This is a genomic window from Vibrio kagoshimensis, assembly GCF_050337535.1.
Classification (GTDB): domain Bacteria; phylum Pseudomonadota; class Gammaproteobacteria; order Enterobacterales; family Vibrionaceae; genus Vibrio; species Vibrio gallaecicus.
The window spans coordinates 115,343-173,013 of record NZ_JAKJSZ010000010.1 but is presented as its reverse complement, the minus strand read 5'-3'; the positions used below and the strand labels follow the sequence as shown (position 1 = coordinate 173,013).

The window sequence follows — 57,671 nt, the reverse complement described above, 5'->3', positions numbered from 1 at the left end:
GGCTGTCGTTCGACAGTGAGCCCTTTTAGCTCAATCTGTTCAATATTCTTTTGTTCACAAAGCACGTCAATCAGGTGCCTCAGTCTTTTCTCAGTAATGATTGCATCATCATAACCAAGCTTACTAAGCACTTCTTTAATTGCTTTGATTGTGCCTGAAGACCCTAGAGCTGTCTCCCAGCCTTTCTTTCTATACTGAGCAGCAAGGGGCTCAAGCCTTTGCTGAGCGGCGATGATGGCTTTTGAAAAATTCTTAGGTGTGAGTTTGCCATTAGAGAAAAAGGTTTGAGTAAAACTCACGCATCCCATTTGTTTGCTGTTAACGAGCTTCGCTTCAAAACCTTTACCGATAATCAGCTCAGTGCTGCCTCCACCAATATCGATAACAAGCTTTGATTCGGATTCAGGCTGTGTATGCGCGACACCTAGATAAATCAATCTCGCTTCTTCTTCTCCGGGGATGACTTCAATAGGGAAGGGGAGTACTTCTCTCGCACGTTGAATAAATATATGGGCATTATTGGCCTGGCGAAGGGTATGAGTTGCCGCAATTCGAACGTTTTCAAGTTCAAAGCCTTGAAGGCGTTCTGCGAACATTGATAGACACTCTAACCCTCTGGCTATGGCTGTATTACTTAGGTTCGACTGTTCGTCTAATCCAGCGCCAAGGCGAACTCGCTGCTTGTGCCGACTAACAAGTTGTAATTCTTGCCCTACCACTTTGGCCACGACCATATGAAAGCTATTAGAACCTAAATCAATGGCTGCAATATTTTTGGGAGAAGCAAGCGCATCCGTAGAGGCTGTATCTGGAGACTTCTCGGGTAGGGTTGCTTGTATCTTCTTAGCTTTGCTCATCTTCAGACTGTTGTTCCCTGGCTTTTCTAGATTTCTTTTCAACTGACTTGAGGTAATCATAGATAGCGATTTGTGAGCGTAGTTTTTTTCTATTTCCACGCGGAACATAGCTATTACTCATCTCTTTATCGATCCATCTAGCCTTAACTGTATCGGTAAAATGAATATTTACAATATCGATGATGCGTTGTTTCAAACGTCCATCACGTATTGGTGTTGTCACTTCAATACGGTGGTCGATATTCCGAGTCATCCAATCGGCAGAAGATATATAGACTTGTGGATCACCATCATTGTGGGTAATTAGAACTCGCGGGTGTTCTAGAAAACGGTCAATAATGCTGATTATTTTTATGTTTTCGCTTACCCCTTCAACTCCAGGAACGAGTGAGCACATACCGCGGATGATCATTCTAATATTTACGCCAGCGTTACTCGCACTATATAGCTTATTGATTAACCCTTTATCGACAAGATTGTTTACCTTTAATGTTATTTGAGCTTTCTTGCCAGCTTCTGCATTTGCTATTTCACCATCAATCAGTTGATAGAGTTTTTTTCGAGAGTTACGAGGGGAAACAATTAAGTGGTCGAATTTAACAGGGCGGTAAGGGTTTTCAATGTAGCCAAAAACATTTCGCACTTCATTTGTGAGATCTTGATCTGCAGTGAGTAATGAAAAATCAGTATAGATACGAGCGGTTTTTTCGTGAAAGTTGCCCGTACCAATGTGAGCATATCGTGTGATTTCTTGATTTTCACGGCGGCTAATCAAAAGTAACTTAGAGTGTATTTTTAGCCCTGGTGCTCCGAAAATAACTTGAACCCCCGCATCAGTTAAAATCCGTGACCATTCAATATTGGCTTCTTCATCAAAGCGCGCTTGCAGCTCTACAACAACGGTTACATTTTTGCCATTGTGGACAGCATCAATAAGCGAATTCATTAACTTTGAATTTTTAGCCACGCGGTAGATATTGATCTTAATGCTGATCACTTTTGGATCAAAGGAAGCTTGGCGAACTAATTCAGTGATGTGATCAAAAGTATGATAAGGATAATAAAGTAAAATATCCTGCTCTCTTATTGCATCGAAATTATTATCAAAATTATCGAAATCAGCACAAGTCATTGGGGGTAAAGGTTTGTTTTCTAGATACTCACGCCCAACATTGGGAAATCCAATAAAATCTTTGAAGTTATGGTATCGCCCCCCTGGTATTAAACTGTCGTAGTTTGATATGCCAAGTTTTTCGCACAGGAATTTAAGCATGTTTTTAGGCATGGTTTCTTCATAAACGAAGCGAACGGGCATGGCACTTAGGCGCTGGGCAACCCCTTCTGACATTTGTTCTAAAAGGCTGTGCTCGACTTCAAATCCTAGATCGTACTCTGCATCACGTGTCATTTTCATTGCGTAGCAATTTAGTTCGTCGTAATCGAAAAAGCCTTTGAAAAGATCCTCGATACAATAACGAATGATATTATCTAGCAGGATGATTGTTTTGCGTCGCTTTCCTTTTTGTTCAGGGACCATGACAAATCTGGGCAGATGATCGGTTGGGATTTCAATTAGAGCGTATTTAGACTGCTCTTCTTTTTGCAGTTCTACGGTGAGGTAAGCGTACTCATCGGTTAGAAATTGAAGTAAATCGATTTCATCAGTCATCAATAAAGGAGTGATATGAGGCTGAACTTCTTTTTTGAAATACTTTCGAATCCATTTCTTTTGGAAGTCGTTAAGTTGGGTTTCGTTGACTAGGAATATGTGGCGTCTAGCCATTTCAAGGATCAGCTCATTGTAGAGGGCATCAAATCGCTGGTTGAGTCGAAGCACTTTGGTTTGCATCTTGGTAAGCAGGTGTTTTGAATTGTCGTTAATACCGTGTTCTTGGTTGATTAATATTCTACGTTTGACATTGGCAAATCTAACTTTGTAAAACTCGTCTAGGTTGTTGGAAAAAATCCCCAAAAATCTTATACGCTCAATCAATGGAACGGTTTTATCTGCTGATTCTTGTAAGACTCTTTCATTAAAGGATAACCAGCTCAGTTCTTTTTCGATATAGAGTTTTTCAGCGTTCATAAATCATCCTGATTGTCCTGACGAGAGTGGGGTATCAAATTATAAAAATAAGCAGAATATGTGATTTTTATTACGGTATTATTTCATTCTACAATTTGCATAAAACTTATCACTATTTTCAGTTATTTAATGCAGGCTGTAATATAATTGTCATGTGATAGACATATTATGACAATAGCTCAAAAAAGGTAGATAGACACATGGCTCCAGCCGGATTTTCATTGAAAGAACGCGACAAAAAAAGATGGTTGAAAGATCGACTTGTTCGCTTTTCAGTGACTTGCGGCGGCGTTAGTGTGTTAGCGGCTTTAGTTTTAATTTTCGTGTACCTCGCTATCGTTATATTGCCTGTATTTGCTGATGCTGGGTTACAGACTGCGCAAGTTGAAAAATCTATTCACGTAGAGCAACCTATTGCTCTTTCCATTGACGAATACGGCAAGCACGCATTTACTGTTGAACAGTCTGGTTCTGTTCAGTTTTGGGATCTTGAAGCGCAAGGCAGTGATCCTTATTTCACACAATCCATTATTGATAGCCCTATTGTATTTTCTCGTTCGATTGCGTCTGACAATTGGTATGCATTTGCGAACAATCAGGGGCACATTCAGTTTTTCTCTCCTGAATATAGTGCACCTCTGACTCAAAAAGAAAAAACGACCACCCCAACCATTGAGCTTTTACAAGCAACTCAAAGCTTGGTTGCATTTTCTCCACCTGAAGCTTCAACTATTATTCAACAATTTACATTTTCTTTGGACAGCCGAAACTTAACCATCGCAGCTCAATTCTCTGACTTACGTTTATTGATTAAGTCTTATGTTGTTAACCCTGCTGGTGAGTTTTCCGAAATCTCAAGCCAATGGCTTTCTGATGAGTTTGGTTATCAGGATCAAATTCAACTGACTCCTGATGGTCGAACGTTGTATTTAAGGGACGGCTCTGATTTAGCAGTATTAACGAATAGTGATACTGGATTCAATATCCGTGAAGTTATCGATTTAAGTTTGAATGATGAAAAACACGCGGTGAAAACCTTTAATTTACTGTCGGGTGCGTATTCATTACTGGTGACTCATATTGATGGCCAAGTGTCTCAGTGGTTTGATGTGTTGAATGATGAGAAGCGCTCTCTTACTCATATTCGTGATTTTCAATTAGCTGAAGCTGTGCAGTTTATTTTGCCAGACACTTATCGCAAGGGTTTCTATAGCTTTTATAAAAACGGCACAGTGCAGAGTCACTACACGACCAGTGAAAAGTTACTGATGTTTGAAAGAGCATTTGATAAATCCCCTCAACTGGCTGCGATGTCTAATAACGAATTACATTTAGCGACTTTTAGTGACAATAAAATCAGTGTTGCTAAGGTCGATAATGAATACCCTGAAATATCTTTTTCTTCGTTGTGGCAAAAGGTTTGGTATGAAAGCTATCCAGAACCTCAATATGTTTGGCAATCTACTTCTGCTAGTGATGATTTTGAAGAGAAATTCAGTCTAGTTCCAATCACTTTCGGCACGCTAAAAGCCGCGATGTATGCGATGCTTTTTGCTGTTCCTATTGCGGTTCTTGGGGCAATTTACACCGCTTATTTTATGTCGCCTCGAATGAGGAGGGTAGTAAAGCCGTCGATTGAATTAATGGAAGCCTTACCAACCGTTATCATTGGTTTCTTGGCTGGTCTATGGTTTGCTCCCATTGTTGAAACCCATTTAACAGCTGTATTTTCTTTACTCATACTGCTGCCGTTGAGCACATTAGTGGTTGGTTTGGTGTGGTATTATCTGCCTGAAAATATTACTGGTAGATTCCCCAATGGTTGGCATGCATTGATATTGATTCCGATGCTAATTATTACGACATTGCTGGTGTTTGTTTTTGGAAGCCAAATAGAGACTCTCTTCTTTAATGGAGACTTACGATTAATGTTGGCTAATTATGGTATTGATTTTGACCAGAGAAATGCACTGGTTGTCGGCTTTGCAATGGGTTTTGCTGTTATCCCTACAATATTCACTATCGCTGAAGATGCCATATTCTCTGTACCGAAACACCTTTCTGATGGGTCACTTGCTCTCGGTGCTACTGCATGGCAAACATTAATATATGTCGTACTACTAACTGCTAGCCCTGGTATTTTTTCAGCAGTAATGATGGGGCTAGGGAGAGCTGTAGGTGAGACTATGATCGTACTTATGGCGACAGGTAATACACCTATTATGGATTGGAATATTCTAGAAGGGATGAGGACGTTATCTGCAACAATCGCGGTAGAACTTCCTGAGTCTGCAGTGGGCAGCTCTCACTTCCGTCTATTGTTCCTAGCTGCTTTGCTACTTTTCATATTCACCTTTGCTGTAAACTCTGTTGCAGAGTGGGTAAGGCAGCGATTAAGAGATAAGTACCGTGCCTTATAGATTATTTTATTTATCTAATACCTTAGAAAAGGTTACCTCTACACCTACCTTAATTTACAATTTTGTAGGCTGCGCTATATCTACGAGCGAGCTTTGTGATGATTAAATGGTTTCGCTCCGGCTCTCCGTGGATTTGGTTAACGGGTGGTGCAGTCAGCATTAGTATGCTTTCTGTACTGGGGCTGATGTTATTGATTGGCTGGAAAGGGCTTACTTACTTTTGGCCTGCACCGCTATACCAGTGGGAGACTCAAGTCGATACTGAGTCTTTCGTCTCAGGGGTTGATGCCGATGTTTCGACTAATGATGTACTGATTGGTCAACTTTATGAGCGTAAATATATACCTATCGAACAAATTTCAGGGGACCTAAGCCAATTCTCGGCGAAGAGCATCGAAAGCGGCTTTGTCCGTAGGTTAAGTATTAAAGTAGCGAATCGAGAGCTTTACCCTGCCGATTTTGTCGCCATTCTGGAAGTAGACCTACTTGAGCCTACAATGCCTAAAGAGTGGGCTGTTATTGAACGAAGCCGAGGTGGGTATTTCTTTGGCAAACCGGTCGGCTTTAAAACCGCATCAGGTATCCGCACACAAAATATTGATCAAGAGTTGGTACGTGGTTTAGCGTTTTCAGACACACTTCGAGATGAAACGTCGAGAATTGTAGATCAAGAAATCCGTGATATAAGCTGGCAATTAGAAAAGTTAAGGTTAGAAAAGCGTAAGCATCAACTGAATGAGCAGTTAACTGACGAATACCTCAGTTCCTATACATTGAAAAAGGAACAATTGAATAGTCAGTTAATGGATGCGGAGTTACGTTTAGAGCAATTAAGAAAACAGCTGAATATCGAAGCTTTACTTGTCGTAGATATGACAGGGGAAACGGTTGAAATTCCACTTAGCCATATTTTAGATTATTGGTATCCGAACCAAATGACTTATCCTGAAAAGGTGACGCATTGGGGCAAGCAGGTTTGGAAGTTTTTATCGGAAAACCCTCGAGATTCTAACTCTGAAGGTGGCGTGTTCCCCGCAATCTTTGGCACGGTTTTACTGGTTATATTAATGTCGATCGTTGTGATGCCTTTAGGCGTTGTTGCGGCTATTTATCTTCATGAGTACGCAAAAACGAATGCTCTGACACGAATAATCCGAATTGCTGTCATAAACTTAGCCGGAGTGCCTTCTATCGTTTATGGTGTTTTTGGGCTTGGCTTCTTTGTTTATACCATTGGTGGGTCAATTGATTCATTATTTTACACTGAGCGCTTACCGGCCCCGACCTTTGGTACTCCTGGGTTACTTTGGTCTTCACTTACTTTAGCAGTACTGACTTTGCCTGTAGTGATTGTGACGACAGAGGAAGGTTTAACTCGGATCCCAAGTGCTGTGCGTCATGGTTCACTGGCGTTGGGTGCGACACAATTTGAAACGCTATGGCGGATTATTTTGCCTATGGCGAGCCCTGCTATCATTACGGGGTTAATTTTGGCAATTGCCCGCGCTGCAGGTGAGGTTGCACCATTAATGCTGGTGGGTGTAGTTAAGCTCGCATCGAGCCTACCTGTAGACAGCCAGTTCCCGTACATTCACCTAGACAGGAAGTTCATGCATTTAGGCTTCCATATTTATGATGTTGGGTTCCAAACATCTAATATTGAAGCTGCAAGACCACTTGTTTATGCCACTTCATTTTTGTTGGTTACAGTGATTGTTGGGCTTAACTTAACGGCAATTAATATCCGAAATAACCTGCGTGAAAAGTATCGTACTTTAGGACAAGATTAAGATGTTTTCGATTAATGAAACTTTGGGTTATCAAGCGCCATTAGACGTGCATAACCTAACGAAAGATGAAACCGCTATCTCGATAGAGAACTTGAACTTGTACTATAAAGAGACGCAAGCGCTTGACGATATTTCAATGAATATTCCTAAAGGGCAAGTGACAGCATTTATTGGACCTTCTGGGTGCGGGAAGTCGACATTGTTACGCTGCATTAATCGTATGAATGATTTAGTGGAAGGCTGTAAAGTTTCAGGAAAAGTGAAGCTTTATGGGAATAATGTTTATCACCCTAAGGTTGATGTCGCGACGTTAAGACGTCGAGTGGGTATGGTTTTTCAACGCCCTAATCCATTTCCTAAATCGATTTACGAAAATGTTGTTTATGGTTTAAGGCTACAAGGTGTCAGTAACAGCCGAGATTTAGATGATGCAGTAGAACGTTCTTTAAGAGCTGCAGCTTTATGGGATGAAGTAAAAGATCGACTTCATGAAAATGCTTTTGGTCTATCTGGTGGTCAGCAGCAGCGTTTGGTTATTGCTAGGGCTGTTGCTATTGAGCCGGAGGTTCTTTTACTTGATGAGCCGACATCGGCTCTGGATCCTATTTCTACGTTAACTATTGAAGAGTTAATTAACGATCTTAAGACACAATATACTGTAGTAATTGTTACGCATAACATGCAGCAAGCTGCCCGTGTTAGTGATCATACTGCCTTTATTCATATGGGAAAATTGATCGAATACTCAGATACTGACTCTATCTTTACCTCGCCATTGAAAAACCAAACCGAAGACTATATTACAGGTAGGTATGGTTAATTTATTGGCAATATCTATATCGGGAAATATTTAAACTAAGGAAAATACATGCAATTTGGTCGTCATATATCAGGGCAGTTTAATGTTGAACTAGAAGCTATTAGAACTCATGTGCTTACGATGGGTGGTTTAGTGGAACAACAACTGTCATTTGCGATGCAGGCACTTCACAAGGATGATGCTGATCTGGCAAATAAAGTGATACGTGATGATCATAAAGTGAATGCGATGGAAGTGTCCATTGATGAAGCTTGTACTCGAATTATTGCTAAACGTCAGCCTACCGCTAAAGATTTACGTTTAATAATGGCGATCATCAAAACGATTACCGATCTAGAACGAATTGGTGATGTTGCCTCTAAAATAGCTCAAGGTGCGATAGAGATCCCTTCGACCAAAGAACAAAAATTTCATGTTTCGTTAGAGCCTCTTTGCCGTCAGGCAATCACCATGCTGCATCAAGTGTTGGACGCTTTTGCTCGTATGGATGTCGATGCTGCGGCAGAAGTTCATAAGCTTGATGATAAGTTGGATGCGGAATACGAGGCTGTCATTAGACAATTAATGACGTATATGATGGAAGACCCTAAGAACATCCCAAATATTTTGCAGGTGATGTGGTCAGCCCGAGCGATTGAACGGGTGGGAGATCGTTGCCAAAATATCTGCGAATACATTATTTACTTTGTGAAGGGTAAAGACGTACGCCATCTAGGTGATCAAAGCCTAGATGACGCACTGAAGTAGGTTTTAACTTTAGAAGCGAATAATTGCACCAAGGTTAACATTGATAGTTGTGTCATACGGCACAAAGGTCTTATTGTGATCAAATATATTCATATCAACACCTGCTCGTAGTCCAAGCATTGGTGTCGCTTGGTACACGTAGGCACCGCCTAGGCTTAATCCATGTGCTGTCTTCTCTTCAACTTCGCCATTGCGTGTTTTGGTTCCGTCATAACTTGCTATACCGATCTCAGCTTGAAAACCGTGGGTCTGGTTACTTCCAAACATATTTTGGATACCAACTCGGTACGCATCGACAGTTTCATCGTATCGATCGCTGTCATACCAAAGGTGAGAATAGCTTAGGTAAACCGCACCTAGATTTGCCACATCAGTAATACCTGCTTGCATTCCAAAACCATGATAAGAACCAATCTTTAGTTCTGGTGAAAGGTGTAAACCATTAGCATGAACAAGCATTGGGCAAGAAGTTAGAGCTGTAACAAGAAGTGCTGTTTTGAATTTCATATTGATACCACTGAGATCTGTGGCCAACCATGGCAAGGTGAATATCCATATAGTTGAACGGCTTTGATGCAACTTAGGTCCGTTCAACTTAGTTAATTAATTTGATTAGGGTTTCCCCCACCATCCTTAGTAGGGGAGAGAGTGTTACTTAAAGTTGTATTGAATACCTACGCCGCCAGAGACATCAGAAGATGAATACTTACCAGATGTTTCATAATTCAATGTACCAGATACACTAAGGTTCTCGTTGATGCCATATGCTCCACCCAGTGCTAATGCTTCTTTAGAACCTGCAAATCCTACACCTGCTCCAATCGCGAACTCGCCGTTAGTGACAAAAGGTCTTGCGTTAGTTACAGCATGTATACTTGCTCTAATCCCATCCATTTGTTCTTGGTGTTCATTGAATTTTTGATTGTACTCTTCCGCCATTGCTTGAAAGCCAAGCTCTAAATCAGAACTACGTTCAGCTTCAGTTGGTCCCGAAATATCAGGTACATCGATATCATCTCCTTCAATAGGGTTTGATGGCGTCGTTGGCTGCGGTCTCTCAGGGCTATTATCAACAGGTGGTTGAGTAGGCTCTGGTAACGTTGGTTGAACTGGCAACTGTGGCTGAGTTGGTGTTTGTTCAATTGGCTGCGTTGGTTTTGGCAGCTCAATAGGGTTACTAGGCTCTGGTAATGTTGGGTGCTCTGGCAATACAGGCTGAGTTGGTGTTTGCTCAATTGGCTGCGTTGGTTTTGGCAGTTCAATAGGGTGACTAGCGTCTGGTAATGTTGGTTGAGCTGGTAATACAGGCTGAGTCGGAGTCTGCTCAATTGGCTGCGTTGGTTTTGGCAGTTCAATAGGGTGACTAGCGTCTGGTAACGTTGGTTGACCTGGTAATACAGGCTGAGTCGGGGTTTGCTCAATTGGATTAACTGCGTCAACCCAAACTGGATTTTGTATGTCGTTTTGAGCTAGAGCTGGAAGAGAAAATAGGCTTGCTAGTGATGCTGCGATAATTGACTTTTTCATTGATTACACTCTCAATAAATTTAATATTGAGCATCCTTACTACGTTTAATATGGTTGACTCCGTGTCGATGGAGTAGATATTAAACAGAGTATTAATTTTAGGCTAAGTAGATATTCGTATCTCTATAATAAGCATTACTTATTAACCTGAGTTGATAGTGCTTTTTGTATTAACTCAAATAGCCAGTTGGCTAAGGAGGAGTTTCTGTTTTTAGTATGTAAGTGGCAATAAACGGGAGTTTTTGGAGAATCACCATCGAGCAACACATCGATTCCACGAAGGGCAGGGTAACTATCAACTGGAAAAAGGTTTGAATGTGGCATGTACATATCTGTATGCTGAATGACGTCAATGAGTGCCATAATTAACTCACTACGAAAACCAACATTATGCTCAATAGAAAGCTCAGTTAGGATGTCTGACGCTAAGCTATGGTTATCGTTCCAGCCTGGTGTGACTAATGAGGCTATCTCGTACCCAGCCATATCATATGGAGTAATACTATCTTGTTTTAAAGGGTGGTCTTTTCTTACAAAGATACGTCCCGTCAGCTCAATCAGCTTTTTCGTATAAACTTCTTTGCTCGTATTGGTACCAAGGTAACTGACACCCATCAATACCTCACCTTTTTGAATATCAGAAACAGAAGCACTGGTCCAAGATACTAATTCTAGATTCGCATTGGGTGCTTGATCTTTTATCATTCTAAATAAAGAACCAGACAAACAAGATAACACGATAGGTGATAGAGCAATTTTGAGTGTGTAGTCGATATCTTTTGGATCAAATATATTCGATGTATTAATCGCGACAGATAGACCGTCCATGAACGGCTTTATTTCATTGGTGAGCTGTTCTGAGAAAGCGGTAGGCTGCAAACCACCATGGACTTTGACGAAAAGGTCATCGTTAAAGTGGTGCCTTAGCTTTTGGAGAGCTTGACTGACAGCAGGCTGTGAAACAAAAAGTCGCTCAGCAGCCTTTCTGGTGTTTTTTTCTTGATAAACAATAAGAAATGTTCGTAATAGGTTTAAATCAAGAGAGCTGAATAAGTCTTTAGCCATATCTATCCATGAAAGGTTTGCCGCGTCATAAAGTCTAATATACGTCAGTAGGTTAAATTAGTCAGCGAGGTTATCTTTGAATTTGTGTTAGTGACTATTCCCTTAAGCGGTGAGAGCCACTTTTATATCAGATATCTTGTTAGCGTCGGTTACTGGGATCTGATAATCATCAATGTCACTACTTCCCATTTGAGCACTCGAGTTATTTTCCATTAGGCTTGGTCTTGTCGATTTACCTGAAAGGTGAAGCGCAGGTACTTGAGTGGTGTTTTGAATCATTTTAGCATTTGTTGCATTGACTCCCGCTCCTGCCATTATGTCGATTCTCCCATCAGCTTGCTTGACCATATCTGACAATATATCGATACCTTGCTCAGCATTAGTAGCAAGCCCTGATGTTAGGACTCTTTTACATCCAAGTGTAATGACCTGCTCTAACGCAGTTTGGTAATCAGAGCTTTGATCAATGGCTCTGTGAAATGTAATTCCTAGCTCTAATGAGTGTGCTTTGTTAGCTAGTTTATACATTTTCGGCATATCAATACTTCCATTAGGCGCCAGCACTCCTAAAACTACACCATCCAGTCCTGAGCTTGCACAAGCTTCAATATCTTCAAGCATACAGAACATATCATCATCATCGAAAATAAAGTCACCTTGTCTTGGGCGTATCATTGCGTACACCGGAACAGAAGAAATTCTTGCAGCTTGCTTCATCATTCCCAAGCTCGGCGTTAACCCACCAAGTGCTAATGAAGAGCACAGTTCAATTCGATTAGCGCCACCAGATAGTGCGTTATGGAGAGATTCTAAATTGTCGATACAGACTTCAATTTCGGTGTTCATTTTATTTATCCGTTTAAAAGTTACTCATGAAATAATAGCAATCTAGATACGAATCTGAATAGGTGTTGTGGGAGGAAAATAGAGGTAAAGTTTGGGTTTGTTACTACCCCAATTAAACTATTCCAATTAGCTATTATTTCAATTAAATATTGCGAATACAGTTTTGAATAGTTTGAAGGCAGTAGAGGGAATATAAAAAAGCCCGAAGCGTTAACTTCGGGCTTTTAATAAGGACTTTACTTCTTAACTGATTGGCGGTGCGCTTTGCGCTATTAGCTTATGCTTTATTTCTCTTTATAGAGAGTCTTCCAACCATTAACCCGCGTTGAGTTCGGGCTTAAGAGGTAATTACTTGCTTAGGTCGTCAGCGTGCTCAGATAGGAATGCTGCAACACCTTTTGGAGATGCGTCCATACCTGATTTACCTTCTTCCCATTGTGCAGGACAAACTTCACCATTCTTCTCGTGGAAGTTAAGTGCGTCTACCATGCGTAGCATTTCGTCGATGTTACGACCTAGTGGAAGATCGTTAACTACTTGGTGACGTACAAGACCGTCAGCATCGATTAGGAAAGAACCACGGAAAGCAACGCCTGCTTCTGGGTGCTCAACATCGTATGCTTTACAGATTTCGTGCTTAACGTCAGCAACTAGTGGGTATTTAACTTGACCGATACCGCCATCAGCGATAGCAGTGTTACGCCATGCGTTGTGAGAGAATTGTGAATCGATAGAAACACCAATTACTTCAACACCTTTAGCTTGGAAATCTTCTAGACGGTTGTCAAAAGCGATTAGCTCTGAAGGACAAACGAATGTGAAGTCTAGTGGGTAGAAGAAAACTACAGCTTTCTTACCTTTTGTGAATTCTGCGAAGTTGAAGCTATCAACGATTTCGCCGTTACCTAGAACAGCTGCAGCAGTAAAATCAGGGGCTTGACGACCTACTAGTACCATTTTGGAATCTCCTAAAAATTTAATGTCCAAACATCTTTGTTTGGGCTTTCGTTTCTACGCGACAAACTATAGTACAAACGTTACTATAGAAAAAAGCGAATTAAATAGATTAAGTTAATCGAAAAAAGCGATTAGGTTGTTATCTATCCTTACCGCCCATCTATTGACCTTCATTTAATTTATCCTACTCATATTACAAAGTAATTTCATGAATAAATGGCCCAGTCTTAAACAGCTTCATTATCTCGTTACGCTGCATGAAACTCGTCACTTTAGTGATGCTGCCGATCGCTGCTTTGTGAGCCAATCAACACTCAGTAAAGGCATCCAAAACTTAGAAGAGTTGATTGGATGCCCTCTGTATGAAAAGAAAGATAAGAAAAGCCCACTTGTATTTACTCAGGCTGGTGAGCTGGTGGTGAAGCATGGTCGTGAACTATTAGCAAAGGGACAAGATTTAGTTGAGCTTGGAACTCTATGCCAAGGTGACGGTATGCAAGGTCAGCTAAAAGTCGGGTGTATACCTACTATTGCACCATTTCTTTTATGTGACCTCGTTCAAGAGGTAAACAGACGCTTCCCACAGTTAACGCTATTACTCAGAGAGGATACGACGACTAACTTATTGGCTGCACTGAGACATGGTGAGTTGGATGTACTTATTCTTGCTTTACCTGTCGACATAGCCAACATGGAAAGTAAAGTTGTTGGGCAGGACCCCTTTAGAATGGTGATTAGCCGTAGCCAAGCTGATGGAATACGTGTCCCTATTAAATACGATGATCTACCTGATGAATCTGTTTTCTTACTAGAAAATGAACACTGCTTAACTGAGCATGCGGTATCTGCCTGTAAGTTAACTGATAAAGAAAAGATAAACCCATTTACTGCGACGAGCTTACATACTCTGGTTCAAATGGTTGCGAATGGTCTAGGGACTACTTTTATTCCACAAATGGCAATAGACCATGGCTTGCTTGAAAATCAAAATTTGGTTGTGATAGACCCACCAGGGCAGCAAGCTTATCGTGATATTGGTTTAGTTTGGCGTCCGAGTTCCTCTAGACAAGAAACATTCAGTCAATTAGCAGAAGTGGTATCTGAACTACTTTAGCGGTTGGTCTTATACAAAAAGCTCACTGTAAAAGGTGAGTTTTTTAGTATAAAACTCTGTTGGTGTTTTTTGTCTTGTAAAATTTTACAGCTTTTAGCTTTTAAACCTTTCATACAATAGTAAAATTTCACATAAAGTGTTTTACAGTTTTTTCTCCTTATCTTGTTTAAATAGCCATACTTTCCCGCCTCTAACTTATTGTTAAATAAGCAACGCCTTACATACCCAGCGTTTCGAACGCTTGTTTTAAACGATTTTTACCTATCAAAATCTTGGTAATTTAATTACGTAATAAATTACAAATAATGGTATTGAAACAGGTGTTTAATCACAACCGAACAAAACTTCGTTTTTAACTTTTTATTAACTTTAGACCTTTAGCTCTACACGATCTTGGTATAGGTTAAATGCATGCCAGATAAGACTTATGTCTAGCTTTAAAAGGCTTGTAATCAAGTTTCAAGTCGGTGAATGTAATAGACATAGCGACACAGATACAAAGAAAAATATAAACAGATAACGGATAGAAATGACCTAAGTGAGAACGATGATGTAAATGTTCTTTGTGGTTTAAAACTTACAAATGTAGTGTCAAGGACGGGATTATGCTTGCTCAACCAACGAAAACAACATCACAGAAGAATAAAAACACTCAAACCGAAGGCATGCTTGAGGTTACTGGTCGCCTTTCTCCAGAACACCAAGCAATTTTCCCTTTGGAAGCCCAAACTTTTTTATCTTTACTGTGTGAAAAGTTTGCTCCTCAAATTGATGAGCTGCTTATTACGCGAGAAGTTAAGCAAGCACAAATCGACTCGGGTCAACTACCGGACTTCTTAAAGGATACACAGGATATCCGAGAGGGAAGCTGGAAGATTCAAGGGATCCCTTCTGATCTGCAGGATCGCAGAGTAGAAATCACAGGACCTACTGACCGCAAGATGGTGATTAATGCACTGAATGCCAATGTGAAAGTATTCATGGCTGATTTTGAAGATTCAATGTCACCAGCTTGGAATAAAGTACTCGATGGTCAAGTGAACCTTCGTGATGCTGTTAATGGCACTATCGATTACACAAATCCAAGCAATGGTAAGCAATACCAGCTAGCCGAAGATCCAGCTGTTCTCATTTGTCGTGTGCGCGGGCTACACCTAAAAGAAAAGCATGTCACTTTTAATGGTCAAATTATCCCTGGTGCTTTGTTTGATTTTGCTCTGTATTTCTATAACAACTATGTAGCCTTACTGAAAAAAGGTAGTGGACCTTACTTCTACATTCCGAAATTACAGAGCCATCAAGAAGCTAAGTGGTGGAGTGATGTATTCCATTTCACAGAAGACTATTTCGGGCTTGATACAGGCACCATCAAAGCAACGGTACTCATCGAAACGTTACCAGCTGTATTTGAAATGGATGAGATTCTATTCTCTCTAAAAGAGCATATTGTCGGTTTGAACTGTGGGCGCTGGGATTATATTTTCAGCTATATCAAAACCCTACGTAAATACCCAGATAGAGTACTACCCGATCGTCAAGTGGTAACCATGGACAAGCCTTTCCTTAATGCTTATTCAAGGTTGTTAGTGAGTACCTGTCATAAACGTGGAGCTTTCGCGATGGGAGGAATGGCCGCCTTTATTCCAGCGAAAGATCCTCAAACCAACCAGCAAGTTCTCGATAAAGTACACAACGATAAGTCACTTGAAGCAAATAATGGACATGATGGAACTTGGGTTGCACACCCTGGTTTAGCGGACACCGCACTGAGCGTTTTTAATGAAAAGCTAGGAGAGCGTACAAACCAGTTGGATGTATCACGTAATCAAGATGCTCCGATTTCTGCGGAAGAACTTTTAGCGCCTTGTGATGGTGAAATAACAGAACAGGGAATGCGACATAATATTCGAGTGGCATTGCAATATATCGAAGCTTGGATTTCTGGCAATGGATGTGTACCGATTTACGGACTAATGGAAGATGCCGCCACCGCAGAAATATCTAGAGCGTCCATATGGCAATGGATTCAGCATCAGAAAACATTAGATAACGGGTCTGTTGTGACTAAATTACTATTTGAACAGTACCTTTCTGAAGAATTTATTGAAGTTAAAGAAGAAGTAGGGGAAGAACGCTTCCTATCGGGCAGGTTTGAAGAGGCCGCTAAATTAATGGCAGAACTGACTACTAGCGATGAGCTAACTAATTTCTTAACAGTGCCTGGGTACGACTTTTTAGAGTAAGAATTGAGCAAGTAAAAATAAACCATAACAAGTATGAAAATAAGAAGATTCAGTAACGAATTACTAGAAATAAATAATCAAACAATAACGTGAATATAAGCTTCCAAATTCAGAGTCAGCCGTACTGAACGAGAAGTAATGCCAAGGTGCAAGAAGCGCCAATAATGAGAGGGATAGACCATGACATTAACTCGCCGCCAACAAATTGAAGCTCTAGAAAAAGATTGGGCAACGAACCCACGCTGGAATAACGTAAAACGTACTTACACCGCAGAGGAAGTTGTTGAACTTCGTGGCTCTGTAGTACCTGCTAATACCCTCGCTCAACGTGGTGCAGATAAACTTTGGGAGCTTGTGAATGGTTCTTCGAAGAAAGGTTATGTGAACTGTTTAGGTGCATTAACTGGCGGACAAGCGGTTCAACAAGCTAAAGCTGGTATTGAAGCTATTTACCTTTCAGGTTGGCAGGTTGCAGCGGATAACAATACCGCTTCCACTATGTACCCAGATCAGTCTTTATACCCAGTAGATTCTGTACCTTCGGTAGTAAAACGTATTAATAACTCATTCCGTCGTGCAGACCAAATTCAGTGGGCAGCAGGTAAAACAGCCGAAGATGATGGTGGAATTGATTACTTCCTACCTATCGTAGCAGATGCAGAAGCTGGCTTTGGCGGTGTATTGAATGCTTATGAGCTGATGAAAAACATGATTGAATCTGGTGCGGCTGGAGTTCACTTTGAAGACCAACTTGCTTCCGTTAAAAAGTGTGGTCATATGGGTGGTAAAGTACTCGTTCCTACACAAGAAGCGGTTCAGAAGTTAGTGGCGGCTCGACTAGCAGCCGATGTAGCAGGCACCACAACACTAGTAATTGCTCGTACTGATGCGAATGCCGCTGACCTACTGACATCTGATTGTGACCCATACGATAGTGAGTTCATCCAAGGCGAACGTACTGCTGAAGGTTTCTACAAAGTTGATGCGGGTATCGACCAAGCGATTTCTCGAGGTCTAGCTTACGCGCCTTATGCTGATTTGATTTGGTGTGAAACAGCAACGCCATGTCTTGAAGAAGCGCGTAAATTTGCTGAAGCAATTCATGCTAAATACCCAGACCAACTACTTGCGTATAACTGTTCACCTTCGTTTAACTGGGAGAAAAACCTAGATTCAGAAACGATTGCTAAGTTCCAACAAGAGCTTGCAAATATGGGTTACAAATACCAATTCATCACTTTAGCTGGTATTCATAACATGTGGTACAACATGTTTGAACTGGCACACGCTTACGCACAAGGTGAAGGTATGCGTCATTATGTTGAGAAAGTTCAACGCCCTGAGTTTGAAGCTGCTGACCGCGGTTATACGTTCGTAGCTCACCAACAAGAAGTAGGTACAGGTTACTTTGACCGAATGACAAATACGATTCAAGGTGGCAGTTCTTCAGTGACGGCATTAACCGGCTCAACAGAAGAAGAGCAGTTCTCCTAACTAAGCAATAAAAAGTTAATAACCCAAAAAACGCTATCACTATGCCACTGTTCATATAGTGATAGCTTACAAAATTCCTGATTGATGGGAATGCATGAAACCCTGACCTTTGAGCGGCTAATCTAGCCGCTCTTTTTTTGTTTATAGATTATTAATTATAGATTAGAGGTTTAATGGGGGATGTGATTGAATTGCTCATTAACTAATGACTGACAAAAAGAAAGCGCTCCTCATTTAACTGAGAAGCGCTTGGTGAGTAGAGATCTATCTAATTTGAGCTTCTAGACCGAATAAGTAAGAGGTTACACATTAGCTATTTGGTCAACATTAGCGATTCATTCAGCATGAACTGCTAGATCAAAGCTAAAAGAGAAACTACAGCTTAAAGAAGCCCAATAAATCTTTTTGTTTTGCAGCTAAAGAAGAAAGTTCTTCACTTGCCTCTTTGCTTTGCCTAATACCAGAAACATTCTGGTGAACAATATCGAAAGTCTGAGATACATTTTGTGAAATATCTTGAGTTACGCCAGATTGTTCTTCAGATGCAGTTGCAACCTGTGTGTTCATATCTGAAATCAAGCTAACTGAGTGAGTGATAGACGAGAAGGCTTCACGTAATTGATCACTGTAGTTTCGGGATTCTTCGGCAAGTGACAGGTTAGATTGCATGAATTGATTCGCATCTTTAGCTTGAGCTTGTAATCGAGAAATGATCTCTTGGATATCAACAGTAGACTGCTGAGTTTTCGCTGCAAGTGATCGAACTTCATCGGCTACAACCGCAAAGCCACGACCTTGTTCACCGGCTCGTGCTGCCTCAATTGCGGCATTCAGTGCAAGTAAGTTGGTCTGTTCTGAAATGGAATTGATAACCTCAATCACAGTTCCAATCTCAACTGAATATTCTTGCAACTGATTGACAATATTCGACGTTTCTTCGATTGATGTTTCTACTTTACGTGATATGTCATCCGAAGAATCTAAAGAGCCTCCGCCTTTTTCAACATTTGAAGTCGCATCGGTTGCTGCACTTTCTGCACTTGCGGCATTTTGGCTGACTTCACTGGCGGTACTTGAAAGTTCATTAATTGCTGTCGCAATTTGTTCCATTTGGCTCAGTTCTTGTTGAGCGTTACTTTCTGTCTCACTCATGACTGCTGTTAATTCGACAGAAGCTGCGGAAACGTTGTCTGAAATTTGGTGGAACCCATCAATAATTCGGCGAAGTTCTTGGCGCATCTCTAAAATATTGGCATAGATACCACTTTCTTTACCTGTGATTGCAATCTCTTTTGATAGGTTTCCTGAAGCCACTTCTTCAACAATAGCTTGAATATCACTAGGTTCACCACCCACGACTTTAAGTACGCTACGGTATATTGATACCGCAATACCTAAGGCAATAATTACTACGAAGATAGAAAGAATTACGAGAACGAATTGAGCATTAGAGAAACGTTCAACCATTTCTGGTCCAACAGAATCTTGCTTGCTTTTGGTCGATAGTTTTATTTCTTCGATGGTTCTTGCCGCAGATACACCCATGACATCGAGAGTGCTAGAAACGATACCATTTCTTTGGCTTATGGTTTTAACGACTTCTGCAAACGTGGTCTGGTAGGTTTTAAATGAATTATTGAATTCATTTAAATGTCTTATTTGTTTTGTCGACATCAGTTGTGATTCGATTTCCTCAGATAGTTCAGCGGCATACTTGAACTCTTGCTGTGCACGCTTTGCATCTTCAATTTGGTTGCTCGTTAAAAATTTGGAAGCGTATAAACGTGATAGCAAAACGTGTTGTTGAAGGTTGCCAGAGCTAACTGCAACTTCAAGGTCTTCTTCAACTGATGCCTGTTCCATGAGGTTCGATACTGCTTTTCTCATGTCAATCCCAGATGGATCAAGTTGGTCTTTAACAAGGTGATTGCGGTCATTTACAAGCTGAACAACTTGGTTAAACCCTTGGCTGTATTGTTTCAGTTGATCTTCAATCGCTAAAAATTCGTTCTTATGACCATCATCAATATGAGAGTTCAAAACATCTTCTATGAGTTGAACTGAAGTGTTTATACGCTTATCTAATTCTGATATGTGTGAAGAGCTAGGGCTTTTAATGTATTTCAATGCTGCTAGTCGAGCTTCTAAAATATTAGCTTGAATTCGACCTGTAGATACACTTGTTAGTGCTAGAGAGCGGTAGGTATTAAAACCATCACTCGATTGATAAAAACGCAATGAGGCAACAACTGATATGACCAATATTAGGGCCAAAATAACCCCAAAACCTAAGGATAGTAATTTCTTTAAACTCATAATGATGATTCCCGTGAGACAGCTTACTTAATTATTATTGTTAATGAATTCTTACATTATAGTTATTAATAAATACATCAGTATGTTGATTTAAATATATTTATTCTCATTAGTAAGAATTGTGGGGAGGTATGGGCGCGAAAGTAAAGGCTCATATTGGTTCGAGCCTTTATATTTGGAGCTTCACCGTGTACGTTTTTTTAAGGTGTCGAGTAACCGTGTTCACCTTAATGAGGTCATTATCCTCATAGTTTTACTTATGAAGACATAAAACTATGACAATTGTGAGGGTGTTTAAGAAGAAGTTGCTAGACTGCTTAGCCTTATTCTTCTATAGCTTCAACTTCTACTTCTTCCGGCTCAGCTTCTTCTTGTAACTCTAACAAGTTGATAGCTATGGTTACGAAATCACTGTCAGTGATGATTCCTACTAGTTCACCGTTATCAACCACAGGTAAGCAACCAACTTTATGTTTTTGCATATAAATGGCACTTTCCTTTAAGCCAGCTCTTGGCTCAACAGACATAATATTGGTGTGCATGACATCTTTTAGCGGGGTTGCAAGAGTATAAGATTGTGCTTGAGGGATATTTTGTAGGCTGGATTCTTGAGCGGAAAGAATATCTCGTTGAGTTACGACTCCGAGTAAAGCCCGGTCTGCATCTACGACCGGAATATGCCTGATATCTAGCGCCTCCATTGTATTTTTTGCATCTGCCAACGTGTGTGAGCGTAATAGGGTATGAGGGTTGCGAGTCATCATATCTTCAACTTTGATCATACTGACCTCCTTCTTATTTAGTCTCTATATAGACTATAGTTTCTTAGCCTCTAAATATCTGAGAGCTAACTCATTATTGAGTGAGCTTTATACAATTAATTGATTTGCGACTCGTTTAGTATTTTAGCTTTGTCTTGATTGCGGCTTACATATCTCAATATGAACTCTGTCGTACATTGTTTGTACTAGGATTCTTAATGGCTGAGTTGTCATGGAAAATGTATTTTTTATGGCTACGGAAAGCAAATGATGTTCAAGAAAGTGCTAGGGGTAATTGTGGCGATAGGCATTCATAGTAGTGCGAATGCAATTGTTTTAGGAACGTTAGATACCGATGTCACCAGCCGAGTGACATTAAGAGCAAGTAATATGGCTGAATTTCCAATATGTGGAGGAACGCTAGTTACAGAGCAATGGGTAATGACGGCTGCCCACTGTGTTGTAATGGGGGAAGGGATTGATGAATCTTCTTATTACGTAACACCACCTCGCGAATTAGCGATTACCGCAAATGCGTATGATCTGAATGCAACCGATGTGAGTCATTATTACTCCGTTAGTCATGTGGTTGTTCATCCTGATTACACGCGTTTAAGTAAGTTCAAAGTTAACTCAGATAATAGCCGTGAACTAGTCCACACAGGTTTAGATAGCGATATTGCGCTTTTATATTTGGATCGCCCAGTGACTGGTGCTGCTTTGGCTCAATTAGCTTCCCCTCAATTGATGCAAAGTATTGAACAAAGATTAACTGCCGAGTGGGATGCGAATACATTAACGAATTATAGAAATAAAAATGTGACGGTTTCAGGCTGGGGAACGACAACGCCTTTAGCGGCTGAACCGTCTGTTCTCTTACGTAAAACAACCAGTACTTTCTTGCCTATTTCAGATTGCTACCAGAGACTGGAAGCGGGTAATGATATACCTGGGATCATTGATTCACCGGTAAATATCACCAAGTTATGTACGATACCTAATGAGGTAACGCCACTTGAACCAGATCAACGCACCCAATATGGGAACAGCGCTTGTAAAGGCGATAGCGGTGGTCCATTAGTTGATGACGTAACAGGATTACAAATTGGTATTGTTAGTGGTGGACCTATCATAATGCCGGTTTGTGGATCCGTTACCATCCCTAGTTTTTTTACCAAGATCAGTACGTATTATAACTGGATTCAAAGTTATATCACGCAAGCAACCCCACCTTCTGAAATCATTATTGCCCCCAATTTTATCACCAATCTGGGGGATGGAACGGGTGGTGGTCCTGGTGGTGGCATAATTCCACCTTCAGATTGTAATGATAGTATCTCAACCAAAAATTGTAATTTTGTTCAGCCCGATGGTGGTGGAACTAATGCATACTGGCTTTCTATTTTATTGAGTTTGGTATTACTTCGAATATACAAGCGCCGTTAAATATTCTAGAGCCACATTCAGTGGCTCTTATTTCCCTTCTTCTTACAATAACTCCTTCTTACAATAATCCCTTGTTGATAAACTTGCTATTGCCTGCTGTGTGCCTATACTACCCAACTGCGAAATTTTTAGTCGCATTCTCATTCATAACCAGACAAGATCACAAAAATGCAAGTTTCAGATTTTCACTTTGACCTACCTGATGAGCTTATTGCTCGCTACCCACAAGAAGAACGTACAGCAAGCCGCTTGCTTAAACTTGATGGCAATAGTGGCACTATTGCAGATGGTTCGTTTAAAGACGTTTTAGACTTGGTTCAACCAGGTGATCTTGTAGTTTTTAATAACACACGTGTAATTCCTGCTCGTCTGTTTGGTCGCAAGGAATCTGGCGGTAAGCTAGAAGTTCTTGTTGAACGAATGATTGATGAAAAAAGCATTCTTGCACATGTTCGTTGTTCTAAATCACCAAAGCCTGGCAATAAGTTATTCCTTGGTGAGAACGACGAATATGAAGCGGAGATGGTGGCTCGTCATGATGCACTGTTTGAGATTCGTTTCACTTCAGAACAGAGTGTCCTTGATATACTGAATGATGTTGGTCACATGCCTCTTCCGCCTTATATTGATCGTCCTGATGAAGATGCGGATAAAGAGCGCTATCAAACGGTTTATAACGAAAAACCAGGCGCAGTTGCGGCACCAACCGCTGGTCTTCATTTTGATGATCAGCTTATGTCGAACATGAAAGACAAAGGTGTTGAATTTGCTTATGTCACACTTCACGTTGGTGCGGGTACTTTCCAGCCGGTCAAAGTCGACAATATTAATGATCACCACATGCACGCTGAGTATGTAGAAGTGCCACAAGAGGTTGTGGATGCTATCGCTGCAACAAAAGATCGTGGTGGACGCATTATTGCCGTTGGAACTACTTCAGTTCGTTCGTTAGAAAGCGCCGCTCAAGATGCTTTAAAAAATGGAACTGAGTTAGTGCCATTCTTTGGCGACACTGAAATCTTCATTTTCCCTGGATACGAATATCAGCTGGTGGATTGTTTAATTACAAATTTCCATTTACCTGAATCAACATTAATTATGTTGGTTAGCGCTTTTGCTGGTTATGATCACGTAATGAGTGCTTATGATCACGCAGTAAGCAGTGAGTATCGCTTTTTCAGCTATGGGGATGCGATGTTCATCAATAAGAAAACCAATGAGTTGGCCCTTTAAGGCAGATCTGTTTTCTTCATTAAATTAACGAGTGCTAGCAGTATGCTAGAGGGTTGAGTTCTCTTAACTTTATCTCTTCGCAAGGAATTCGCGACCGCTCTCGTAGGTGAAGGCTACTGCTTCGTCTTTATCGCTAGGTATAACCGAGCATGACGTTAGCAATAACCTTTACTATAAATAAAGGTCAGATTGTTTCTCTGGCATATTGGAGGTCTCTCGTGAGATTAAAATACGAACTTAAAAAAACAAATGGTAATGCACGTCGTGGTCAACTTCAGTTTGAACGTGGCACTGTTGAAACTCCTGCATTCATGCCTGTAGGTACTTACGGTACTGTTAAAGGTATGACTCCGGAAGAAGTCAAAGACACAGGCGCTGAAATCTTACTAGGTAACACATTCCATTTATGGTTGCGCCCTGGTCAAGAGATTATGAAGCTACACGGTGATTTACACGACTTCATGAACTGGAAAGGTCCAATCTTAACGGATTCAGGCGGCTTCCAAGTATTCAGTTTAGGTAAGACTCGTAAAATTACAGAAGAAGGCGTTCATTTTCGCAGCCCTGTAAACGGCGATAAGATCTTTATGGACGCTGAGAAATCAATGCAAATCCAATACGATCTTGGTTCTGATGTTGTAATGATTTTCGACGAGTGTACTCCATACCCAGCGACTCACGATGAAGCTCGTATTTCAATGGAACGCTCTATTCGATGGGCTGATCGTAGCCGTAACGAGTTTGACCGCCAAGAAAACCAAAATTCACTTTTCGGTATTGTTCAAGGTGGCGTTTACGAAGACCTTCGTGATGTCTCTGTAAAAGCATTAACGGATATTGGCTTCGATGGCTACGCTGTTGGTGGTCTTGCCGTTGGTGAACCAAAAGAAGATATGCACCGCGTACTTGAGCACACATGCCCGCAACTGCCTGAAGATAAGCCTCGCTACCTTATGGGTGTAGGCAAGCCTGAAGACTTAGTTGAAGGTGTTCGTCGTGGTATCGATATGTTCGATTGCGTTATGCCGACTCGAAATGCACGTAATGGTCACCTATTTGTGACTGGCGGTGTGATCAAGATCCGTAATGCGAAACATAAACTGGATACAACACCACTGGATCCACAATGTGACTGTTACACTTGTCAAAATTATTCAAAGTCGTACTTACATCACTTAGACCGTTGTAACGAAATTTTGGGTGCTCGTCTCAATACCATCCATAACCTTCGTTACTACCAACGTCTGATGGAAAGTATCCGCACAGCAATCGATGAAGATCGCTTTGATGCGTTTGTTGATGAGTTCTATGCTCGTCGTGATCGCGAAGTGCCGCCACTAGGCAAATAATTTTTAGTATTTCTTTTTGCGAGCCCTATCTCTAATCACTGAGTTAGGGCTTGAAATTAAAGGGATACAACCCAATTAGTTGGATTATCAATAAAATATAAATAGAGGATGTTTTTAATGTTTATTTCACAAGCTCACGCAGCAGCAGAAGGTGCACCAGCAGGTGGCGGTTTCGAAATGCTAATCATGCTAGGTATGTTCGCTGTGATCTTCTACTTCATGATCTACCGTCCACAAGCTAAGCGTGTTAAAGAGCATAAGAACCTAATGGCTTCAATGGCTAAAGGTGATGAAGTGCTAACAAGCGGTGGTCTAATTGGTAAGATTACTAAAATCGCTGAAGACAACGATTACGTTTCAATTGAATTGAACGCAAATAATGAAGTTGTTATCAAGAAAGACTTCATTACAGCAGTGCTACCTAAAGGTACTCTGAAATCTCTATAAACAGCTAGAAGGTACTCGCTGTGCTAAACCGTTATCCGTTATGGAAGTATCTGATGGTGGTGTTTGCCATCGCTATCGCTGCGTTGTACGCACTTCCAAATTTATACGGTGAAGATCCGGCAGTTCAAGTTACAGGGGCGCGCGGCGCCTCTGTAGATATGTCAACGCTGGATGCTGTCACCAAAGCTCTTGATGCAGAGAGCCTTTCTACCAAATCCGTAGCTTTAGAAAACGGATCCATTCTTGTTCGCTTTAACGATACCGATACACAAATTAGTGCTCGTGATGTAATTAACGAAGCATTAAATGATGACGTGATTGTTGCGCTAAACTTAGCGGCTTCTACTCCAAGCTGGCTTGAATCTATTGGTGCTGCACCAATGAAACTTGGTCTTGACCTGCGTGGTGGTGTTCACTTCTTAATGGAAGTGGATATGGATGCTGCAATGTCAAAACTTGTCGGTCAGCAAGAAGAAGCGTTTCGTAGTGAACTTCGTGAAGATAAGATTCGATACCGTGCTATTCGCCCTTCAGGCAAAGATGCAGTTGAAGTCTTACTACGTAATGAAGAGCAGTTAGCTGAAGCGAAAACCTTGCTTCAAACTAATCACCAAGATATGACATTTGTTGACTCTGAGTCTAACGGTCGTTTCTCTTTAGTTGCGACTTTCACCGACGCACGTCTACAAGAAATTCGCAATTACGCTGTTGAGCAAAATATCACTATTTTACGTAACCGTGTAAATGAACTTGGTGTTGCTGAGCCTCTTGTTCAAAGACAAGGCGCTAGCCGTATTGTTGTTGAATTACCAGGTGTACAAGACACTGCACGTGCTAAAGAAATTTTAGGAGCGACAGCAACGCTTGAATTCCGTGAAGTGGATGACAAAGCTGATCTTGCTGCTGCTGCAAGTGGTCGAGCTCCTGCTGGTAGTGAAATCAAGCAAGATCGTGATGGTCGCCCTGTTGTACTTAAGAAGCGTGTGATTCTTGGTGGTTCTAGCATCACAGATGCAAGTTCAAGTGTTGATGAATACGGTCGTCCACAAGTTAACATCTCGCTAGATAGCGAAGGTGGCAGCAAAATGTCTGCATTCTCTCGTCAAAATATCGGCAAGCTTATGGCTACCGTATTTACAGAGTACAAAGACAGTGGTCGTAAAAATGCAGAAGGCAGCGTTATCCTTACTCAACATGAAGAAGTGATTAACCAAGCGACGATTCAGTCGACTCTTGGTCGTAGCTTCCGTATTACGGGTATAGATTCAGCTTCTGAAGCTCATAACCTTGCTCTTCTTCTACGTGCTGGTGCGTTGATCGCGCCAATATCTATTGTTGAAGAACGTACAATTGGTCCATCTATGGGTCAACAGAACATCGATATGGGTATCATGGCGATGATCTGGGGTATGGCTGCAGTAATGCTATTTACTCTGCTTTACTACCGTAAGTTTGGTTTCATTGCCAATATCGCGTTAATGGCAAACCTTGTTTTGATTATTGGCGTAATGTCGATGATCCCAGGAGCGACAATGACGCTACCAGGTATCGCAGGTATTGTTTTAACTGTCGGTATGGCGGTTGATGCGAACGTACTAATCTTTGAGCGTATTCGTGAAGAATTACGTGAGGGTAAAAACCCTCAGCAAGCGATTCACCAGGGTTACGCTAACGCATTTAGTACCATTGCAGATGCGAACATCACAACACTACTCACAGCAATTATCCTGTTTGCTGTCGGTACTGGTGCGATCAAAGGCTTCGCGGTTACGCTGTCTATTGGTATTTTAACCTCTATGTTTACTGCTATCGTAGGTACACGTTGTATCGTGAACTTAGCGTATGGCGGCAAACGCATTAAGAAATTGTCGATCTAAGGCTGGAATTAGTTATGTTTCAAATAATGAAAGCAGACAAACTGATCGACTTTATGCGTTGGTCTAAGTTTGCTGTTGTTCTATCTGTACTTATGATTGGTACTGCTATCTTCACTCTATCAACGAAATCGTTGAACTGGGGGCTAGATTTTACCGGCGGTACTTTGATTGAAGTAGGTTTTGAAGACCCTGCGAACCTTCAAGATATTCGTGGTGCATTAGAAGCAAATGGCTTCGGTGATGCTACGGTACAAAACTTCGGTTCAGCTCGTGATGTAATGGTTCGTTTGCGTCCTCGTGATGGGGTTGCAGGTGAAACGCTTGGAAACCAGATTCTTACTGCTATTGAGCAAGGAACTGGCGAACAAGTTGAAATGCGTCGTATCGAATTTGTTGGTCCAAATGTTGGTGATGAATTAACAGAAGCGGGCGGTCTTGCGATTCTAGTGTCGCTTATTTGTATCTTGATTTATGTTTCAGTTCGTTTTGAATGGCGTTTAGCTGCGGGTGCGGTATTAGCACTTGCGCACGATGTTATTATCACGCTCGGCGTATTCTCTTTAATGCAAATTGAAGTAGACCTTACTATCGTTGCAGCATTGCTAACGGTCGTCGGTTACTCTCTTAACGATACGATAGTGGTATTTGACCGGATCCGTGAAAACTTCCGTAAGATGCGTAAAGGTGAGTCTGTTGAAGTGATGAATAACTCGATTACTCAAACTCTAAGTCGTACTTTGATTACTTCAGGTACTACATTGTTCGTAGTAATTGCGCTGTTTGTTCAAGGCGGAGCAATGATCCATGGTTTTGCTACGGCATTACTTTTAGGTATTACTGTTGGTACTTATTCTTCAATCTACGTTGCATCAGCACTAGCTCTGAAACTGGGTATTACACGTGAACACCTAATGCCACCTCAAATTGAAAAAGAAGGTGAAGAGTTAGATGAAATGCCATAGAAACTCTAAGGTGTTTTAGATGATTTTAAAAACCGCTAGGAAACTAGCGGTTTTTTTGTTTTATACGGTTAACAATGTTACAACAGATCCATGAGCATTGCAGGAGCTGGTTATGGACTTGAATTCACTGAAGTATTTTATTGCTGTATATGAAGAGAAAGGAGTTTCTAATGCCGCAATCCAGTTAGGGGTCACTCCTTCCGCAGTAAGCCAAAATATTTCTAAGCTCAATGAGTATTATAATGAAGTCCTGTTTATTCGCTCTGGTAGTCACTTAGTTCCTACAAGCAAAGGGGTTAGCTTGTATGAGTCTATTAAGCCTCATATTGAAGCTATTACCACTGAATCTATAGCTCTACGCAATCCAAGGAAATCTAAACGAGTTATCTCATACTTTAGTCATAAAGATGGAGATATTCTTTTTTACCCACAGTTATTAGAGAAGATATCAAATTCGAATTTTGATGTGTCTTTAAATAATCGAGCCAACTATGTTCATAAAGATGACTGGGTTGATGAACTGGTGCTAAGAAAAGCTGATTTTTTAATTTCGACTCATACTGTTGAACATCGTGGATTTGAAAATATTTTATTGTTTGAAGAAGAGTTAGTGGCTGTGTGTAGAAAAGGTCACTTAAAAGAAAAACTTATGAATGATCAATCTTGTTTCCTTGAGCAAGACTTCATTGCTTGGAGCACCAGTAAAGATCAACCATTCGTTCTTGATTCTTTATATGCAGGTGATATTGAAAATAGAAATATTGTTTATTCTTCAGATTCCTTGCTTACAACTTTATATATGGTGTCTAAAAGCGAGTTAGTTTGTGTCGTACCTAAGTATCATGCACAACTACTTGAACAAGAACTTAAATTATCTATTTTCCCACTTCCATTCGAAGAATCATTATCCATTCCAGTCTACCTCAGCTATCGAAAAATACCGAAGAAAGACATCGTCTTGAATTGGGTGATTAAGCAAATTCAAGAGATTGTCCAAAACAAGTCATCGATTATTTAACTAAAACTACAAACCGATTTAAGCTCAACTTAAGACGCTCTCTCTATTATATCTAGCTATGAAGTCAGCCACTTTCTTACTCTAGGTATTTTATGAAAAAACATATTTCACTTCCTTTACTAGCATCAGTCATTCTTTTATTTGGTTGTGACGGTGAATACGACGCTCCTGGTTACGAAGTTCAAGGTGACGAAGAGTTTATTGAATATTCACTTCTTTATGATGATGCTATGCGTTCTGCATGCTCTGATTGTGGTGTTCATATTGGTTATTCTGAAGGAGTAGCGTATGGATCTGTTAACCCAAGCCGGATGAATGTCGCTGCGGGTAGAACGGGGGAAAGTGCAAATTACGCTTACTTAGAACATAAATACAACTCAATAGAATTAATTCCATTTAATATCTCTGGTGATTTAGAGTATCAAAGCACAATACGTCTAGACAGTTCTTCATTGGAGCTAGTTTATGGAGAGCTTAAAAATAAGATCGTATGTATCAGCTTCGCTTCTACTCCAACGCACATCGTAGTAACCGGTTTGTATTCAGGATATTGGTATGGTGGTGATTCGAATAAGCGATGCAAGATCGTTGACGGTGCTAGGAACTTATTATCAACAGTTGGTTATTGATTAATTTCTTTATCGGCTTATAAAGCGCTTAATGCACTGCATTAGGCGTTTTTTTGTTTCAGGTAGATAGGAATTAAGCATTACTATTAGAAAGAAAAAAGCCTCGCAAATGCGAGGCTTTCAAATTTGTATACTCTAGAGAGTATTTACGATAGGCGTGAATTACTTCAGCATACCTTCGTTTGCGTGTTCACGAACGTGCTTAAGAATAGACTTAACACCGCGTGCGCTAGAAGCTACAACGTTACCTGACTTCATGTAATCAGTACCGCCAGCGAAATCAGTTAGGATTGCACCAGATTCACGAGCGATAAGGTCGCCAGCTGCTAGATCCCAAGGCTTTAGATTTAGTTCTAGGTAACCGTCAACACGACCTGCAGCCAAGTAGCATAGGTCAAGTGCTGGAGAGCCTGTACGACGGAAGTCAGAACAATCAATGAATAGACCAGAGATGATCTTCATGAAAGATTCAGAGTGCTGTTTAGCTTTGAAAGGGAAACCTGTTGCAATAACAGTACCTTGAAGGTCTTTAAGCTGAGTAACACGCATACGAGCGTTGTTAAGTTGAGCGCCAGCGCCACGTTGAGCTGTGAATAGCTCGTTTAGCATTGGGTCATAAACACAAGCAACTTCAGTACGACCGTTCATGCGAACAGCAATCGAAACTGAGAAGTGAGGGAAACCTTTTACAAAGTTGTTGGTGCCATCTAGTGGGTCAACGATCCATTGTACGTCAGAGTCTTTACCTTCAGTAAGGCCTTTCTCTTCAGAGATAATGCTGTGCTCTGGGTAAGATGATTTAATTGTCTCAATAATCATGTACTCAGCTTCTTCAGCTATGTTAGTAACATAATCGTTGTTACCTTTTAGAGACGTTTCGATCTTATCAGTTGTTTCTAGAGATTTAGCAATATGGTTGCCAGCTTTACGCGCAGCGCGTATCGCAATGTTTAGCATTGGATGCATAGGGTTTTCCCACAAGATGTTAAAGAACAGGTTAAAGCGGCGGCGAGTATACCAAACTTTTAGGAAAAGGGAAGTGGTTGTTTTTTGAACTTTCGATTTCACATAACCACTAGCCTCTGACCATTTTACTTAGCGATGTGTTAATATCTCGCGGTTATTTTTTAAGTGGTGTCATTTAGCATGTTAGACAACGTAAAAGTCGTATTAGTCGGCACATCTCATTCTGGTAATATTGGTTCAGCAGCTCGCGCTATGAAAGTGATGGGGCTAAGCCAATTAGTATTAGTTGATCCCCAGTGTGAGGTTGATGAACAGACCTTAGCACTAGCCGCTGGTGCTGGTGATATTGCAGAAAACGCAACGATTGTTGCTACTCTAGATGAAGCCGTAAAAGATTGTGGTTTAGTGGTGGGCTCAAGTGCTCGCTCTCGAACTTTAGAATGGCCAATGCTTGAACCTCGTGAATGTGGAGAGAAGTTTGCCGTTGAAGGGCAAAAGCATCCTGTCGCTTTAGTCTTCGGCCGTGAACGTACTGGCTTAACGAATGATGAGCTGCAAAAGTGTCATTTCCACGTATGTATTCCAGCAAACCCTGAATACAGCTCATTAAACTTAGCAATGGCAGTGCAAACGCTAAGTTATGAAGTGCGCGTGGCTCATCTTAATGCAGAAGCGAGTCAGTACCCTGAACAACCTCAGGATGAATACCCTCGACACAATGAATTAGAAATGTTCTATGAGCACCTTGAAAAAGTCATTATCGATACCCAATTTATCTCTAAAGATAAGCCAGGGCTTGTGATGAATAAACTTCGTCGTTTATTTAGTAGAGCGAGACCTGAGCTTCAAGAGATCAATACCTTACGTGGTATTTTGACCTCAATTGAGAAGTCTCAAAAGAATAAATAAAGTCCTTACAAAGATAAAGGATGAATACCTGACTAAATTAGTCAAATAAATACTTGACCATTTTAGTCAGGTATGGAAAAATTCCAACCACATAAACAATGTGGATACGGTGTGGTATGAAACTTACATCTAAAGGAAGATATGCAGTTACAGCCATGCTAGATGTGGCACTGCATTCACAGACAAACCCTGTACCTCTGGCTGATATATCAGAGCGACAAGGTATTTCATTATCTTACTTAGAGCAGCTTTTCTCTAAGTTACGTAAAGCTGGTTTAGTCGCGAGTGTTCGAGGACCTGGTGGTGGTTACCGCTTAGGTGAAGATGCTCACAATATTGCTGTTGGTACTGTTATCGCAGCGGTAGATGAATCAGTAGATGCAACTAAGTGTCACGGTCGAGCCGATTGCCAAGGTGGCAGTCGTTGTTTAACTCACGCATTATGGCGTGATTTAAGCTCCCGTATTAGTAGCTTTCTTAATGACATTACGCTCGGCGAGCTAATGAAAGATAACGAAGTGTTAGAAATTTCAGACCGTCAAGATATCGATCTTGCGGTTACAAATGGTTTTACACAAAAAAATACGAGCACTACAACGATTAGTGCAGCACCTAACGGTGTACATGCCCGCTCTTAGCGGTCAGTTTTTACATTGGAGTAGAAAATGAAACTGCCTATTTACTTTGACTATTCAGCTACATGCCCAGTTGATCCACGTGTTGCTGAAAAAATGGTTCAGTGTATGACGATGGACGGGAACTTCGGTAACCCTGCATCTCGTTCACACCGTTACGGCTGGCAGGCAGAAGAATCTGTAGATAATGCTCGTGAGCAAATTGCCGATTTATTGAATGCAGACCCACGTGAAATTGTTTTCACTTCGGGTGCAACAGAATCTGACAACCTTGCAATTAAAGGTGCTGCGCACTTTTACGAGAAGAAAGGTAAACACGTAATCACGTGTAAAACAGAACATAAAGCTGTTCTAGATCCATGTCGTCAACTAGAGCGTGAAGGTTTTGAGGTTACATACCTAGAGCCTGAAGCAAACGGCATCATCGATCTAGACAAGTTACAAGCAGCAATGCGTGAAGATACGGTTCTAGTTTCTATCATGCACGTAAACAACGAGATTGGTGTAATCCAAGATATCTCTGCAATTGGCGAATTATGTCGTTCACGCAAGATCATCTTCCACGTTGATGCGGCTCAGTCTGCGGGTAAAATTCCACTAGACGTAAAAGAGATGAAAGTTGATCTTATCTCTATGTCTGCACACAAAGCATACGGTCCTAAAGGCATCGGCGCTTTGTACGTTCGTCGTAAGCCTCGTATTCGCCTAGAAGCGCAAATGCACGGTGGCGGTCATGAACGTGGTTTCCGTTCTGGTACTCTTGCTACTCACCAAATCGTGGGTATGGGCGAAGCGTTTGCTATTGCTAAACAAGATATGCAGAAAGATTACGATCACGCACTAGCACTTCGTGAGCGCCTACTTAAAGGTGTTCAAGATCTAGAAGCGGTAACTGTGAACGGCGACCTAGACCAACGTGTACCACATAACCTAAATGTGAGCTTTGCTTTTGTTGAAGGTGAGTCTCTGCTTATGTCTCTAAAAGACCTAGCGGTATCATCAGGTTCTGCATGTACATCAGCAAGCCTAGAGCCTTCATATGTTCTACGTGCTCTTGGTCTTAACGATGAACTGGCACACAGTTCAGTACGTTTCTCATTCGGCCGTTTCACAACGGAAGAAGAAATCGACTACGCGATTGCACAAATTCGTGTAGCGGTAAATAAATTACGCGACATGTCTCCTCTATGGGATATGTATAAAGAAGGGATTGATCTGAACACCGTTGAGTGGGCTCATCATTAATCTCAAGGAACTAGAGGATTCGAGGTAACTATCATGGCATATAGCGAAAAAGTAATTGATCACTACGAAAACCCACGTAACGTAGGTTCGTTTGATAAAGAAGACCCAAGTGTAGGGAGCGGCATGGTTGGCGCTCCAGCTTGTGGCGACGTAATGAAACTGCAAATCAAAGTATCTGCTGAAGGTATTATTGAAGATGCAAAATTCAAAACTTACGGTTGTGGTAGCGCAATCGCTTCTAGCTCACTAGTTACAGAGTGGGTTAAAGGTAAAAGTATTGATGAAGCAGCAGCGATTAAAAATGCAGAAATTGCAGAAGAATTAGAATTACCACCAGTGAAAGTTCACTGTTCAATTCTAGCTGAAGATGCAATCAAAGCAGCTGTTGCAGATTACAAAAAGAAGCACTAATCGCTTAAATATCGTAATCACGTCGACAAAATAAGTAATATTTGGGAGTACCCTTTGTGCTCCCACTTGAGTTCTCAATTTATATAAAACACAAGGTTGTAGTATGGCCATCACCATGACAGATACGGCAGCAAGCCGAGTTCAAGCTTTCCTAGATAACCGTGGAAAAGGTCTCGGGTTACGCTTAGCGGTAAAAACTACTGGCTGTTCAGGTATGGCGTATGTACTAGAGTTCGTTGACGAGCTTAACGAAGAAGACGAAGTGTTTGAGCATTCAGGTGTTAAGGTCATCATTGATCCAAAGAGCCTAGTATACCTAGATGGTACTGAGCTTGATTATGTAAAAGAAGGCCTAAACGAAGGTTTTGAATTCAACAACCCTAACGCGAAAGGCGAGTGTGGTTGTGGTGAAAGCTTCAATGTATAAGTGCTTTGGTTTGTAGCCGAAGAATAGAGTTAGGCTCTATTGTAGAGCCTAAAATTTAGGACCGTCTTTACATGAATCATTTTGAATTATTTGGGCTACCACTTCAGTTTCAGCTGGATGGTAGCCTTCTTTCTTCTCAGTTTCGAGAACTGCAGCGTCAATTCCATCCTGATAATTTTGCGATAGCTTCAGAGCGAGAGCGCCTGCTTTCCGTTCAAAAAGCCGCTCAAATCAATGATGCGTATCAAATCCTTAAAAGCCCAATTGATCGAGCTGAATACTTGCTTGTTCAGCATGGGGTGGACATTCGTAGTGAGCAGCAAACGCTTCAAGATCCGATGTTCTTGATGGAGCAGATGGAATTACGAGAAGAATTGGAAGACATTGCAGACAGTTCTGAACCAGAAGACGCACTTTTTGCGTTCGAAGGTAAAGTTAGCAAGATGTATAAACAACAATTAAAAGCTATCGAACAAGAACTAGACACTGAAGCGTGGTTAGAAGCGGCAGATCGCGTTAGAAAACTTAAGTTTATTGCAAAATTAAAGAATGAAATCGAATTAGTCGAAGACCGTTTAATCGGCTAGTTTGTTTAACAAGGACACATCCATGGCATTACTTCAAATTGCAGAACCTGGACAAAGCTCCGCTCCTCATGAGCATAAGCTAGCAGTAGGTATCGATTTAGGCACAACCAACTCTTTGGTTGCGTCGGTTCGCAGTGGTGAATCGAGCACATTAACGGATGATCAAGGGCGAAGTATTTTGCCTTCAGTTGTCCACTACCAATCTGAATCTCACACAACGGGTAATGAAGCTCGCCAGAATGCTCAGGTTGATCCTAAAAATACGATCATTTCAGTTAAGCGTTTAATTGGTCGTTCTCTCGCGGATATTAAACAGAGATACCCATCACTACCTTACCAGTTTGAAGAAAGTGACAATGGCTTGCCAGTTATTCGCACTGAACAAGGGACTAAAAACCCGATTCAGGTTTCTGCTGATATCCTTAAGGCTCTTGGTCAGCGTGCAGAAGCGACTTTAGGTGGTGAGCTTTCTGGTGCCGTTATTACTGTTCCTGCCTATTTTGATGATGCACAACGAGCGGGAACAAAAGACGCAGCTAGCTTAGCTGGTCTACATGTTCTTCGCTTATTGAACGAGCCAACGGCAGCAGCGATTGCTTATGGTCTTGATTCTGGCCAGGAAGGCGTTATCGCGGTTTATGACCTTGGTGGCGGTACTTTTGATATTTCTATTTTACGATTATCGAAAGGTGTCTTTGAGGTTCTAGCGACAGGTGGTGACTCAGCCTTGGGCGGTGATGACTTTGACCACCTGATAGCTGAGTATTTTCAAGAGCAAATCGGTTTATCTGACTTAACAGCAGAGCAAAATCGTATTTTATTAGATGCTGCAACAGAAGCTAAAATCGGTTTGTCTCAAGCTGATAGCGTAGATGTTGATGTGTTAGGTTGGAACGGTTCACTGACTCGTGAAACGTTTGAAGAAACTATCAGCCCACTCGTTAAGAAAACATTGCTTTCGTGCCGTCGTGCATTAAGAGACGCAGGTGTAGATGCGGATGAAGTACTTGAAGTTGTGATGGTTGGTGGTTCAACTCGAACTCCTTTAGTGCGTAGCAAAGTGGGTGAGTTCTTTGGTAGAACCCCGCTAACAAATATCAACCCTGATGAAGTGGTTGCGATAGGGGCATCTATTCAAGCAGATATCCTTGTTGGTAATAAGCCAGATTCAGAGATGTTGCTTTTAGATGTTATTCCGCTTTCACTCGGTATTGAAACCATGGGCGGTTTGGTTGAAAAGATCATTCCGCGTAACACCACGATTCCTGTAGCGAAAGCACAAGAATTTACCACGTTCAAAGATGGGCAGACCGCAATGACGGTTCATACTGTTCAAGGTGAGCGTGAGATGGTTGATGACTGTCGTTCATTGGCTCGATTTGCACTAAAAGGCATTCCTCCAATGGCTGCCGGTGCTGCGCATATTCGAGTGACTTACCAAGTTGATGCTGATGGTCTGTTGTCTGTTACTGCCATGGAAAAGAGTACGGGAGTGCAAGCTGAAATTCAGGTTAAGCCGTCTTATGGTTTAAGTGACGACGAAGTTGCAAACATGCTTAAAGATTCGATGACTTACGCAAAAGAAGACATGCAAGCTCGTGCCTTAGCGGAGCAACGTGTTGAAGCTGACCGTGTTATTGAAGGTTTGATTGTTGCAATCGAAGCCGATGGTGATGAGCTATTGAGTGAACCTGAAAAGCAACAGCTTATTCAAGCTATCGAAACGCTTATTGAAATGCGTAATGGCGACAGTGCGGATGCCATTGAAGCTGAAATTAAAAATGCCGATAAAGCGAGCCAAGACTTCGCTTCTCGTCGTATGGACAAATCAATTCGAGCTGCACTATCTGGTCAGTCAGTCGATAATATTTAATAGTTAGAGAATAGATTAACATGCCAAAGATTATTGTTTTACCTCACGAAGATCTCTGTCCTGAAGGCGCTGTTTTGGAAGCTAAAACTGGCGAAACCGTTCTAGACGTAGCATTGAAAGCAGGCATTGGTATTGAGCACGCTTGTGAGAAATCATGTGCGTGTACGACATGTCACATTGTTATTCGTGAAGGTTTCGATTCACTAGAAGAGAGTGATGATCTTGAAGATGACATGCTAGATAAAGCATGGGGTCTGGAGATGGAATCTCGTTTAAGTTGCCAAGCAAAAGTGGCAGCAGAAGATTTAGTTGTTGAGATTCCAAAGTACACCTTGAACCTTGCTTCTGAAGAGCATTAAAGCGCGTTTGTTGCCACTCGCAACTGAATAAGGAAATATGATGAGCTTAAAATGGACTGATTCACGTGATATCGCGATAGAGTTGTGTGATCTATACCCTGAGACGGATCCTAAAACGGTACGTTTTACTGACCTTCACCAATGGATACTCGATTTAGAAGAGTTCGAAGATGAACCTAATAAATCAAATGAGAAAATCCTAGAAGCAGTAATCCTATGTTGGATGGATGAAATGGATTAACTGCCATTCGGCAAGCTTTCTGAATCAGGTAACTCAGTTATTCGTAAGAGGCTTTAAATAGGGCTTCTGTGAAAATATAGCCAAGTTAACAATTCTTACTAAAAAAAGCGGACCTTATGGTCCGTTTTTTTATCAAAGTGACATTTTACTTCTACATAATGCTAACATCAGGTCGCTCATAAAGAATAATCTGAATGGCATGAGTGACTGGAATAAAGTCATCATCATTCAAAGACAAGGAGAAAACATGTCTACACAAATGTCCGTATTTTTAAGTCAAGAACCTGCCCAGCCTCAGTGGGGAAACAAAGCAATCTTATCGTTTTCAGAAAACGGTGCGACTATTCATTTAGGTGAAGGGCATGATTTCGGCGCAATTCAGCGCGCAGCTCGTAAGCTTGACGGACAAGGCATCGCATTTATTTCTCTTCAAGGCGAAAGCTGGGATTTGGAAAGTGTTTGGGCATTTTACCAAGGTTATCGTGGTCCGAAGAAAGCGAATAATATTGAATGGGATTCTCTATCTGAAGAAGCTCAATCAGAACTAGAAGCTCGTATTCGTGCTACTGATTGGACTCGTGATGTAATTAACAAAACCGCTGAAGAAGTGGCTCCGCGCCAACTTGCGACTATGGCTGCTGAGTACATTAAATCAGTTGCTCCTCAAGGCACAGTTAAAGCAAAAGTTGTAAAAGATAAAGACTTGCTAACAGAAGGCTGGGAAGGCATTTACGCAGTTGGTCGAGGTTCAGAGCGAACGTCAGCAATGCTACAACTGGACTTTAACCCAACAGGTGATGAAAATGCGCCTGTTTTTGCTTGCCTAGTCGGTAAAGGCATCACTTTTGATTCAGGCGGTTACAGCATTAAGCCTGGACAGTTTATGACGGCAATGAAAGCCGACATGGGTGGTGCAGCAACAATCACTGGTGGGCTTGGTCTTGCTATTGAACGTGGTTTAAATAAGCGTGTAAAACTTATCCTATGTTGTGCTGAGAACATGATCTCAGGTCGTGCACTCAAACTGGGCGACATCATTACTTACAAAAACGGTAAGACAGTAGAAATCATGAATACTGATGCTGAAGGGCGTTTAGTACTTGCTGATGGTCTGATGTACGCTTGTGAACAAAGTCCTGAACTTATCATTGACTGTGCAACATTAACTGGTGCAGCTAAAAACGCATTAGGTAATGATTACCACGCACTTCTAAGCTTTGATGATGAGCTTTCTCACCAAGCTCTAACGGCGGCAAATCAAGAAAAAGAAGGGTTATGGCCTCTTCCTCTTGCTGACTTCCACCGTGGTATGTTGCCATCTAATTTTGCCGATTTATCTAATATTTCAAGCGGTGATTACACTCCTGGTGCAAGTACCGCTGCCGCATTTTTATCTTACTTTGTTGACGATTATAAGAAAGGCTGGCTACATATGGATTGTGCTGGTACTTACCGTAAGTCAGCGAGTGATAAGTGGGCTGCAGGCGCAACAGGTATGGGTGTTCGCACACTTGCTCGTTTACTTGTAGACCAAGCTAAATAACTGAAAGAACATCTTTAGGGCAACGCGCTTGTTGCTCTTAACTATCCTATTTTTATAACAAAAAAAATGACGTATAAGGAAACACCATGGCTCTAGAAAGAACATTTTCAATTGTTAAGCCTGATGCTGTTAAACGTAACCTTGTGGGTGAAATTTATCACCGCATTGAAAAAGCAGGATTACAAATTATTGCGGCTAAAATGGTTCAATTAACTGAAGAGCAAGCGAGTGGCTTTTATGCCGAGCATGAAGGCAAAGAGTTTTTCCCAGCTCTTAAAGAGTTCATGACCTCTGGACCTATTATGGTTCAAGTTCTAGAAGGCGAAGACGCTATTTGCCGCTATCGTGAGCTAATGGGTAAAACGAACCCTGAAGAAGCGGCTTGTGGAACTATTCGTGCGGATTACGCTATCAGCATGCGTTACAATTCTGTACATGGTAGCGATAGCCCTGAATCAGCGGCTCGTGAAATTGAATTCTTCTTCCCTGAATCAGAAATTTGCCCTCGTCCAGAATAAATTTAAAGACGTTGATGAATACTTAGACCTCACAATGTGGGGTCTTTTTCGTTTTTATCGGGGCTAGATAAAGAATAGGCTAAATATTAATCGTTATGGTTGAATGCCTTACCAAACTCAAGGTCTTACAGCACTTGTTGGCGATGAGTAAAGGCTGTACAATTCGCGCCCTTATTTATCGTTCCGTCATTGAGAGGCATCATGACCACAGCTAAAATCAATCTACTCGATTTTGATCGTAAAGGTCTTCGTAAATTTTTCATAGAAGAGCTAGATGAAAAGGCGTTTCGAGCAGAGCAAGTGATGAAGTGGATTTATCATTTTGGTGTCGATGACTTCGAAAAAATGAATAACATCAACAAAAAACTGCGTGAGAAATTGATCCGTAAATGCGAGATTAAAGCTCCGGTTGTTTCTGATGCCCAGCACTCTTCTGACGGCACTATCAAGTGGGCGATGCGAGTTGGCGATCAAGATGTTGAAACGGTCTATATTCCAGATGGTGACCGAGCAACGCTGTGTGTGTCTTCACAGGTTGGTTGTGCTCTTGAATGTAAATTTTGCTCAACAGCTCAGCAAGGCTTCAACCGTAACCTTAAAGTTTCTGAAATTGTAGGTCAGATCTGGCGTGCAGCTCGTGAGATTGGACTTGAAAAAGAAACGGGTCGTCGTCCTATCACTAACGTGGTAATGATGGGAATGGGTGAGCCACTTCTTAATATGAAGAACCTCATGCCATCACTAGAAATTATGCTGGATGACTTAGGCTTTTCACTGTCAAAGCGTCGTGTGACTGTATCAACATCTGGTGTTGTTTCTGGTCTTGACCAAATGACTGATAACATTGATGTGGCTTTAGCTATTTCACTGCATGCGCCGAATGATGCGCTTCGTAGTGAAATTATGCCAATTAATGATCGCTGGGATATTCAAGATTTCTTAGCATCAGTTCGTCGCTATATTGCATCTTCAAATGCAAACCGCGGTAAGGTGACAGTTGAGTACGTTTTGCTTGATCGTGTAAATGATGACATGGACCATGCTCGTGAGCTTGCGGAGCTTATGAAAGGTACGCCTTGTAAAATTAACTTAATCCCGTTTAACCCATACCCAGGTTCTCCTTATAAGAAACCAAGTAACTCTCGTATTGACCGTTTCCAAAAAACATTGATGGAATACAACTATACTGTCACTGTACGCAAAACTCGTGGTGATGATATTGATGCTGCTTGCGGACAATTAGTCGGTGACGTGATAGATAGAACGAAACGTACCAAAATGCTGAAAGCAGCCAGTGAAGCCAATCTTATTGCTGGTGGCGTTATCGAAGTCAAAGCGGTATAAAACACCATTCTAATGAAAACAAGCCAGGGGTAATACTTCTGGCTTGTTGCTTTCTGGCTTCAAAATACCTGTCAATTTTGGCTGTGACTCCATGTTTCCTTACATTTTCAGTTAATTTTTAGACAAAAGCTTGAGCTAACGGTAAATTTTGTTGAAAGTGTTTTTGTCTTGTAATGGCATTAGCTTATGATTGATACTGCTTAGTGTTTTAAGCTTTAGCTTGTAGCTCAAACCAGAAATTGTCTATTTAGGTTGGTTACCTGTGAAAACTGCCGAAGTATAAGTACTGCTGTTGTTTTCTATTTTTAAATTATGTTTGAGTAGCAAGAATAATTTTCATCTATTACGAACCATTTGATTGAGCCATATTAAAATAAAAACGTTCTCCATTATTCGTAGTATTACTTTAGAAGTTCACCTTTATGAACACAGAACAAGATATTCAAGCATCGCAAAATGCAAGTGCGAGACCAGAAGCTGGCACAATATTAAAGAACAAGCGTGAGTCTTTAGGGCTGACTCAAAAGCAAATTGCTGATCGACTTAAACTTCGTATTACCGTTATACAAAAAATTGAAGAAAACCAGTTTGAGTCCGATCTCGTGGCTACCTTTACCCGAGGTTACCTCCGTTCTTATGCCAAATGCGTTAATGTTGATGAAAAGGTAGTGCTAGATGCATTGGATCATGCAGGCGATGCTCAGCATGAAGAACAAGAAATGCAAAGCTTTTCACGTAAAACTAATACCGAAAAGCATAACAGCAGAATCATGAGCCTAACTTGGGGCATTTTTGTTGTTATCGTTGGTATTTCATCTATTTGGTGGTGGCAAAATCAAGAACAAGATACTTTGGCCGTTACTTCTAGTGAGCCAGCCGTTGAAGAACAACTTCAAGAAGAATTATTAAGTACACCATCAGAAGCTGATTTATCAACGATTGCTTCTGAAGAGCTTACTGCTGATGCTGAGTTCGAACCTACGGTTTCTAATGCAGAGCAAGCTTCTACCGCTACGACTACAACTTCTGCTGCTGCGTCCGATGAAATGAACGTATCAGATACCAATCCAGCGGAAGCAAACACTGAGGTGCCTGCTGTAATTGAAGACGTGCTAGTAGTAGAGCCCATTGCACAAGTTGAACCCTTATTAAATGAACTGGTAATGCAGTTTAAAGCAGACTGCTGGATTCAAGTAAAAGATGCCACTGGTGCCACTCTTTCTACTGGGATTAAAAAAGCAGGGCAATCGCTTAACCTTTCTGGAACTACGCCATATAAAGTGGTTCTAGGTGCACCTGAAGGTGTATCAATGACATTTGCAAGTGAACCTGTCGACCTTTCTGGGTATACTTCAGGCAAAGTAGCAAGAATCACCTTACCTTAGAGTCAATATGCAACCCGAATCTCCTATTATTCGTCGCAAATCAACCCGCATTTATGTGGGTGATGTGCCGATCGGTGATGGTGCACCTATCGCTGTGCAGTCCATGACCAATACAAGAACAACAGACGTTGCGGCGACTGTTGCTCAAATTAAAGCACTTGAAAATGTAGGTGCTGATATTGTTCGCGTTTCTGTTCCAACAATGGATGCAGCAGAGGCTTTCAAGCTCATCAAACAACAAGTTTCAATTCCTTTGGTTGCTGATATCCACTTTGATTACCGCATTGCGTTAAAAGTTGCGGAATATGGAGTGGACTGTTTGCGTATTAACCCCGGGAACATTGGTAATGAAAGCCGTATTCGGTCGGTTGTTGATTGCGCAAAAGATATGAATATCCCAATCCGTATTGGCGTAAATGGTGGCTCACTTGAGAAAGACATCCAAGTGAAATACACCGAACCTACAGCGGAAGCTCTACTTGAATCGGCAATGCGTCATGTAGATATACTTGATCGTATGAATTTCGATCAGTTTAAAGTCAGCGTAAAAGCGTCAGATGTATTTCTGGCTGTTGGTTCATATCGATTACTGGCGAAACAGATTGATCAGCCTCTTCACTTAGGCATTACAGAAGCTGGCGGTGCGCGTGCTGGTTCTGTTAAATCGGCTGTGGGTTTGGGGATGCTATTATCGGAAGGTATTGGTGATACATTGCGAATCTCACTTGCCGCTGACCCGGTAGAAGAGATAAAAGTTGGTTTTGATATTCTTAAATCTCTACGCATTCGTTCTCGCGGCATCAACTTTATTGCGTGTCCAAGCTGTTCTCGTCAAGAGTTTGATGTGATCAATACAGTGAATGCATTAGAAGAGCGCTTAGAAGATGTGATCACTCCAATGGATGTATCAATCATTGGCTGTGTTGTGAACGGTCCTGGTGAAGCTGAAGTCTCTCATTTAGGTCTTGCGGGCAGTGCACGTAAGAGTGCTTTCTATGAAGATGGTAAGCGCCAAAAAGAACGTTTTGATAATAACGATCTAGTCGACCAGCTTGAAGCAAGAATTCGAGCAAAAGCATCGGTGCTTGATGAAAGTAATCGTATTGATGTACAAAACTTAGAAGATTAATTCAATTTCAATGAGTGGGTGATTTCTTTTAGTTATTACTCCTCCTTGAAAGCATGACGGAAAAATTATTGTGGCTAAAAATATTCAAGCAATTCGAGGCATGAACGATTGCCTTCCAACTCAATCACCACTGTGGCAGAAAGTAGAAACCGCTGTGAAAAATGTGGTGAGTGCACACGGTTATAACGAAGTGCGTATGCCTATCGTTGAAGAAACAAACCTCTTTAGCCGTGCGGTTGGTGAAGAGACTGACGTTGTTTCAAAAGAAATGTACACCTTTGATGATCGTAATGGCGACAGCCTAACGCTTCGTCCTGAAGGTACTGCTGGTTGTGTTCGTTCATGTATCCAAAATAGCCTTATCAACCGTGATGAACAACGCCTATGGTACATGGGTCCAATGTTCCGTCACGAACGTCCTCAAAAAGGTCGTTACCGTCAATTCCACCAATGTGGTGTTGAGGTGTTTGGCTTAGAAGGTCCAGATGTAGACGCTGAACTTATTATGATGACTGCACGTTTATGGCGTGAGCTAGGTATCGATAAGCAAGTTCGTTTAGAGCTGAACTCAATTGGTTCTCAAGAAGATCGCGTAAGCTACCGCACCGCGTTAGTGGCATACCTTGAGCAACATATTGACGTACTAGATGAAGATTGTAAGCGTCGTATGCACACGAACCCTTTACGTGTACTAGATACCAAGAACCCAGACGTTCAAGCTATCTTAGGTGATGCTCCTCGACTATCTGAATATTTAGGCGAAGAATCAAAACAACATTTTGCTGGTTTATGTGAACTTCTTGACGCGGTTGGCATCGAATACCAAGTTAATGAGCGCTTAGTTCGTGGACTTGATTACTACAACCGCACTGTATTTGAGTGGATCACTGATAGCCTTGGTGCACAAGGTACAGTTTGTGGTGGTGGTCGTTACGATGGTCTTGTTGAGCAACTTGGTGGTAAAGCTACCCCTGCTGTTGGCTTCGCAATGGGTTTAGAGCGTTTAGTGCTAATGATGGAAACTCTAGAGCTAACAGAAGTTCGTCGTAGCGTTGACGTATATATGGTTGCCGCAGGCGAAGGCACGATGATCGCGGGCATGCAATTAGCGAATCAATTACGCGATACTGTTGAAGGTGTGCGTGTAATGAGTCACTTCGGTGGCGGTAACTTCAAGAAGCAATTTAAACGTGCTGACAAAGTAGGTGCGGTTGTAGCGCTTGTCCTTGGTGAAAACGAAGTAGCTGATGGAACTGTAGTTCTTAAAGATCTTGTTGCCGGAACACAAGAAACGCTTTCTCAAGCCGACGTAGCTCAAAAAATTGCAGCGCTTATCTAATTAAGCCATTAAAGATTATTAAGCGATGAAGCATTCTTTATCGCTTTACTAAAGAATTAAAGAGGACAGGAAGTGGAACTTTACGATACTGAAGAACAACAAGTTGAAGCCATTAAAGATTGGTGGAAAGAGAATGGCAAAGCCGTAATCTTTGGTGCTGTTATTGGTTTAGGCGGTTTATTTGGCTGGCGTTATTACCAAGACTCAGCGATTCAAGCTCGTGAGGCGGCTTCTGAAAGCTATACTTCAGCAATTTCTGTTTTAGATGCTAAAGGGGCAGATGCACAAGCTGACATTCAAAGCTTTATTGATTCTAACTCTGACGCTGAATACTCTGTTCTAGCGGCAATGCAATTAGCGAAAGCTCAAGTTGAAGCTGGTAACCTTGATGAAGCATTAAAGCAACTAGAGTGGGCTAAGGCGGCAACGAAAGACGCAGCACTTTCTCCATTGCTAGCTTACCGCGTAGCTCGTATTAAAGCTGAGCAAGGTAACTTTGATGCTGCTCTTACTGAGCTAAGCGCAATACCTGACGAATCATGGAAAGGTCGAGTAGCTGAGTTACGAGGTGATATTTCACTTCGTAAAGGTGACTCTGATGCAGCATACAGCGCGTACTCTGAAGCTCAACAAGCTGCTGATGCAAGCCAAACGCTGCAAATTAAACTCGACGACCTAGCTAAGTAAGGCAGATCTCAATGAAGAGAATGTTCCAAAAATCGGTACTTTCTAAATTCACGATCTGTGCTCTTGGTCTTGGATTACTTGCTGGCTGTGCCAGTGAGGAAGACACTGTCATTATGGCTCCTGTGCCTGTGGTGAAGAGTGAATTTACACCGTCGACTGAGTGGTCAACTTCAATTGGTGACGGAGTCGGGCACTATTTTTCAAAGCTCAACCCTGAGTTTGCGTATGGGAAAGTTTTTCTTGCAAGCCGAGACGGCTTAGTAAAAGCACTTGACCCTGAAACGGGCAAAGAAATTTGGAAAGCCGATCTTGAAAAAGAGGTTTATGCACGTTTATCTGGTGGTTTGACTGCTGCTTACGGGCAAATATTTGTTGGTACTGAGAACGGCGAAGTCATTTCTCTTGACGAAGAAACGGGTGAAGAACTTTGGCGAGTGCTGGTTAATGGTGAAGTATTAGCTTCTCCTGCAACTGATAGTAACTTAGTCCTTGTTCATACTAGCCGCGGTATGCTGATTGCTCTTGATCAAGCGACTGGCGAACAAAAATGGACAATAAGTACTGAAGTTCCTAGCTTAACACTTCGTGGAGACAGTGCGCCTGTTGCCGTTTCTGGTGGTGTCTTCTGGGGAACTGCAAATGGCCGTTTAGCAGCCGCTATTGTTGAACGTGGTCAACTTATTTGGCAACAGCCTGTTGGCACACCCCAAGGTGCGACTGAAATTGATCGTCTAGTCGATGTTGATGCTTCTCCAATTGTTCTAGGTGGAACGCTTTATACCATTGGTATTAATGGCCAGTTGATAGGAATTGATTTACGTTCAGGTAAACCAACTTGGAAACGTAATTATTCTTCAGCCATCGATATGACTAGCGATGGTAGCCGTATTTTTGTTGTTACGGATAAAGATCATGTAGTAGCTGTGGATGCCCGAAGCGGTACTGAGCTGTGGAAGACAGATAAACTTGAAAACCGCTTACTGACGGCACCAGCACTTATTGATAATTATCTAGTAGTTGGCGACAGTGAAGGTTACTTACATTGGTTAGATCGCTCAACTGGTGAATTTGTTGCTCAGCAGTTAGTGCATGACAGTGGATTCTCGGTTAGCCCTATTGAACTACCTGAAGGTTACTTGATCGTTACTCGCAATGGCGATGTAAAGAAACTGACGATTAGCCAATAAAGCGTGATATAATTCACAATCGGCTCCTGGTTGGTAACAGCTAGGAGCCGTTTTGTTGTTATAAATTTAATAAATCATGTGGTTATAGGTAAAAATTTAAACTTGCTGGCAAGTGTTTACCTATAACTACATTAAGAAATGAAATTGTAGAGGTTGTTATGGTACCTGTTGTTGCTCTAGTAGGGCGTCCAAACGTAGGTAAATCTACGTTATTTAACCGATTGACTCGAACTCGTGATGCATTGGTTGCGGATTTCCCTGGCTTAACGCGTGACCGTAAATATGGTCATGCACATTTTAGTGAGCACGACTTTATTGTTATCGACACTGGTGGTATCGATGGTACTGAAGAAGGTGTTGAAACTAAAATGGCAGAGCAGTCGCTAGCGGCGATTGATGAAGCTGATGTCGTTTTATTTATGGTAGATGGCCGTGCTGGTCTAACACCTTCAGATGTAGCGATTGCCAAGCACCTACGTCAACTAGAAAAGCCTTCAATGCTAGTAGTAAATAAGGTTGATGGTATTGACCCTGATGCAGCAAGTGCTGATTTCTGGCAACTGGGTGTTGAAGACATGTACCAAATTGCTGCGGCTCATGGTCGTGGTGTAACAGCTTTGATTGATCTAGCTCTTAATCCTTTTGCAGAAGCACTAAAAGCGGAAAACGGCGAAGTAAGTGATTTAACTGAGTTCGAAGACGACGAAGAAGAAGAGCAAGTTGATTTCACTGAAGAAGAAGCTGAAGAAGAGTTCAAGCGTCTTCAAGATCAACCAATCAAACTAGCAATCATTGGTCGACCAAATGTAGGTAAATCTACGCTAACAAACCGTATTCTTGGCGAAGAGCGTGTTGTTGTTTACGATATGCCTGGTACAACACGTGATTCAATTTACATCCCAATGCAGCGTGACGAGCGTGAATACGTTCTGATTGATACTGCGGGTGTTCGTCGCCGTAAAAACATCAACGAAACAGTAGAGAAGTTCTCTGTAGTTAAGACTCTGAAAGCAATTGAAGATGCTAACGTAGTATTACTGCTTATTGATGCTCGTGAAAACATCTCAGATCAAGATTTAAGCCTTCTTGGTTTTGCATTGAATGCTGGTCGTTCAATCGTAATTGCAGTAAACAAGTGGGACGGTCTTGATAGCGATGTTAAAGAGCATGTGAAGAAAGAACTAGACCGTCGTTTAGGTTTCGTAGATTTTGCTCGCATTCACTTTATCTCTGCACTTCACGGAACTGGTGTTGGTCACTTATTTGAATCTGTTGAAGAAGCATATAAATCAGCAACGACGCGTGTAGGTACTTCAGTGTTGACTCGCATCATGAAGATGGCTACAGATGATCACCAGCCGCCAATGGTTCGTGGACGCCGTGTTAAGCTTAAGTATGCGCATGCTGGTGGTTATAACCCGCCAATTATCGTTATTCACGGTAACCAAGTTCGCAACTTACCAGATTCATACAAACGTTTCTTGATGAATTACTACCGTCGTTCTTTGGAGATCATGGGTACACCAATTCGTATTCAATTCCAAAATAGTGAAAACCCGTTTGAAGCTAAAACAAATAAGCTGACGATTTCACAAGAGCGTAAACGTAAACGTATGATGTCGATGATGAAAGGTCGTAAATAACCTTCCTCCCTTACATTTAAATACCCGAGCTTAGTCTTGGGTATTTTTTTAACCAAAATTCAGTAAAGAAAAAGATATGACTAACAATAAAGCAGTATTCCCAACAAAAATTAAGTTTTGCCACAATATGTGGACGTTAAAGGCGGCGGTTCAACTGGTAGAAAAACATGAAGGTAAAATTTATCTCGTTACTGATGAAACTCCTTTTCACCCTGTAAGCCATATTTGGCCAGATCATCCTGCAGACCGAGGAACGATTCAATTTAAAAACACCTTGTGTCCAGTTGAAGATTGCTTAGTCGGTGCGTTTGAAGAAGCAACAGGGCTGTTATTTGTAGGCTCCGATATTCCAGTTAAACGAAACACTGAGGGCTGGATCTTTGTTGTTGTCCACCAACTTTCTGAAGAAGCAAGTTTAATGGAAGTTGGAGACACCATTCAGTTGAATGTGGATCAAGTTTATCAAATGAGCTTGAGCCGAGGTCATAGTGCTGGTCATATCGCTTTCTTAGCACTTAATAAAATATTATCAGCTTCTTACTGGCGCAAAGATGCAGATAGAAAAGACCCACTGGGTAGTTATGATTTTAATAGCTATGCTCAAGTGACGAGCTTTGTAACACCTGATACCTGTATTGACACATACCGTTTAGGTAAAACGCTTAAAAAACGTGGTTTAAATGTGGCTGATATGCTGAGCAATCTTAAAGCCATTGAACCAAGTATTAATCAGTTGATAGATACTTGGTTGGCGGAATCAACGGACGTAACTATGAGGTTAGAAGGTGACACTCTTACTGATTCCCGTTACTGGGAGTGTTTAATTGATGGTGAGACCGTATCAATACCTTGCGGAGGAAGTCATATCAATAGCATTAAGGAACTTCACCAAGTTACAGTTACATTAAATATCTTGGATGAACAACATATTGAAATGCGCACCGATGTAAACTCTGCCTGTTAGCGTTCTTGGTTATTACAAAACTCTGCAAAGTGTGGTTTAAATATAAATAATAAGATTATAATTCTATTTAAAATCAGAATGCAGCACATGTAACTTATGCTTTCGGTGTGTGGTGATATAAATATTCTTTTAAGGGTAGATCGCTGATCAAATTAGATAAAGCGAAAGATCACATAAAGATCTTTCGCTTTAAATTTATTAATGACCTTTTAGTATTTGTTTGCAAAATAGACTATAGATGTATAAATTACGCACGAATCCTATAGGAAGTTGTTGTAAATGGACCAAGAATTTTTATTAGAAGCTCATCGTTCCGTAAACTCCTTACTTAAAAAACTCGCTCTTGGGCTTGATCGACAAGCCCTGAACAAGAAAGTAATTGCGCTAACAGAGGATCTTTTTGGTAAGAGAAAGGCCTCAATTCTACTTTTGGATCCTTCAACACAAAGGCTACATTTAGAATCGGCTCCAAATTTGCCAGATTTTTATAATGAAGCAATTGAAGGAGTAAAAATTGGTGTTGGGATTGGCTCATGCGGTGAAGCTGCGGCATTAAAGAAGCCTGTTATCGTTTCTAATATAAATGAGCACCCTAATTGGTCTCTTTTTCTAGCATTAACTCAGCGTGCAAATCTTCATGCTTGTTGGTCTGTACCTATCATTTCGTCGCATAATCAAGTGTTGGGTACTTTTGCTATTTATAGCGATTTACCATCAAGCCCTGGTGAACTCGAAACTGAGATTCTTGAACTTCTTGCTTCCTTATATTCTGTTGCGCTTGAAAAGTTTGCAATGGAAACTCAACTCAACTTTTATGCTAATCGAGACTCATTAACGCATTGTTATAACCGCAGAGCTTTATTTTCTGAGGCCAAGAAAGTGATGGATGGCGAGTGTTTTTCTGGCAAGGTCATGTCATGTCTTTTTGTGGATATTGATAAGTTTAAATTTATTAATGATAATTTTGGGCATAAATTTGGTGATCAAATCCTAACGACAGTTGCAGATACTTTGTCTTCAGTATCTTCGCCATGTTCAAAAATAGGGCGCTACGGAGGAGATGAATTTGTTATCTTTTCTTGTTTTACTTCTGAAGAAATCGCTCAGAACTATTATTTAGCTCTGAATTCAAAATTGAAGGAAGTGCTACTTATCAATGAAATGCAATTTTCTGTAAGTGTTGGATTAGCTTGTGCGAAAGATGAGGTGAACCTAGATCAATTAATCACTTTAGCTGATAAGAACATGTATAAAGTCAAACAAGCTAAATCAAAGTGGTAGTACATTCTGTCGAGACAGGTGAATACCCAAAGATATGATGAGTGACATAGCTAATGTATTGTCAGAGCGATCTTGTAAGAGCTAATTGAGAGGAAAATGATGCAAGAAAATAGATGCCCAGAATGCCAAGTTGAATTGAATTGGGATGGTCAGTACGTTTGTAATGGTTGCGACTTTCATTTTAAGAAAATTGCTTTTTGTCCTGATTGTGAAGCCGAGCTAGAAAAGTTGCAGGCGTGTGGTTCGGCAAGTTATTTTTGTAACTCTAAGTGTAACGAACTTAAATCAAAGTCTAGAGCTAAATTCATTTTTCAAAAAGTTGATGCTTAATTGGTTATAAATCCCAAAAGCCAAATCTTTGATATTTGCTTCTGGGATGGATATTCGTTTGATATTTATCTGAGCTTCTCTTTAATAAAAGTATCGTAAAGCCCCCAGCTTCTAAAGCGTCTAACTTAATAATTTAGATAAAATTACACCTATTAGTTTATATCGATGACTTTGGATTCTATGATTCCATCTTCCACTTGTGTTTTTATCACTTCACCCACTTCTACATTTTTAATTGATGAAATCGTTGTACCAGATTTCGAATGAGAAATACTGTAGCCACGTTTTAAAGTCGCCAGTGGGCTAACTGTTTCCAGTTTTTCAGCAGCCATCGCTAGCTGGTGGCGTGTGGTTAGTAAACTTCTATCCATTGCGTCTAATAACTTCTGCTCAGATCGTTGTAGATGAAGTTTTTGTTTACCTAAACGTTTTATTGGAGAATGAAGTTGTAGCTGGTGATGTTTGCGTTCAATATCTTGAGAGCGTATTTTGATGAATTTGTTTATGCTTTGACGCAAACGTGTATCAAGATCATCCAACTGCTGGCTTTGTTTTTGTAATTGGTAACTCGGATGGTTTCTTTCTAGTCGGTGTGTAAGCAATTGGGTGTGCTTACCTTGCTTGAGTAGAAAATGGCGAATAGCACTATTTAAACGCGCTTTCTTAGCAGCGAAAGCTTGCTCTTTATTGCTATTATCACGGCTCACTAGCTCTGCGGCAGCAGATGGCGTAGGTGCACGCATATCTGCAACGAAATCCGCAATTGTCACGTCTACTTCATGACCTACAGCACTGATGATAGGAATTTGGCTTGCTGCGATAGTTCTCGCAACAATTTCATTATTGAAGCACCATAAATCTTCTAATGAGCCTCCCCCTCGACCCACAATTAACACATCACATTCATCACGTTCATTTGCTCGACCTATAGCTTGTGCTATTTGAATCGAGGCTTCTTCACCTTGAACCATTGTTGGATAAATGACGACGGGTAATGATGGATCTCTTCGCTTTAAAACATCCAAAATATCGTAAAGTGCAGCGCCTGTTTTAGAGGTAATGATACCGACTCGTTTAGGGTGTTCAGGTAAGTCTTGTTTACTAGATTGAGAGAATAAACCTTCTGCAGCGAGATTCATTTTCAGCTTCTCGAATTCTTGTTGAAGTCGACCATCACCTTCAGGCTGCATGCTTTCAATTATCAGTTGGTAATCACCACGTGGTTCATAAAGAGAAAGGCGAGCTTTCACTAGAACTTGGTTACCATTTTTAGGTTTAAATGAAACATTACGGTTGTTCCCACGGAACATCGCACACTTTACTTGAGCTCGAGAATCTTTAAGCGTTAGGTACCAGTGACCTGAAACCGGAGCTGAGAAATTAGAAATTTCGCCGATCAGCCAGACAATTCCCATTTCATTTTCAAGAAGTAAGCGAACCTCAGAGTTGAGGCGAGACACAGTGAAGATATTTGGATTGGTCATAGAGTGACTATCATTCTTAGAATCTAACCCACAAGACGTGAGTATGGAAGATAGCGGCAATATAATACATAGCAAGGGGTATAATGCAAATTAAAATTATAAAAATGAGTAGCCAAGCGATTTCGTTAGCCGTATAATCCGTCCGCAATATCTAATCCAAATGCAGTTTGATTTTCCTTAATTGACTGCCCTCATTAGGCGAAACGATGAGATTGGATTGTTTCTTTTTACTCCTATTATTGTGAGATATTGCAAATGCTAAGAATTGCCAAAGAAGCGCTGACATTCGACGACGTACTGCTAGTGCCAGCACACTCCACCGTTCTCCCTAATACAGCTGATCTTCGCACTCAGTTGACGAAGAATATTTCCCTAAACATCCCAATGATCTCTGCATCGATGGATACTGTGACAGAAGCTCGCTTAGCGATTGCACTGGCACAAGAAGGCGGAATAGGCTTCATTCATAAGAACATGTCTATAGAACAACAAGCTGAAATGGTTCGCCAGGTTAAAATTTACGAAGCAGGTGTAGTTTCTCACCCTGTTACAGTAAACCCTGACGCGACAATCGCTGATGTTGTAGCTCTTACTGAAAAACACGGTTTTGCCGGTTTCCCTGTTGTTACTGAAACAAACGAACTTGTTGGTATTATTACTGGCCGTGATGTTCGCTTTGTTACTGACCTTTCTAAGAAAGTTGACGTAGTAATGACACCTAAAGCTCGCCTTGCTTCTGTTAAAGAAGGTGCAACTCGTGAAGAAGTTCAAGAGAAAATGCACGAAGCGCGTGTTGAAAAAGTTCTAGTAGTAAATGATGACTTCCAATTAACAGGAATGATCACTGCAAAAGACTTCCATAAAGCAGAACGTAAACCAAACGCTTGTAAAGATGAGCGCGGCAGCCTACGTGTAGGTGCAGCTGTTGGTGCTGGCGCTGGTAACGAAGAGCGCGTTGCTGCTCTTGTTGAAGCTGGTGTAGACGTTCTACTTATCGACTCTTCACACGGTCACTCTGAAGGCGTACTTAACCGTATCCGCGAAACTCGTGCTGCATACCCTGATCTACAAATCATCGGTGGTAACGTAGCAACTGGCGCTGGCGCTCGTGCTCTTATCGAAGCGGGTGTTAGTGCGGTTAAAGTGGGTATCGGCCCGGGTTCAATCTGTACTACTCGTATTGTTACTGGTGTTGGCGTTCCTCAAGTAACAGCAATCGCTGATGCCGCTGAAGTGGCAAACGAATACGGTATTCCAGTAATCGCAGATGGCGGTATCCGCTTCTCTGGCGATATCTGTAAAGCTATCGTTGCTGGCGCATCTTGTGTGATGGTTGGTTCAATGTTCGCGGGTACTGAAGAAGCTCCGGGTGAAGTTATCCTTTATAACGGTCGTTCTTACAAGTCTTACCGTGGTATGGGTTCTCTTGGCGCTATGTCTCAAGGTTCTTCTGACCGTTACTTCCAATCTGATAACGCTGCAGACAAGCTTGTTCCAGAAGGTATTGAAGGTCGTATCGCATACAAAGGTCGTCTAAAAGAGATCGTTCACCAACAGATGGGTGGTTTACGCTCAAGCATGGGTCTAACGGGTTCTGCAACTGTTGAAGACATGCGTACTAAAGCTGAGTTTGTTCGTATCTCTGGTGCGGGCATGAAAGAATCTCACGTACACGATGTTCAAATCACGAAAGAAGCACCTAACTACCGTTTAGGTTAATAATACGTCCAAACGTTTGAATAATGTGCTGATTTAGTCGGCACATTATTTTATCTAAAGCCTGTTTTGTTGAACGTATGATTTTTGCAAAATATTGCCTTATAGATAACTTACGAAAACGTTTGCTTTATTTCTTGAAGAGTTAATCAGAGGTGAGTAAACTCGCCTCCGTTTTATCACATAGCCAATAAGACTGCTTACAATGACTAAAAATATTCATGACCAACGTATTCTAATTCTGGACTTCGGTTCTCAATACACACAGCTAGTAGCTCGTCGTATTCGTGAGATCGGTGTTTACTGTGAACTGTGGAGCTGGGACGTAGAAGAAGCGGATATTCGTGAATTCAACCCAGACGGTATCATCCTATCTGGTGGTCCTGAAAGTGTAACGGAAGAGAATTCTCCACGTGCACCTCAGTACGTATTTGATTCAGGTGTTCCTGTCTTCGGTATCTGCTACGGCATGCAAACTATGGCTGAGCAACTTGGCGGTAAAGTAGCAACATCTACTGAGCGTGAGTTCGGCTACGCTGCTGTACAAGTAACGGGTGAATCTGCACTTTTCGCTGACCTTGAGACAACTCAAGATGTTTGGATGAGCCACGGTGATAAAGTGGTTGAAATCCCTGCTGATTTCACAAAAATCGCAGAGACAGATACTTGCCCATACGCTGCAATGGCAAACGAAGAGAAGAAATACTACGGTGTTCAATTCCACCCAGAAGTAACGCACACTAAAAACGGCCTAAAAATGCTTGAGAACTTCGTTCTTAACGCGTGTGGTTGTGAAGGTCTGTGGACTTCAGCTTCTATCATTGAAGATGCTGTTGCACGTATTAAAGAGCAAGTAGGTGACGACGAAGTTATCCTTGGTCTTTCTGGTGGTGTTGATTCATCAGTAGTAGCAATGCTTGCTCACCGCGCTATCGGCGACAAACTAACATGTGTATTTGTAGATAACGGCCTTCTTCGTTTAAACGAAGGTGAGCAGGTTATGGAGATGTTTGGCAACAAGTTTGGTCTAAACATCATCAAAGTAGATGCGGAAGATCGTTTCCTTGACGCTTTGGAAGGCGAAGCTGAACCAGAAGCGAAACGTAAGATCATTGGTCACGTATTCGTAGATATCTTCGACGAAGAGTCTAAGAAACTGAAGAATGCTAAATGGCTTGCTCAGGGTACTATCTACCCAGACGTAATCGAGTCTGCTGCATCTAAGACTGGTAAAGCACACGTAATTAAGTCTCACCACAACGTTGGTGGCCTTCCTGATGATATGGAAATGGGCCTTGTTGAGCCTCTACGTGAGCTGTTTAAAGATGAAGTACGTAAGATCGGTCTAGAGCTTGGTCTTCCATACAACATGCTTTATCGCCACCCATTCCCGGGTCCAGGTCTAGGTGTTCGTGTTCTTGGTGAAGTTAAGAAAGAATACTGTGATCTACTGCGTCGTGCTGATGCTATCTTCATTGAAGAGCTTCACGCTGCGGACCTTTACCACAAAGTATCTCAAGCATTCACGGTATTCCTACCAGTACGTTCAGTTGGCGTAATGGGCGATGGCCGTAAGTACGATTGGGTTGTATCTCTACGCGCAGTAGAAACTATCGACTTCATGACTGCTCACTGGGCACACTTACCATACGACTTCCTAGGTAAGGTATCTAACCGTATTATCAACGAAGTTAACGGCATTTCACGTGTTGTTTACGATATTTCTGGTAAGCCACCAGCAACTATCGAGTGGGAATAGTCCTCGCGTATTGCGAACAATATCTCTGATAAAGTCTTTATCATTGCAATGATGTCTTAAATATTAGAAGCCTCAAACTTAGTTTGGGGCTTTTTATTTTTTAGACATGGTGTCCAAACTTGATGTCATTTTTACTTAGTACACACGGTTAATTAATAACCTCACTCGCACTTCTTATAGTCTAACAAATCTGGACCTACCTTCTATCTCCAGACCTATCTACTATTTTATCGACTTATTATGGATAGATAGAGAACTAAAAATGTTTAAACCTAAATATTTAGCTACAGTGCTAGGTTGCTTACTGGCGGGCAATAGTTATGCTCAAGTAAATAGCCAATCGTCAATGAATATTCAGCCTGACCCTCAAAACCCCAATGGATACTTGGTTTTAAAGAGTGATCTCCAAGCTGCTGAGCAATCTAAAACCGCTGACCCGATGTATGCAATTTGGTCTCAAGCATTAGAAACACGTCCTAACGCTGTCGTTGAGGCGATTCTTCCTGGCTTGGCAAGCAACCCAGATAACGTAAAACGTGTTGAGCGCGTTTTCCCACAATCTGAGTGGGATTTCTTAACTCAAATGGCCGCCCCTGAATATACTTATACTCGATTCTTGCGTGCTATTGGCAAGTTCCCTGCTTTTTGCGGAGAGTACACCGATGGACGTGATTCTGACGCGATATGTAAGAAATCTATTGTGACGGCATTTGCTCATTTCTCTCAAGAAACGGGCGGACATATAGCAAAAGATAATACTTGGGATAACCCATTAGCATTAGAAGAGTGGCAACAAGCTTTAGTGCATGTACGTGAAATGGGGTGGTCAGAAGGACAAGAAGGCTACACGACTGGTTGTGGTCAGAATGATTGGCAAAATGCTCGCTGGCCATGTGCTGCCGGTCAAGGTTACTTTGGTCGAGGCGCTAAGCAACTGTCTTATCATTTCAACTATGGTGCGTTCTCTGAGGTCATGTACGACGGGGATGCGACTGTGCTGTTGAATAACCCAGGTCTAGTTGCAGATTCTTGGTTAAACCTTGCTTCTGCTATTTGGTTCTTCTTAACACCTCAAGCTCCTAAACCGGCGATGTTGCATGTTATTGACCGTACGTGGACGCCATCTCAGCGTGAGTTAGATGCGGGAATTGGTTATGGCTTCGGTACTACAATCAATGTAATCAATGGTGGTATTGAGTGTGGCGAACAAAATAAAAATAAAGGACAACCAGTTAACCGAATTCGTTACTGGGAAGGTTTAGCTGAACATTACCAAATCCCTATCGAAGCGGATGAAGCGAATACTTGCTGGCAGCAAACGCCTTATGGAAGCTTAAACCTAAATGGTGCGACGGATGTGCTTTACACTAACTGGGACGGCAATTGGAAATACTATGCTGATCGCCCAGAAGGTTACTCGTTCGAGTGTGAACTTGTTGGTTTCCAAACGGCTTATTCAGCATTAGTCCCTGGGGATTACGAAAAGTGTGTGACGAATTTCTATGGTTCTCATGCAAGCTGGCCTGAAGTGAAAGTGGTTGATAAACTAGATCCAACTGACCCTGGTACAGATCCTGGTGGTAATGCATGGGATGCGAATAAGGTCTACAACTCTGGTGATCAAGTTACCTTCAATGGGGCAACTTATGAAGCGAAGTGGTGGAGCCAAGGAAATGAACCAACAGGGGGTGACCCTTGGAAGTTG

Annotated in this window: 50 protein-coding genes (2 of these 50 running past the window's edge); 39 read left to right on the top strand and 11 right to left on the bottom strand. The window is 41.5% G+C overall.

Annotation, left to right across the window (positions count from 1 at the left end; genetic code table 11):
* A protein-coding gene (gene ppx, locus L4C37_RS11760; protein WP_429768679.1) for an exopolyphosphatase crosses the window boundary here: on the bottom strand, window positions 1-857 show its 5' portion. 718 nt of this gene lie to the left of the window's left edge; 857 of the gene's 1,575 nt are visible here — the first part of the coding sequence; the start codon lies at window positions 855-857; its stop codon lies beyond the left edge, outside the window.
* Complete coding sequence (ppk1, locus tag L4C37_RS11755; protein ID WP_429768678.1) at window positions 844-2,943, bottom strand: polyphosphate kinase 1; 2,100 nt, start codon at window positions 2,941-2,943, stop codon at window positions 844-846. The genes ppx and ppk1 overlap by 14 nt, the downstream gene beginning before the upstream one ends.
* Window positions 2,944-3,143: 200 nt before the next feature.
* Between ppk1 and L4C37_RS11750 the strand changes: the two genes are divergently transcribed.
* From L4C37_RS11750 to phoU, 4 genes are all read left to right on the top strand, one after another.
* Entirely contained in the window at window positions 3,144-5,363 is a 2,220-nt protein-coding gene (locus L4C37_RS11750) for an ABC transporter permease subunit (RefSeq protein ID WP_429768677.1), read from the top strand.
* A gap of 98 nt (window positions 5,364-5,461) precedes the next feature.
* Window positions 5,462-7,153, top strand: coding sequence for a phosphate ABC transporter permease PstA (pstA, locus tag L4C37_RS11745; protein ID WP_429768676.1), 1,692 nt, complete (start codon window positions 5,462-5,464; stop codon window positions 7,151-7,153).
* 1 nt (window position 7,154) lies between these two features.
* Window positions 7,155-7,973 carry a phosphate ABC transporter ATP-binding protein PstB gene (pstB, locus tag L4C37_RS11740; protein ID WP_137374988.1) on the top strand — a complete coding sequence of 273 codons (819 nt, stop codon included), beginning with the start codon at window positions 7,155-7,157 and terminating at the stop codon, window positions 7,971-7,973.
* Window positions 7,974-8,021: 48 nt separating this feature from the next.
* Window positions 8,022-8,720: a phosphate signaling complex protein PhoU gene (gene phoU / locus L4C37_RS11735; RefSeq protein WP_137374987.1), complete on the top strand. Its 699-nt coding sequence runs from the start codon at window positions 8,022-8,024 to the stop codon at window positions 8,718-8,720.
* Window positions 8,721-8,729: 9 nt separating this feature from the next.
* Here the strand turns inward: phoU and L4C37_RS11730 are convergent, their stop codons facing one another.
* The 5 genes from L4C37_RS11730 to L4C37_RS11710 form a co-directional block, all read right to left on the bottom strand.
* Entirely contained in the window at window positions 8,730-9,227 is a 498-nt protein-coding gene (locus tag L4C37_RS11730) for a hypothetical protein (RefSeq protein WP_429768674.1), read from the bottom strand.
* Between the two features lie 144 nt (window positions 9,228-9,371).
* The gene (locus L4C37_RS11725; protein WP_429768672.1) at window positions 9,372-10,247 is read right to left on the bottom strand and encodes a YadA C-terminal domain-containing protein; all 876 of its coding nucleotides are present in this window, start codon (window positions 10,245-10,247) and stop codon (window positions 9,372-9,374) included.
* A gap of 135 nt (window positions 10,248-10,382) precedes the next feature.
* A complete protein-coding gene (locus L4C37_RS11720; protein ID WP_137374985.1) occupies window positions 10,383-11,312 on the bottom strand; it encodes a LysR family transcriptional regulator in 930 nt (309 codons plus the stop codon).
* Between the two features lie 102 nt (window positions 11,313-11,414).
* Window positions 11,415-12,158, bottom strand: coding sequence for a copper homeostasis protein CutC (locus L4C37_RS11715; RefSeq protein ID WP_429768671.1), 744 nt, complete (start codon window positions 12,156-12,158; stop codon window positions 11,415-11,417).
* Between the two features lie 348 nt (window positions 12,159-12,506).
* Complete coding sequence (locus tag L4C37_RS11710; protein ID WP_137374983.1) at window positions 12,507-13,115, bottom strand: peroxiredoxin C; 609 nt, start codon at window positions 13,113-13,115, stop codon at window positions 12,507-12,509.
* A 208-nt stretch (window positions 13,116-13,323) separates the two neighbouring features.
* Between L4C37_RS11710 and L4C37_RS11705 the strand changes: the two genes are divergently transcribed.
* The 3 genes from L4C37_RS11705 (at window position 13,324) to aceA (ending at window position 17,966) form a co-directional block, all read left to right on the top strand.
* On the top strand, window positions 13,324-14,229 hold the full coding sequence (locus L4C37_RS11705; protein WP_137374982.1) for a hydrogen peroxide-inducible genes activator: 906 nt from the start codon (window positions 13,324-13,326) through the stop codon (window positions 14,227-14,229).
* A gap of 605 nt (window positions 14,230-14,834) precedes the next feature.
* Window positions 14,835-16,472, top strand: a complete 1,638-nt coding sequence (gene aceB / locus L4C37_RS11700; RefSeq protein ID WP_429768669.1) for a malate synthase A — start codon at window positions 14,835-14,837, stop codon at window positions 16,470-16,472.
* A gap of 180 nt (window positions 16,473-16,652) precedes the next feature.
* Complete coding sequence (gene aceA, locus L4C37_RS11695) at window positions 16,653-17,966, top strand: isocitrate lyase (RefSeq protein ID WP_137374980.1); 1,314 nt, start codon at window positions 16,653-16,655, stop codon at window positions 17,964-17,966.
* A gap of 375 nt (window positions 17,967-18,341) precedes the next feature.
* Here aceA and L4C37_RS11690 read toward each other — a convergent pair whose 3' ends face one another.
* Entirely contained in the window at window positions 18,342-20,282 is a 1,941-nt protein-coding gene (locus tag L4C37_RS11690; RefSeq protein ID WP_429768668.1) for a HAMP domain-containing methyl-accepting chemotaxis protein, read from the bottom strand.
* A gap of 323 nt (window positions 20,283-20,605) precedes the next feature.
* Window positions 20,606-21,064, bottom strand: a complete 459-nt coding sequence (locus L4C37_RS11685) for a CBS domain-containing protein (RefSeq protein ID WP_137374978.1) — start codon at window positions 21,062-21,064, stop codon at window positions 20,606-20,608.
* A 249-nt stretch (window positions 21,065-21,313) separates the two neighbouring features.
* On the opposite strand from L4C37_RS11685, the gene L4C37_RS11680 reads away from it, so the two are divergent.
* The 8 genes from L4C37_RS11680 (at window position 21,314) to L4C37_RS11645 (ending at window position 30,004) form a co-directional block, all read left to right on the top strand.
* A complete protein-coding gene (locus tag L4C37_RS11680) occupies window positions 21,314-22,489 on the top strand; it encodes a S1 family peptidase (RefSeq protein ID WP_429768686.1) in 1,176 nt (391 codons plus the stop codon).
* A 168-nt stretch (window positions 22,490-22,657) separates the two neighbouring features.
* The gene (gene queA / locus L4C37_RS11675) at window positions 22,658-23,722 is read left to right on the top strand and encodes a tRNA preQ1(34) S-adenosylmethionine ribosyltransferase-isomerase QueA (RefSeq protein WP_429768667.1); all 1,065 of its coding nucleotides are present in this window, start codon (window positions 22,658-22,660) and stop codon (window positions 23,720-23,722) included.
* Between the two features lie 218 nt (window positions 23,723-23,940).
* Window positions 23,941-25,071 carry a tRNA guanosine(34) transglycosylase Tgt gene (gene tgt, locus L4C37_RS11670; protein ID WP_137374976.1) on the top strand — a complete coding sequence of 377 codons (1,131 nt, stop codon included), beginning with the start codon at window positions 23,941-23,943 and terminating at the stop codon, window positions 25,069-25,071.
* A gap of 117 nt (window positions 25,072-25,188) precedes the next feature.
* Window positions 25,189-25,518: a preprotein translocase subunit YajC gene (gene yajC, locus L4C37_RS11665; protein ID WP_137374975.1), complete on the top strand. Its 330-nt coding sequence runs from the start codon at window positions 25,189-25,191 to the stop codon at window positions 25,516-25,518.
* A 20-nt stretch (window positions 25,519-25,538) separates the two neighbouring features.
* Window positions 25,539-27,395, top strand: a complete 1,857-nt coding sequence (gene secD / locus L4C37_RS11660) for a protein translocase subunit SecD (RefSeq protein ID WP_429768666.1) — start codon at window positions 25,539-25,541, stop codon at window positions 27,393-27,395.
* 14 nt (window positions 27,396-27,409) lie between these two features.
* Window positions 27,410-28,357, top strand: coding sequence for a protein translocase subunit SecF (gene secF, locus L4C37_RS11655; protein WP_372266690.1), 948 nt, complete (start codon window positions 27,410-27,412; stop codon window positions 28,355-28,357).
* 112 nt (window positions 28,358-28,469) lie between these two features.
* Window positions 28,470-29,375 carry a LysR family transcriptional regulator gene (locus tag L4C37_RS11650; RefSeq protein ID WP_429768665.1) on the top strand — a complete coding sequence of 302 codons (906 nt, stop codon included), beginning with the start codon at window positions 28,470-28,472 and terminating at the stop codon, window positions 29,373-29,375.
* Between the two features lie 92 nt (window positions 29,376-29,467).
* On the top strand, window positions 29,468-30,004 hold the full coding sequence (locus L4C37_RS11645) for a hypothetical protein (protein ID WP_273293646.1): 537 nt from the start codon (window positions 29,468-29,470) through the stop codon (window positions 30,002-30,004).
* A 162-nt stretch (window positions 30,005-30,166) separates the two neighbouring features.
* On the opposite strand, the gene suhB is transcribed toward L4C37_RS11645, so the two are convergent.
* On the bottom strand, window positions 30,167-30,970 hold the full coding sequence (suhB, locus tag L4C37_RS11640; protein ID WP_137375009.1) for an inositol-1-monophosphatase: 804 nt from the start codon (window positions 30,968-30,970) through the stop codon (window positions 30,167-30,169).
* 180 nt (window positions 30,971-31,150) lie between these two features.
* Between suhB and trmJ the strand changes: the two genes are divergently transcribed.
* The 21 genes from trmJ to L4C37_RS11535 all read left to right on the top strand — a co-directional run bounded on the left by trmJ (window position 31,151) and on the right by L4C37_RS11535 (window position 51,007).
* Window positions 31,151-31,879 carry a tRNA (cytosine(32)/uridine(32)-2'-O)-methyltransferase TrmJ gene (trmJ, locus tag L4C37_RS11635; protein WP_137374970.1) on the top strand — a complete coding sequence of 243 codons (729 nt, stop codon included), beginning with the start codon at window positions 31,151-31,153 and terminating at the stop codon, window positions 31,877-31,879.
* Window positions 31,880-31,995: 116 nt separating this feature from the next.
* Window positions 31,996-32,517 (top strand): Fe-S cluster assembly transcriptional regulator IscR, encoded by a 522-nt coding sequence (gene iscR / locus L4C37_RS11630; RefSeq protein WP_137374969.1) that lies wholly within the window; start codon window positions 31,996-31,998, stop codon window positions 32,515-32,517.
* 27 nt (window positions 32,518-32,544) lie between these two features.
* Window positions 32,545-33,759, top strand: a complete 1,215-nt coding sequence (locus L4C37_RS11625; RefSeq protein ID WP_050644450.1) for an IscS subfamily cysteine desulfurase — start codon at window positions 32,545-32,547, stop codon at window positions 33,757-33,759.
* 33 nt (window positions 33,760-33,792) lie between these two features.
* On the top strand, window positions 33,793-34,170 hold the full coding sequence (gene iscU / locus L4C37_RS11620) for a Fe-S cluster assembly scaffold IscU (RefSeq protein ID WP_137374968.1): 378 nt from the start codon (window positions 33,793-33,795) through the stop codon (window positions 34,168-34,170).
* A 103-nt stretch (window positions 34,171-34,273) separates the two neighbouring features.
* Window positions 34,274-34,597: an iron-sulfur cluster assembly protein IscA gene (gene iscA, locus L4C37_RS11615; protein WP_004735095.1), complete on the top strand. Its 324-nt coding sequence runs from the start codon at window positions 34,274-34,276 to the stop codon at window positions 34,595-34,597.
* A 71-nt stretch (window positions 34,598-34,668) separates the two neighbouring features.
* On the top strand, window positions 34,669-35,184 hold the full coding sequence (gene hscB / locus L4C37_RS11610) for a co-chaperone HscB (RefSeq protein WP_137374967.1): 516 nt from the start codon (window positions 34,669-34,671) through the stop codon (window positions 35,182-35,184).
* Between the two features lie 22 nt (window positions 35,185-35,206).
* On the top strand, window positions 35,207-37,057 hold the full coding sequence (gene hscA, locus L4C37_RS11605) for a Fe-S protein assembly chaperone HscA (protein WP_137374966.1): 1,851 nt from the start codon (window positions 35,207-35,209) through the stop codon (window positions 37,055-37,057).
* A gap of 20 nt (window positions 37,058-37,077) precedes the next feature.
* Entirely contained in the window at window positions 37,078-37,416 is a 339-nt protein-coding gene (gene fdx / locus L4C37_RS11600) for an ISC system 2Fe-2S type ferredoxin (RefSeq protein ID WP_429768664.1), read from the top strand.
* Window positions 37,417-37,456: 40 nt separating this feature from the next.
* Window positions 37,457-37,657 carry a Fe-S cluster assembly protein IscX gene (gene iscX, locus L4C37_RS11595; RefSeq protein ID WP_137374964.1) on the top strand — a complete coding sequence of 67 codons (201 nt, stop codon included), beginning with the start codon at window positions 37,457-37,459 and terminating at the stop codon, window positions 37,655-37,657.
* 247 nt (window positions 37,658-37,904) lie between these two features.
* Window positions 37,905-39,200 (top strand): aminopeptidase PepB, encoded by a 1,296-nt coding sequence (gene pepB, locus L4C37_RS11590; RefSeq protein WP_273293655.1) that lies wholly within the window; start codon window positions 37,905-37,907, stop codon window positions 39,198-39,200.
* A gap of 86 nt (window positions 39,201-39,286) precedes the next feature.
* Window positions 39,287-39,718 carry a nucleoside-diphosphate kinase gene (gene ndk / locus L4C37_RS11585; RefSeq protein WP_137374962.1) on the top strand — a complete coding sequence of 144 codons (432 nt, stop codon included), beginning with the start codon at window positions 39,287-39,289 and terminating at the stop codon, window positions 39,716-39,718.
* 201 nt (window positions 39,719-39,919) lie between these two features.
* The gene (rlmN, locus tag L4C37_RS11580; RefSeq protein ID WP_137374961.1) at window positions 39,920-41,062 is read left to right on the top strand and encodes a dual-specificity RNA methyltransferase RlmN; all 1,143 of its coding nucleotides are present in this window, start codon (window positions 39,920-39,922) and stop codon (window positions 41,060-41,062) included.
* Between the two features lie 422 nt (window positions 41,063-41,484).
* Window positions 41,485-42,447: a cytoskeleton protein RodZ gene (gene rodZ / locus L4C37_RS11575; protein WP_429768663.1), complete on the top strand. Its 963-nt coding sequence runs from the start codon at window positions 41,485-41,487 to the stop codon at window positions 42,445-42,447.
* A 7-nt stretch (window positions 42,448-42,454) separates the two neighbouring features.
* Complete coding sequence (gene ispG, locus L4C37_RS11570; RefSeq protein ID WP_137374959.1) at window positions 42,455-43,576, top strand: flavodoxin-dependent (E)-4-hydroxy-3-methylbut-2-enyl-diphosphate synthase; 1,122 nt, start codon at window positions 42,455-42,457, stop codon at window positions 43,574-43,576.
* A gap of 70 nt (window positions 43,577-43,646) precedes the next feature.
* Complete coding sequence (gene hisS / locus L4C37_RS11565) at window positions 43,647-44,915, top strand: histidine--tRNA ligase (RefSeq protein WP_429768662.1); 1,269 nt, start codon at window positions 43,647-43,649, stop codon at window positions 44,913-44,915.
* 72 nt (window positions 44,916-44,987) lie between these two features.
* Window positions 44,988-45,602: a YfgM family protein gene (locus L4C37_RS11560; protein WP_273293659.1), complete on the top strand. Its 615-nt coding sequence runs from the start codon at window positions 44,988-44,990 to the stop codon at window positions 45,600-45,602.
* Window positions 45,603-45,613: 11 nt separating this feature from the next.
* Window positions 45,614-46,789 (top strand): outer membrane protein assembly factor BamB, encoded by a 1,176-nt coding sequence (bamB, locus tag L4C37_RS11555; protein ID WP_137374956.1) that lies wholly within the window; start codon window positions 45,614-45,616, stop codon window positions 46,787-46,789.
* 158 nt (window positions 46,790-46,947) lie between these two features.
* A complete protein-coding gene (gene der / locus L4C37_RS11550) occupies window positions 46,948-48,432 on the top strand; it encodes a ribosome biogenesis GTPase Der (RefSeq protein WP_137374955.1) in 1,485 nt (494 codons plus the stop codon).
* A gap of 76 nt (window positions 48,433-48,508) precedes the next feature.
* A complete protein-coding gene (locus L4C37_RS11545) occupies window positions 48,509-49,396 on the top strand; it encodes an alanyl-tRNA editing protein (RefSeq protein WP_429768661.1) in 888 nt (295 codons plus the stop codon).
* Window positions 49,397-49,675: 279 nt separating this feature from the next.
* Window positions 49,676-50,677 (top strand): sensor domain-containing diguanylate cyclase, encoded by a 1,002-nt coding sequence (locus L4C37_RS11540; protein WP_429768660.1) that lies wholly within the window; start codon window positions 49,676-49,678, stop codon window positions 50,675-50,677.
* A 99-nt stretch (window positions 50,678-50,776) separates the two neighbouring features.
* Window positions 50,777-51,007 (top strand): zinc ribbon domain-containing protein, encoded by a 231-nt coding sequence (locus L4C37_RS11535; protein WP_429768685.1) that lies wholly within the window; start codon window positions 50,777-50,779, stop codon window positions 51,005-51,007.
* 152 nt (window positions 51,008-51,159) lie between these two features.
* Here the strand turns inward: L4C37_RS11535 and xseA are convergent, their stop codons facing one another.
* Window positions 51,160-52,491 carry an exodeoxyribonuclease VII large subunit gene (gene xseA, locus L4C37_RS11530; RefSeq protein ID WP_429768659.1) on the bottom strand — a complete coding sequence of 444 codons (1,332 nt, stop codon included), beginning with the start codon at window positions 52,489-52,491 and terminating at the stop codon, window positions 51,160-51,162.
* Between the two features lie 255 nt (window positions 52,492-52,746).
* Here xseA and guaB point away from each other — a divergent pair, with 255 nt between their 5' ends.
* The 3 genes from guaB to L4C37_RS11515 all read left to right on the top strand — a co-directional run.
* Complete coding sequence (gene guaB, locus L4C37_RS11525) at window positions 52,747-54,210, top strand: IMP dehydrogenase (protein WP_048669208.1); 1,464 nt, start codon at window positions 52,747-52,749, stop codon at window positions 54,208-54,210.
* 202 nt (window positions 54,211-54,412) lie between these two features.
* Entirely contained in the window at window positions 54,413-55,966 is a 1,554-nt protein-coding gene (gene guaA, locus L4C37_RS11520) for a glutamine-hydrolyzing GMP synthase (protein ID WP_429768658.1), read from the top strand.
* Window positions 55,967-56,228: 262 nt separating this feature from the next.
* Window positions 56,229-57,671, top strand: the 5' portion of a protein-coding gene (locus L4C37_RS11515) for a chitinase (protein WP_429768657.1). It continues 288 nt past the right edge of the window; only the first 1,443 of its 1,731 coding nucleotides appear in the window; the start codon lies at window positions 56,229-56,231; the stop codon falls past the right edge of the window.

Excerpts from the sequence above, each read along its gene's own strand:
- ppk1 (WP_429768678.1), bottom strand. The coding sequence starts at position 2,943 with ATGAACGCTGAAAAACTCTATATCGAAAAAGAACTGAGCTGGTTATCC.
- L4C37_RS11750 (WP_429768677.1), top strand. The coding sequence starts at position 3,144 with ATGGCTCCAGCCGGATTTTCATTGAAAGAACGCGACAAAAAAAGATGG.
- pstA (WP_429768676.1), top strand. The coding sequence starts at position 5,462 with ATGATTAAATGGTTTCGCTCCGGCTCTCCGTGGATTTGGTTAACGGGT.
- pstB (WP_137374988.1), top strand. The coding sequence starts at position 7,155 with ATGTTTTCGATTAATGAAACTTTGGGTTATCAAGCGCCATTAGACGTG.
- phoU (WP_137374987.1), top strand. The coding sequence starts at position 8,022 with ATGCAATTTGGTCGTCATATATCAGGGCAGTTTAATGTTGAACTAGAA.
- L4C37_RS11730 (WP_429768674.1), bottom strand. The coding sequence starts at position 9,227 with ATGAAATTCAAAACAGCACTTCTTGTTACAGCTCTAACTTCTTGCCCA.
- L4C37_RS11725 (WP_429768672.1), bottom strand. The coding sequence starts at position 10,247 with ATGAAAAAGTCAATTATCGCAGCATCACTAGCAAGCCTATTTTCTCTT.
- L4C37_RS11720 (WP_137374985.1), bottom strand. The coding sequence starts at position 11,312 with ATGGCTAAAGACTTATTCAGCTCTCTTGATTTAAACCTATTACGAACA.
- L4C37_RS11715 (WP_429768671.1), bottom strand. The coding sequence starts at position 12,158 with ATGAACACCGAAATTGAAGTCTGTATCGACAATTTAGAATCTCTCCAT.
- L4C37_RS11710 (WP_137374983.1), bottom strand. The coding sequence starts at position 13,115 with ATGGTACTAGTAGGTCGTCAAGCCCCTGATTTTACTGCTGCAGCTGTT.
- L4C37_RS11705 (WP_137374982.1), top strand. The coding sequence starts at position 13,324 with ATGAATAAATGGCCCAGTCTTAAACAGCTTCATTATCTCGTTACGCTG.
- aceB (WP_429768669.1), top strand. The coding sequence starts at position 14,835 with ATGCTTGCTCAACCAACGAAAACAACATCACAGAAGAATAAAAACACT.
- aceA (WP_137374980.1), top strand. The coding sequence starts at position 16,653 with ATGACATTAACTCGCCGCCAACAAATTGAAGCTCTAGAAAAAGATTGG.
- L4C37_RS11690 (WP_429768668.1), bottom strand. The coding sequence starts at position 20,282 with ATGAGTTTAAAGAAATTACTATCCTTAGGTTTTGGGGTTATTTTGGCC.
- L4C37_RS11685 (WP_137374978.1), bottom strand. The coding sequence starts at position 21,064 with ATGATCAAAGTTGAAGATATGATGACTCGCAACCCTCATACCCTATTA.
- L4C37_RS11680 (WP_429768686.1), top strand. The coding sequence starts at position 21,314 with ATGTTCAAGAAAGTGCTAGGGGTAATTGTGGCGATAGGCATTCATAGT.
- queA (WP_429768667.1), top strand. The coding sequence starts at position 22,658 with ATGCAAGTTTCAGATTTTCACTTTGACCTACCTGATGAGCTTATTGCT.
- yajC (WP_137374975.1), top strand. The coding sequence starts at position 25,189 with ATGTTTATTTCACAAGCTCACGCAGCAGCAGAAGGTGCACCAGCAGGT.
- secF (WP_372266690.1), top strand. The coding sequence starts at position 27,410 with ATGTTTCAAATAATGAAAGCAGACAAACTGATCGACTTTATGCGTTGG.
- L4C37_RS11650 (WP_429768665.1), top strand. The coding sequence starts at position 28,470 with ATGGACTTGAATTCACTGAAGTATTTTATTGCTGTATATGAAGAGAAA.
- L4C37_RS11645 (WP_273293646.1), top strand. The coding sequence starts at position 29,468 with ATGAAAAAACATATTTCACTTCCTTTACTAGCATCAGTCATTCTTTTA.
- suhB (WP_137375009.1), bottom strand. The coding sequence starts at position 30,970 with ATGCATCCAATGCTAAACATTGCGATACGCGCTGCGCGTAAAGCTGGC.
- trmJ (WP_137374970.1), top strand. The coding sequence starts at position 31,151 with ATGTTAGACAACGTAAAAGTCGTATTAGTCGGCACATCTCATTCTGGT.
- iscR (WP_137374969.1), top strand. The coding sequence starts at position 31,996 with ATGAAACTTACATCTAAAGGAAGATATGCAGTTACAGCCATGCTAGAT.
- L4C37_RS11625 (WP_050644450.1), top strand. The coding sequence starts at position 32,545 with ATGAAACTGCCTATTTACTTTGACTATTCAGCTACATGCCCAGTTGAT.
- iscU (WP_137374968.1), top strand. The coding sequence starts at position 33,793 with ATGGCATATAGCGAAAAAGTAATTGATCACTACGAAAACCCACGTAAC.
- iscA (WP_004735095.1), top strand. The coding sequence starts at position 34,274 with ATGGCCATCACCATGACAGATACGGCAGCAAGCCGAGTTCAAGCTTTC.
- hscB (WP_137374967.1), top strand. The coding sequence starts at position 34,669 with ATGAATCATTTTGAATTATTTGGGCTACCACTTCAGTTTCAGCTGGAT.
- hscA (WP_137374966.1), top strand. The coding sequence starts at position 35,207 with ATGGCATTACTTCAAATTGCAGAACCTGGACAAAGCTCCGCTCCTCAT.
- fdx (WP_429768664.1), top strand. The coding sequence starts at position 37,078 with ATGCCAAAGATTATTGTTTTACCTCACGAAGATCTCTGTCCTGAAGGC.
- iscX (WP_137374964.1), top strand. The coding sequence starts at position 37,457 with ATGAGCTTAAAATGGACTGATTCACGTGATATCGCGATAGAGTTGTGT.
- pepB (WP_273293655.1), top strand. The coding sequence starts at position 37,905 with ATGTCTACACAAATGTCCGTATTTTTAAGTCAAGAACCTGCCCAGCCT.
- ndk (WP_137374962.1), top strand. The coding sequence starts at position 39,287 with ATGGCTCTAGAAAGAACATTTTCAATTGTTAAGCCTGATGCTGTTAAA.
- rlmN (WP_137374961.1), top strand. The coding sequence starts at position 39,920 with ATGACCACAGCTAAAATCAATCTACTCGATTTTGATCGTAAAGGTCTT.
- rodZ (WP_429768663.1), top strand. The coding sequence starts at position 41,485 with ATGAACACAGAACAAGATATTCAAGCATCGCAAAATGCAAGTGCGAGA.
- ispG (WP_137374959.1), top strand. The coding sequence starts at position 42,455 with ATGCAACCCGAATCTCCTATTATTCGTCGCAAATCAACCCGCATTTAT.
- bamB (WP_137374956.1), top strand. The coding sequence starts at position 45,614 with ATGAAGAGAATGTTCCAAAAATCGGTACTTTCTAAATTCACGATCTGT.
- der (WP_137374955.1), top strand. The coding sequence starts at position 46,948 with ATGGTACCTGTTGTTGCTCTAGTAGGGCGTCCAAACGTAGGTAAATCT.
- L4C37_RS11545 (WP_429768661.1), top strand. The coding sequence starts at position 48,509 with ATGACTAACAATAAAGCAGTATTCCCAACAAAAATTAAGTTTTGCCAC.
- L4C37_RS11540 (WP_429768660.1), top strand. The coding sequence starts at position 49,676 with ATGGACCAAGAATTTTTATTAGAAGCTCATCGTTCCGTAAACTCCTTA.
- L4C37_RS11535 (WP_429768685.1), top strand. The coding sequence starts at position 50,777 with ATGCAAGAAAATAGATGCCCAGAATGCCAAGTTGAATTGAATTGGGAT.
- xseA (WP_429768659.1), bottom strand. The coding sequence starts at position 52,491 with ATGACCAATCCAAATATCTTCACTGTGTCTCGCCTCAACTCTGAGGTT.
- guaB (WP_048669208.1), top strand. The coding sequence starts at position 52,747 with ATGCTAAGAATTGCCAAAGAAGCGCTGACATTCGACGACGTACTGCTA.
- guaA (WP_429768658.1), top strand. The coding sequence starts at position 54,413 with ATGACTAAAAATATTCATGACCAACGTATTCTAATTCTGGACTTCGGT.